The 55,845-nt window shown below is 60.7% G+C and carries 55 protein-coding genes and 2 tRNA genes (1 of these 57 cut by a window edge); 35 read left to right on the forward strand and 22 right to left on the reverse strand.

What is annotated here, in order from left to right; genetic code table 11:
- Positions 1–29: 29 nt before the first annotated feature.
- Positions 30–1,082, forward strand: a complete 1,053-nt coding sequence (locus AMK05_RS03040; protein WP_064836410.1) for an enoyl-CoA hydratase/isomerase family protein — start codon at positions 30–32, stop codon at positions 1,080–1,082.
- A gap of 13 nt (positions 1,083–1,095) precedes the next feature.
- Here the strand turns inward: AMK05_RS03040 and AMK05_RS03045 are convergent, their stop codons facing one another.
- A complete protein-coding gene (locus AMK05_RS03045; protein ID WP_064836412.1) occupies positions 1,096–3,156 on the reverse strand; it encodes an ATP-dependent helicase in 2,061 nt (686 codons plus the stop codon).
- 107 nt (positions 3,157–3,263) lie between these two features.
- Positions 3,264–3,530, reverse strand: a complete 267-nt coding sequence (locus tag AMK05_RS03050) for a hypothetical protein (protein WP_064841253.1) — start codon at positions 3,528–3,530, stop codon at positions 3,264–3,266.
- A 173-nt stretch (positions 3,531–3,703) separates the two neighbouring features.
- Between AMK05_RS03050 and AMK05_RS03055 the strand changes: the two genes are divergently transcribed.
- Positions 3,704–3,964 carry a BON domain-containing protein gene (locus AMK05_RS03055; RefSeq protein WP_064836414.1) on the forward strand — a complete coding sequence of 87 codons (261 nt, stop codon included), beginning with the start codon at positions 3,704–3,706 and terminating at the stop codon, positions 3,962–3,964.
- Between the two features lie 57 nt (positions 3,965–4,021).
- On the forward strand, positions 4,022–4,282 hold the full coding sequence (locus AMK05_RS03060) for a hypothetical protein (protein ID WP_064836416.1): 261 nt from the start codon (positions 4,022–4,024) through the stop codon (positions 4,280–4,282).
- Between the two features lie 267 nt (positions 4,283–4,549).
- Here the strand turns inward: AMK05_RS03060 and AMK05_RS03065 are convergent, their stop codons facing one another.
- Both AMK05_RS03065 and AMK05_RS03070 read right to left on the reverse strand, forming a co-directional pair.
- Positions 4,550–4,792: a DUF982 domain-containing protein gene (locus tag AMK05_RS03065; RefSeq protein WP_049732818.1), complete on the reverse strand. Its 243-nt coding sequence runs from the start codon at positions 4,790–4,792 to the stop codon at positions 4,550–4,552.
- A gap of 1,034 nt (positions 4,793–5,826) precedes the next feature.
- Positions 5,827–5,901 (reverse strand) — tRNA-Thr (locus tag AMK05_RS03070).
- A 156-nt stretch (positions 5,902–6,057) separates the two neighbouring features.
- On the opposite strand from AMK05_RS03070, the gene AMK05_RS03075 reads away from it, so the two are divergent.
- From AMK05_RS03075 to AMK05_RS03120, 10 genes are all read left to right on the forward strand, one after another.
- Positions 6,058–6,252 (forward strand): hypothetical protein, encoded by a 195-nt coding sequence (locus AMK05_RS03075; protein WP_064836418.1) that lies wholly within the window; start codon positions 6,058–6,060, stop codon positions 6,250–6,252.
- Positions 6,253–6,358: 106 nt separating this feature from the next.
- Complete coding sequence (gene murA, locus AMK05_RS03080) at positions 6,359–7,651, forward strand: UDP-N-acetylglucosamine 1-carboxyvinyltransferase (protein WP_064836420.1); 1,293 nt, start codon at positions 6,359–6,361, stop codon at positions 7,649–7,651.
- Between the two features lie 94 nt (positions 7,652–7,745).
- Positions 7,746–8,177 (forward strand): DUF2948 family protein, encoded by a 432-nt coding sequence (locus AMK05_RS03085; RefSeq protein WP_064836422.1) that lies wholly within the window; start codon positions 7,746–7,748, stop codon positions 8,175–8,177.
- A 115-nt stretch (positions 8,178–8,292) separates the two neighbouring features.
- On the forward strand, positions 8,293–9,591 hold the full coding sequence (hisD, locus tag AMK05_RS03090) for a histidinol dehydrogenase (RefSeq protein WP_064836424.1): 1,299 nt from the start codon (positions 8,293–8,295) through the stop codon (positions 9,589–9,591).
- A 4-nt stretch (positions 9,592–9,595) separates the two neighbouring features.
- On the forward strand, positions 9,596–10,069 hold the full coding sequence (locus AMK05_RS03095) for a UPF0262 family protein (protein WP_064836426.1): 474 nt from the start codon (positions 9,596–9,598) through the stop codon (positions 10,067–10,069).
- On the forward strand, positions 10,066–10,551 hold the full coding sequence (locus AMK05_RS03100; RefSeq protein WP_171899742.1) for an arsenate-mycothiol transferase ArsC: 486 nt from the start codon (positions 10,066–10,068) through the stop codon (positions 10,549–10,551). Before AMK05_RS03095 ends, AMK05_RS03100 begins: the two co-directional genes overlap by 4 nt.
- 123 nt (positions 10,552–10,674) lie before the next feature.
- Positions 10,675–10,893, forward strand: a complete 219-nt coding sequence (gene infA, locus AMK05_RS03105; protein WP_003545338.1) for a translation initiation factor IF-1 — start codon at positions 10,675–10,677, stop codon at positions 10,891–10,893.
- 55 nt (positions 10,894–10,948) lie between these two features.
- Positions 10,949–11,569: a Maf-like protein gene (locus tag AMK05_RS03110; RefSeq protein ID WP_003570453.1), complete on the forward strand. Its 621-nt coding sequence runs from the start codon at positions 10,949–10,951 to the stop codon at positions 11,567–11,569.
- 38 nt (positions 11,570–11,607) lie between these two features.
- Complete coding sequence (gene yacG / locus AMK05_RS03115; protein ID WP_003588672.1) at positions 11,608–11,820, forward strand: DNA gyrase inhibitor YacG; 213 nt, start codon at positions 11,608–11,610, stop codon at positions 11,818–11,820.
- A 307-nt stretch (positions 11,821–12,127) separates the two neighbouring features.
- Positions 12,128–12,203 (forward strand) — tRNA-Phe (locus AMK05_RS03120).
- Between the two features lie 150 nt (positions 12,204–12,353).
- Here the strand turns inward: AMK05_RS03120 and AMK05_RS03125 are convergent.
- On the reverse strand, positions 12,354–13,394 hold the full coding sequence (locus AMK05_RS03125; protein ID WP_082935707.1) for a class I SAM-dependent methyltransferase: 1,041 nt from the start codon (positions 13,392–13,394) through the stop codon (positions 12,354–12,356).
- A 260-nt stretch (positions 13,395–13,654) separates the two neighbouring features.
- Here AMK05_RS03125 and AMK05_RS03130 point away from each other — a divergent pair, with 260 nt between their 5' ends.
- Positions 13,655–15,661 carry a bifunctional diguanylate cyclase/phosphodiesterase gene (locus AMK05_RS03130; RefSeq protein WP_082935614.1) on the forward strand — a complete coding sequence of 669 codons (2,007 nt, stop codon included), beginning with the start codon at positions 13,655–13,657 and terminating at the stop codon, positions 15,659–15,661.
- Between the two features lie 151 nt (positions 15,662–15,812).
- Here AMK05_RS03130 and AMK05_RS03135 read toward each other — a convergent pair whose 3' ends face one another.
- The 4 genes from AMK05_RS03135 to AMK05_RS03150 all read right to left on the reverse strand — a co-directional run bounded on the left by AMK05_RS03135 (position 15,813) and on the right by AMK05_RS03150 (position 19,953).
- The gene (locus AMK05_RS03135; RefSeq protein ID WP_064836433.1) at positions 15,813–16,091 is read right to left on the reverse strand and encodes a transposase; all 279 of its coding nucleotides are present in this window, start codon (positions 16,089–16,091) and stop codon (positions 15,813–15,815) included.
- Positions 16,092–16,098: 7 nt separating this feature from the next.
- On the reverse strand, positions 16,099–17,538 hold the full coding sequence (locus AMK05_RS03140) for an HlyD family type I secretion periplasmic adaptor subunit (protein WP_064836435.1): 1,440 nt from the start codon (positions 17,536–17,538) through the stop codon (positions 16,099–16,101).
- Between the two features lie 17 nt (positions 17,539–17,555).
- Positions 17,556–19,271 carry a type I secretion system permease/ATPase gene (locus AMK05_RS03145; protein ID WP_064836437.1) on the reverse strand — a complete coding sequence of 572 codons (1,716 nt, stop codon included), beginning with the start codon at positions 19,269–19,271 and terminating at the stop codon, positions 17,556–17,558.
- Between the two features lie 106 nt (positions 19,272–19,377).
- Positions 19,378–19,953 carry a hypothetical protein gene (locus AMK05_RS03150; RefSeq protein ID WP_064836439.1) on the reverse strand — a complete coding sequence of 192 codons (576 nt, stop codon included), beginning with the start codon at positions 19,951–19,953 and terminating at the stop codon, positions 19,378–19,380.
- Between the two features lie 477 nt (positions 19,954–20,430).
- Between AMK05_RS03150 and AMK05_RS03155 the strand changes: the two genes are divergently transcribed.
- Together AMK05_RS03155 and AMK05_RS03160 are read left to right on the forward strand one after the other, a co-directional pair.
- Entirely contained in the window at positions 20,431–21,519 is a 1,089-nt protein-coding gene (locus AMK05_RS03155) for a hypothetical protein (protein WP_064836441.1), read from the forward strand.
- 672 nt (positions 21,520–22,191) lie between these two features.
- Positions 22,192–22,965, forward strand: coding sequence for a helix-turn-helix transcriptional regulator (locus tag AMK05_RS03160; protein WP_064836443.1), 774 nt, complete (start codon positions 22,192–22,194; stop codon positions 22,963–22,965).
- 5 nt (positions 22,966–22,970) lie between these two features.
- On the opposite strand, the gene AMK05_RS03165 is transcribed toward AMK05_RS03160, so the two are convergent.
- Positions 22,971–24,953, reverse strand: a complete 1,983-nt coding sequence (locus tag AMK05_RS03165) for a diguanylate cyclase (protein WP_064836445.1) — start codon at positions 24,951–24,953, stop codon at positions 22,971–22,973.
- A gap of 481 nt (positions 24,954–25,434) precedes the next feature.
- Here AMK05_RS03165 and AMK05_RS03170 point away from each other — a divergent pair, with 481 nt between their 5' ends.
- Positions 25,435–25,638: a hypothetical protein gene (locus AMK05_RS03170; protein WP_064836447.1), complete on the forward strand. Its 204-nt coding sequence runs from the start codon at positions 25,435–25,437 to the stop codon at positions 25,636–25,638.
- A gap of 32 nt (positions 25,639–25,670) precedes the next feature.
- Here AMK05_RS03170 and AMK05_RS03175 read toward each other — a convergent pair whose 3' ends face one another.
- The 6 genes from AMK05_RS03175 to AMK05_RS03200 all read right to left on the reverse strand — a co-directional run bounded on the left by AMK05_RS03175 (position 25,671) and on the right by AMK05_RS03200 (position 30,978).
- Positions 25,671–26,396, reverse strand: coding sequence for an SDR family oxidoreductase (locus tag AMK05_RS03175; RefSeq protein WP_064836449.1), 726 nt, complete (start codon positions 26,394–26,396; stop codon positions 25,671–25,673).
- Positions 26,397–26,407: 11 nt separating this feature from the next.
- On the reverse strand, positions 26,408–27,469 hold the full coding sequence (locus AMK05_RS03180; protein ID WP_064836451.1) for an ABC transporter ATP-binding protein: 1,062 nt from the start codon (positions 27,467–27,469) through the stop codon (positions 26,408–26,410).
- Positions 27,470–27,521: 52 nt separating this feature from the next.
- Entirely contained in the window at positions 27,522–27,728 is a 207-nt protein-coding gene (locus AMK05_RS03185) for a DUF2160 family membrane protein (protein WP_064836453.1), read from the reverse strand.
- 4 nt (positions 27,729–27,732) lie between these two features.
- Complete coding sequence (locus AMK05_RS03190; RefSeq protein WP_064836455.1) at positions 27,733–28,569, reverse strand: carbohydrate ABC transporter permease; 837 nt, start codon at positions 28,567–28,569, stop codon at positions 27,733–27,735.
- 4 nt (positions 28,570–28,573) lie between these two features.
- Entirely contained in the window at positions 28,574–29,449 is an 876-nt protein-coding gene (locus AMK05_RS03195) for a carbohydrate ABC transporter permease (RefSeq protein ID WP_064836457.1), read from the reverse strand.
- A 95-nt stretch (positions 29,450–29,544) separates the two neighbouring features.
- Entirely contained in the window at positions 29,545–30,978 is a 1,434-nt protein-coding gene (locus AMK05_RS03200) for an extracellular solute-binding protein (RefSeq protein WP_064836459.1), read from the reverse strand.
- 294 nt (positions 30,979–31,272) lie between these two features.
- On the opposite strand from AMK05_RS03200, the gene AMK05_RS03205 reads away from it, so the two are divergent.
- The 12 genes from AMK05_RS03205 to AMK05_RS03260 all read left to right on the forward strand — a co-directional run bounded on the left by AMK05_RS03205 (position 31,273) and on the right by AMK05_RS03260 (position 43,102).
- On the forward strand, positions 31,273–32,157 hold the full coding sequence (locus AMK05_RS03205) for a sugar phosphate isomerase/epimerase family protein (RefSeq protein ID WP_064836461.1): 885 nt from the start codon (positions 31,273–31,275) through the stop codon (positions 32,155–32,157).
- A 61-nt stretch (positions 32,158–32,218) separates the two neighbouring features.
- A complete protein-coding gene (locus AMK05_RS03210) occupies positions 32,219–33,433 on the forward strand; it encodes an ROK family transcriptional regulator (RefSeq protein ID WP_064836463.1) in 1,215 nt (404 codons plus the stop codon).
- Between the two features lie 29 nt (positions 33,434–33,462).
- Positions 33,463–34,440 carry a tagatose kinase gene (locus tag AMK05_RS03215; protein ID WP_064836465.1) on the forward strand — a complete coding sequence of 326 codons (978 nt, stop codon included), beginning with the start codon at positions 33,463–33,465 and terminating at the stop codon, positions 34,438–34,440.
- The gene (locus AMK05_RS03220; RefSeq protein WP_064836467.1) at positions 34,440–35,735 is read left to right on the forward strand and encodes a D-tagatose-bisphosphate aldolase, class II, non-catalytic subunit; all 1,296 of its coding nucleotides are present in this window, start codon (positions 34,440–34,442) and stop codon (positions 35,733–35,735) included. The genes AMK05_RS03215 and AMK05_RS03220 overlap by 1 nt, the downstream gene beginning before the upstream one ends.
- 12 nt (positions 35,736–35,747) lie before the next feature.
- On the forward strand, positions 35,748–36,473 hold the full coding sequence (locus tag AMK05_RS03225) for an SDR family oxidoreductase (RefSeq protein ID WP_064836469.1): 726 nt from the start codon (positions 35,748–35,750) through the stop codon (positions 36,471–36,473).
- 11 nt (positions 36,474–36,484) lie between these two features.
- On the forward strand, positions 36,485–37,258 hold the full coding sequence (locus AMK05_RS03230) for an SDR family NAD(P)-dependent oxidoreductase (protein WP_064836471.1): 774 nt from the start codon (positions 36,485–36,487) through the stop codon (positions 37,256–37,258).
- Positions 37,259–37,408: 150 nt separating this feature from the next.
- Positions 37,409–38,233 carry a class I fructose-bisphosphate aldolase gene (locus AMK05_RS03235; RefSeq protein ID WP_064836473.1) on the forward strand — a complete coding sequence of 275 codons (825 nt, stop codon included), beginning with the start codon at positions 37,409–37,411 and terminating at the stop codon, positions 38,231–38,233.
- A gap of 23 nt (positions 38,234–38,256) precedes the next feature.
- A complete protein-coding gene (locus tag AMK05_RS03240; protein ID WP_064836475.1) occupies positions 38,257–39,411 on the forward strand; it encodes a Gfo/Idh/MocA family protein in 1,155 nt (384 codons plus the stop codon).
- Positions 39,411–40,082: a D-lyxose/D-mannose family sugar isomerase gene (locus AMK05_RS03245; RefSeq protein WP_064836477.1), complete on the forward strand. Its 672-nt coding sequence runs from the start codon at positions 39,411–39,413 to the stop codon at positions 40,080–40,082. The genes AMK05_RS03240 and AMK05_RS03245 overlap by 1 nt, the downstream gene beginning before the upstream one ends.
- Positions 40,082–41,134: a carbohydrate kinase family protein gene (locus AMK05_RS03250; RefSeq protein WP_064836479.1), complete on the forward strand. Its 1,053-nt coding sequence runs from the start codon at positions 40,082–40,084 to the stop codon at positions 41,132–41,134. Before AMK05_RS03245 ends, AMK05_RS03250 begins: the two co-directional genes overlap by 1 nt.
- 114 nt (positions 41,135–41,248) lie before the next feature.
- Positions 41,249–42,037, forward strand: a complete 789-nt coding sequence (locus tag AMK05_RS03255) for an L-iditol 2-dehydrogenase (protein ID WP_064836481.1) — start codon at positions 41,249–41,251, stop codon at positions 42,035–42,037.
- Between the two features lie 54 nt (positions 42,038–42,091).
- Entirely contained in the window at positions 42,092–43,102 is a 1,011-nt protein-coding gene (locus AMK05_RS03260) for a zinc-dependent alcohol dehydrogenase family protein (protein ID WP_064836483.1), read from the forward strand.
- A 77-nt stretch (positions 43,103–43,179) separates the two neighbouring features.
- On the opposite strand, the gene AMK05_RS03265 is transcribed toward AMK05_RS03260, so the two are convergent.
- A complete protein-coding gene (locus tag AMK05_RS03265) occupies positions 43,180–44,214 on the reverse strand; it encodes a LacI family DNA-binding transcriptional regulator (RefSeq protein WP_064836484.1) in 1,035 nt (344 codons plus the stop codon).
- Between the two features lie 149 nt (positions 44,215–44,363).
- Between AMK05_RS03265 and AMK05_RS03270 the strand changes: the two genes are divergently transcribed.
- Positions 44,364–45,014: an esterase/lipase family protein gene (locus tag AMK05_RS03270; RefSeq protein WP_064836485.1), complete on the forward strand. Its 651-nt coding sequence runs from the start codon at positions 44,364–44,366 to the stop codon at positions 45,012–45,014.
- Positions 45,015–45,073: 59 nt separating this feature from the next.
- Here AMK05_RS03270 and AMK05_RS03275 read toward each other — a convergent pair whose 3' ends face one another.
- Positions 45,074–46,918 (reverse strand): acyltransferase family protein, encoded by a 1,845-nt coding sequence (locus tag AMK05_RS03275; protein ID WP_064836486.1) that lies wholly within the window; start codon positions 46,916–46,918, stop codon positions 45,074–45,076.
- Positions 46,919–47,380: 462 nt separating this feature from the next.
- On the opposite strand from AMK05_RS03275, the gene AMK05_RS03280 reads away from it, so the two are divergent.
- A complete protein-coding gene (locus AMK05_RS03280; RefSeq protein ID WP_064836487.1) occupies positions 47,381–48,526 on the forward strand; it encodes a right-handed parallel beta-helix repeat-containing protein in 1,146 nt (381 codons plus the stop codon).
- A gap of 84 nt (positions 48,527–48,610) precedes the next feature.
- On the opposite strand, the gene AMK05_RS03285 is transcribed toward AMK05_RS03280, so the two are convergent.
- Positions 48,611–49,945, reverse strand: coding sequence for an O-antigen ligase family protein (locus AMK05_RS03285; protein ID WP_064836488.1), 1,335 nt, complete (start codon positions 49,943–49,945; stop codon positions 48,611–48,613).
- Between the two features lie 446 nt (positions 49,946–50,391).
- Between AMK05_RS03285 and ku (AMK05_RS03290) the strand changes: the two genes are divergently transcribed.
- Positions 50,392–51,195, forward strand: coding sequence for a non-homologous end joining protein Ku (gene ku, locus AMK05_RS03290; RefSeq protein ID WP_064836489.1), 804 nt, complete (start codon positions 50,392–50,394; stop codon positions 51,193–51,195).
- Between the two features lie 44 nt (positions 51,196–51,239).
- On the opposite strand, the gene ku (AMK05_RS03295) is transcribed toward ku (AMK05_RS03290), so the two are convergent.
- Genes ku (AMK05_RS03295) through AMK05_RS03305 form a run of 3 tightly spaced genes read right to left on the reverse strand, consistent with a single transcriptional unit; the run spans position 51,240 to position 52,638 of the window.
- Positions 51,240–52,091: a non-homologous end joining protein Ku gene (gene ku, locus AMK05_RS03295; RefSeq protein ID WP_064836491.1), complete on the reverse strand. Its 852-nt coding sequence runs from the start codon at positions 52,089–52,091 to the stop codon at positions 51,240–51,242.
- Between the two features lie 18 nt (positions 52,092–52,109).
- Complete coding sequence (locus tag AMK05_RS03300; RefSeq protein ID WP_064836494.1) at positions 52,110–52,343, reverse strand: DUF2188 domain-containing protein; 234 nt, start codon at positions 52,341–52,343, stop codon at positions 52,110–52,112.
- A 34-nt stretch (positions 52,344–52,377) separates the two neighbouring features.
- Entirely contained in the window at positions 52,378–52,638 is a 261-nt protein-coding gene (locus tag AMK05_RS03305) for a hypothetical protein (protein ID WP_064836496.1), read from the reverse strand.
- Positions 52,639–52,784: 146 nt separating this feature from the next.
- On the opposite strand from AMK05_RS03305, the gene AMK05_RS03310 reads away from it, so the two are divergent.
- The 3 genes from AMK05_RS03310 to AMK05_RS03320 all read left to right on the forward strand — a co-directional run.
- Positions 52,785–53,213, forward strand: a complete 429-nt coding sequence (locus AMK05_RS03310; protein WP_064841255.1) for an OsmC family protein — start codon at positions 52,785–52,787, stop codon at positions 53,211–53,213.
- 212 nt (positions 53,214–53,425) lie between these two features.
- Positions 53,426–54,853 carry an FAD/NAD(P)-binding protein gene (locus AMK05_RS03315; protein WP_064841256.1) on the forward strand — a complete coding sequence of 476 codons (1,428 nt, stop codon included), beginning with the start codon at positions 53,426–53,428 and terminating at the stop codon, positions 54,851–54,853.
- A gap of 110 nt (positions 54,854–54,963) precedes the next feature.
- Positions 54,964–55,845 carry the 5' portion of a DMT family transporter gene (locus AMK05_RS03320; RefSeq protein ID WP_064836499.1) on the forward strand. The gene runs 12 nt beyond the window's last position, so only the first 882 of its 894 coding nucleotides appear in the window; its start codon is at positions 54,964–54,966; the stop codon falls past the right edge of the window.

Consider the following 55,845-nt stretch of genomic DNA (forward strand, 5'->3'; position numbering starts at 1 on the left):
AGGAAAGGCTGGAACAGCGGAGGCGAACCATGCAGGACAACGAAGTCATCATTGAACGCCGGGGCACCGCCGGCATCATCCGGCTCAACCGGCCGCGGGCGTTGAACAGCCTGACGCTGCCGATGATCCGGATGATCACCGACGCGCTTGATGGCTTTGCCGATGATGCCGCGGTGGCGAGTGTCGTGGCGACGGGCGAGGGGGAGCGCGGCTTCTGCGCCGGCGGCGATATCCGCGCCCTGCATGAGAGCGCCCGCGCCGGCGACGGCCTCGCCGGAACCTTCTGGCGCGAGGAATTCCGCCTCAACCATCAGATCGCCTCCTACCCCAAACCCTATATCGCGCTGATGGACGGCATCACCATGGGCGGCGGCGTCGGGCTCTCTTCGCATGGCCGCCACCGCATCGTCACCGAGCGCACCCGGCTCGCCATGCCCGAAACCGGCATCGGCTATGTCCCCGATGTCGGGGCCACCTGGCTGCTGCCGAAGGCGCCCGGCGAAGCCGGAACATGGCTCGGCCTGACCGGGCTCGATATCGGTGCCGCCGACGCGATCCACGCCGGGCTGGCCGATCGTCACATCGCATCGTCGCGGCTCGGCGCGGTGATCGAGGCGCTGTCGGTCCTGCCCCGCGGCAGCGCATCCAGCGACGTCGATACCCTCTTGCAGCAGCTTGCGGAACCTGCCGGAGAAAGCCGGCTCAGGCAGAACGCGGCGATGATCGACCGCGCCTTTCGTTTCGACAGCGTCGAGCAGATCCTGGCGGCACTGGCCGGAGAGGAGGGCGACTTCGCCGCCGAGACCCGCCGGGTGCTGCTGACGCGCTCGCCGACCAGCCTGAAACTTGCTTTGGCACTGCTGAGAGCCGGCCGCCGCAGCGCCTCGCTGGCCGAATGCCTCGGCCGTGAACTCGGCGCCTGCCTGCAGATGCTCGATAATCCGGATTTCTTCGAAGGCATCCGCGCCGCCGTCATCGACAAGGACCGCAACCCGAAATGGTCGCCGGCCTCGGTCGAGGCGGTGGGAGCTGCAAGGATCGAGCATTTTCTGAAGCCGGCCGAACCGCCGCTGTCTCTCTGAGACGATAGTCGATTTATCGCCACATGCCGCGCATGCGGGCGCCGACATCGATGCGCATCTGCCGCACATGGGTTTGCGCGGCAGTCTCCGATTTCACCTGCGGCCAGCTGCAGGCCTCGAAGAACTGCAGCAGCGTTGCCGGAATGAAGCGGCTGCGCGAGGCATAGACGTGCCGGTCGCCCTGCGCATTCTGCCCATAGGTGAAGAAGCGCTGCGGCACGACGAGGTCGAGACCGTCGCGCGCACGGGTCATCGCCACATAGAGCAGCCGGCGCTCCTCCTCGATTTCGGCGCTGGCGCCGACGGCGAGATCGCTTGGAATGCAGCCGTCGACGACATTCAGCATGAAGACCCTCGTCCATTCCTGGCCCTTGGCGGAATGAATTGTGGAAAGGATGAGATAGTCCTCGTCGAGCAGCGGCACGCCGGCCTGGTCGCTTGTCGCATCCGGCGGATCGAGGGTGAGTTCGGTGAGGAAACGCTCGCGCGAGGCATAACCGCCGGCAATCTGCTCGAGCTGCAGCAGGTCGGCCTGCCGGGTCGCCGCGTCCTCATGCAGCCGCTCCAGATGCGGCGCGTACCATTGCCGCGCCAGCTCGATCTCCGCGGGCCAGCCGGCCTTGCCGGATTTCATCTCCTGCAGCATCGAAACGAAAGCCGTCCAGTCCTCGCCGGAGCGCGGCGGCGCCGGCATGGCGGCGAGCGCGGCGAGTGGGTTCGCATCCTCGGCCATCAGGTCGAGCGCCTTCTGCGCCGTCGACGGTCCGACGCCCGGCAGGATCTGCATCAGCCGGAAGCCCGCCACCCGGTCGCGTGGGTTCTGGGCGAAGCGAAGGGCGGCCAGCATGTCCTTGACATGGGCGCTGTCGAGAAATTTCAGTCCGCCGAACTTGACGAAGGGAATGTTGCGCCGGGTCAGCTCGACCTCGAGCGGCCCGCTGTGATGCGAGGTGCGGAACAGCACGGCCTGCTGCTTGAGCGTCAGGCCTTCCTCGCGATTGTCGAGCACCATGTCGGCGATATAACGCGCCTGCTCGGCCTCGTCGCGCACGGTGACGAGGCGCGGCCGCTCGGTGGATTGCCGCTCGGTCCAGAGATTCTTGGTGAAGCGCTCCGAGGCGAGATCGATGACGGCGTTGGCCGCCGCCAGGATCGGCTGCGTCGATCGATAGTTGCGGTCGAGCGTGACGATATTGGCGGGCGGGCTGAAGGCGGCGGGAAAATCCAGGATGTTGCGCACTGTCGCCGCGCGGAAGGAATAGATCGACTGCGCATCGTCGCCGACGACAGTCAGCCCCTGGCCTTGGGGTTTCAGCGCCAGCAGGATCGAAGCCTGCAGCCGGTTAGTATCCTGATATTCGTCGACCAGCACATGGTCGAAGCGGCTGCCGATATCCTCGGCAATCACGCTCTCGCCGACCATCTGCGCCCAGTAGAGCAACAGATCATCGTAATCGAGCACGTTCTGGCTCTGCTTGGCTTCGACATAGCAGGCGAAAAGCTCGCGCAGCTGTTGTTCCCAGGCCGCGCACCACGGAAAGGCGTCGCGCAGCACCTGGTCGAGCGCCGTCTCGGAGTTCACCGCCCTGCTATAGATGGCAAGGCAGGTGCCCTTGGCCGGAAACCGGCTTTCCGTTTTGGAGAAGCCGAGATCGTGCCGGATGAGGTTCATCAGGTCGGCGCTGTCTTCGCGGTCATGGATGGTGAAATCGGCATCGAGGCCGATCTGCTGGGCATAATCGCGCAGCAGCCGCGCGCCGATGCCGTGGAAGGTGCCGGACCAGTTGAGCGCATCCGCCATCACACCGGCATTCGTACCCAGCACGTCGCGGCAGATGCGCTCGACGCGCCGCGCCATTTCGGCGGCGGCCCGCCGCGAGAAGGTCATCAGCAGGATGCGGCGGGGATCGGCGCCCTTGACGATCAGATGCGCGACCCGGTGCGCCAGCGTATTCGTCTTGCCCGAGCCGGCGCCGGCAATCACCAGCAGCGGTCCGGCAATATGGCTGCCGTCGGTGAGCGTGCCATGCTCGACGGCCATGCGCTGCTGGGGATTGAGCTTTTCGAGATACATCCAGCCGTCCGGTCGGGCTCCCACAGAATCACTGCGGAAAGATTAGATGTTCCTTGAATGTTCGCGATTTCCGCCGCTGTCAAGCATTCTGCCGCAGGAGGGCTGCCTCAATCGGGGAAATCCGGCCCCACCACGCGCCGCACCAGCTTCAGGCTGCGATCCGGCTGAAGAATATAGGTTTCCTCGACGCGCTGGCCGGTCCCGTTGTAGAACTGGTGGTGGACGGCGCTGCCGACCGGCGATTTGGTAAGCTTCGTCCGCGGCTGGCCGCCATAGGTGATGCTGCCGGGAATGGGATCCAACCCCGGGCTATCGGCCGACGAGCAGCCGGCCAGCAACACTCCGGCAAACAAAACGGGCAGCAGCACTTTCATCGTCGTCATCCTCTTTCGGCTGCAGAAAGATATGGAAGCCGCGGCACCTTCCGCCAAGAGTGGGCCAAGCCTGACGCGCAGAAATCATGCGAATATCCGGTCGAGACCAGCGGGCCGCAACGAAAGCGCTGTTGCGGCGTTAACCGGATATACCAATCTCAGGAGACGCTTCAGTGATCGGGTATCCTGTATTCCCCGACCATGACGAGCCCGGCCGGCAGGGCCATGGCGATGCGGCGACACGTGCTTCGGTGGAGGGCGCTCTTCATGCCGCCGATGATCTCGACGCTGCGGAAATTGCTGTGAGCATGCTCGGTTCGTTTGTCGTTCTCGAAGGTTTCGTGCGCCGGCGCGGCGATGTCGAGCGGGCGGTCGGGATCGCCGAGAGCATCGTCGGCCGCGGTTATGTGCACAGTCGCCTGTTGCGGCGCTGAGGGAACCAAGTTCCCTCCTGCGGGTTGAAATGCCGGATCGAAAAGCTGGAGACCCTCATGCAGTCGCTTCCTCGCCTCTCGGCAATCACCTTGATGTCGGCCGGTGTCTTTGCCGGCTCCGCCTATGCCGCACTCGAAACCGGCACGAATTATTCGGCGCTGCCGAAAGACCAGATCGCGCTCAACGAATATACCGGAGCCGTCGCCTGCACGCCGGCCGAGCCGCACTATCTCCCCTCCTTCATCCGCGCGGGAGACGGCACGATCATCGGCGTCGGATATGTCGAGGTGGAGAATGAGGGCGCCACAGACTGTTGAGACAGCCTGCTCGAACGAGGCTCGCCTGCGTTGCCGCAGAGGTGACGAGCCTCTGACCATCATCATGATGGCTGGGCATCTTCTATGAATGGACCTGTCCCGGACGCAACGCCCGTTGCACCAAAACCCGCCACAAGTTCGATGCAGGGTTAAGTAAATTAAAGCATTGCCCCGTTCCGGCACACTCCGTTTACGGAAATGCCGGCCGAAGGAGCCAGTTCAACGGGGCCGAGCGTGCCTTCGCGTCCTGTAGGACGCTTGGGCGCTCTAATGCAGCTTCAGCTTCGCCTCTTCGGCCGCCGCCAGAAACTCGGCTCTCGCCTCTTCCACGCTCTTGCGCCCATCGAGCGCTGCCCGGCAGGTGCTACGGGCCTTGATATAACGCAGCCCGCGCGAATTCGGCCAGAAATCCGCCAGGCATTTCAACGCATCGAACGGACCATTGACCGTTCTAAGATCGGCTCCCTCGAAACCGACCTTGACCGGGCTGTTCCATTTTTCAGTTGCCATCGATGCTCCTCCACGATTGTCGACAGAACAAAGGATGCAGCGTCTCCCATTCCTCCGCGGAGCCGCCGCCATAACAGGCATTCTAGCGGGATTTTCACGGCCAACAATGGTGAATCGTCTGTTGCTGATGAGGCGAAATGTCAGCTGGTGTGGGAGGGATCGCGGGGGGCGTGTTCGATGGGAGAATTTCGAATAGTCGCAGATAGGTTGTATGCGTTCGCGCGTTACTGCCGCTGCCATGCTCGAAAAGCTAAGGGCTTGACATGGGTTTAGATCGAAAATTGATCCAGGCTGCTTTTCTCTGCGGGGCGCTGGTCATGCCAGCACTTATCCGTGCTGTCCAAATTTCCCGAGACAGCTCTCTGTATGGCAACGCGCAGCCACCCACCTAACGAATGGCGTAGTAAAGCTGTGCCTCACTTTGTTCATCTGGTGTCGGCACACGAGTTTCAATCAATGGAAATCTCATGCCGCGTCGTCGCATTACTATGCCGCCAAGGGTTCCTTTTTCTTCGGAAGGGAAGGGCGTCCATTTATTCGAACAACTCAGCCAGGAAAGCCATGCAAAAAGTTTCAAAGCGAATTATCTCTACTGACTTTGGGCGGTTTCGCTGACTTGATTGCAAGTGAATATCCCCAACACGTCGAGATGATCGAAATAGTGCCAAAAGACAATCGTGATTTTTTGGGAGATTTGTCGTGAGCGCCAGACTTTTATTGGGGAGCCAGGAGTAAAGTGTTATCCCGCCTGGCGGGCTCAGGCGTTCATTCTAAGAACTTCAAAATCCCATCTTTGGAAAGCTCGAGCGGATAGGGATCCCAAAAGTCAATTTTCTCCTGCAGGAACAGAAGGGATTTATCGCAGCTGACGCGGAGGTCGTTAGCTGGGCGCAAGTGTCTCGAAAGAACGTTCATGAAACACTCTGCACGGATTTCCCGCGCAATTCGCGTTCTGTTCTGCTTTTTCATGCTGAATTGCGCAGCGTATGAAAACGCAGGCGCTGCGGTATCGCTATGATGTTGCTGAAGAAAACTGGTGCTGCCGAGTGGGATTGAACCACCGACCTCACCCTTACCAAGGGTGTGCTCTACCACTGAGCTACGGCAGCAGGACCAGGACCCGTGCGAGCCGGGTGGCTCAAATCGCGGGAACGGGGCGGCTATTGCCACAGCTTGACGGCAAGCGCAAGCAACAAATTCCAACTTCGCGTGGATTGGGCCGCAAGGGCCTTTTGGATCGGCGCGAATTCGGCTAATCCTGTGGCATGAACGACAAGACCGAAACCGGCCAGCAGAGCCGCAAGCAAGCGCTCGAGGCACAGGCGAAACTGCGCCGCGAACGCGCCGCCGAAAAACTTCGGGAAAATCTTTCAAGGCGTAAACAGCAGGTGCGCGCCCGCCGTTCGGGCCAGGCCGACGAAACAAGTGGACTGCCCGCCGCAAAAATGGACGAATCGTAATGTTCCGTCCGTCGCGAATTGAAGCGTCTCGAAAAATCCCCTAAACACCCCACTCCTATTCCAAGGCAGTATTTTCAGGAAAGGCGGGCGCGGCCCGTAAGCGCACATGGATCGTATCAGAATCGTCGGCGGTAATGAGCTGAATGGCATCATTCCGATTTCCGGCGCCAAGAATGCCGCATTGCCGCTGATGATCGCCTCGCTTCTGACCAGCGATACGCTGACGCTGGAAAATGTGCCGCATCTGGCCGATGTCGAACTGCTGATGCGCATCCTCGGCAATCACGGCGTCGATGTCGCCGTCAACGGCCGCCGCGAGCGCCAGGAAGATTCCTACGCCCGCACGATCCATTTCACCTGCCGCACCATCGTCGATACCACCGCTTCCTATGAACTGGTCTCGAAGATGCGCGCCTCCTTCTGGGTCATCGGCCCGCTCCTGGCGCGCGAGGGCCACTGCCGCGTGTCGCTGCCGGGCGGCTGCGCCATCGGCACGCGTCCCGTCGATCTCTTCATCGAAGGCTTGACGGCGCTCGGCGCCACCATGGAGATCGACGCCGGTTACATCAACGCCAAGGCGCCGAATGGTGGCCTGATCGGCGCGCGCTACACCTTCCCGAAAGTCTCCGTCGGCGCCACCCACGTGCTGATGATGGCGGCAACGCTTGCCCGCGGCACGACCGTCATCGGCAACGCCGCCCGCGAGCCCGAGGTCGTCGATCTCGCCAACTGCCTGAACGCCATGGGCGCCAAGATCTCGGGCGCCGGCACGGCGACCATCACCATCGAAGGCGTCACTTCGCTCTCCGGCGCCCGCCACCGCGTGCTGCCGGATCGCATCGAGACGGGCACCTATGCCATGGCCGTCGCCATGGCCGGCGGTGATGTCGTGCTCGAAAATACCGATATGGCGCTGCTCGACACCGCATTGGAAACGCTGCGCCGCGCCGGCGCCGACATCTCGTCGACCAACAACGGCATGCGCGTCAGGCGCAATGGCGCCGGCATCAAGCCGGTCGATATCGTCACCGATCCCTTCCCGGGCTTCCCCACCGACCTGCAGGCGCAGTTCATGGCGCTGATGACCCGATCCTCCGGCATCTCGCATGTCACCGAGACCATCTTCGAAAACCGCTTCATGCATGTGCAGGAGCTGGCCCGCCTCGGCGCCAGGATCACGCTCTCCGGCCAGACGGCGAAGATCGAGGGTGTCCCGCGCCTGCGCGGCGCGCCCGTCATGGCGACCGATCTGCGCGCTTCCGTCTCGCTCGTCATCGCCGGCCTTGCCGCCGAAGGCGAAACCACGGTCTCCCGCGTCTATCACCTCGACCGCGGTTTCGAGCGGCTCGAGGAAAAGCTGACCCGCTGCGGCGCCGTCGTCGAGCGCATCAGCGAGTAAGCAGCGCTCATCCCGGTTGCGTAATTGCCCGCAGCATCTTATTTCCCTTGTCAACGCATCGCCATTCCGGCGGTGCCTGCCGGGGTAAGACTGAATGACCGATCTGAAGCTTGTTGCGCTCGATGACGAGGACCTCGCGGTCATTTCCGCGCATATGCAGGACAGCGTCTTCAAGGTCGGTGATATCGACTGGTCGCCGCGCGACGCGCAGTTCGCCCTTGCCGTCAATCGGTTCGTCTGGGAAGGTGCCGAGCGCAAGCGCCGGGGTTTCGAGCGCCGCCGCGCCGCCCTGGTGTTCAAGCGGGTGCTGGCCGTGCGCTCGCTCGGCATCGACCGGGGCAAACGGGACGAGGTGCTGTCGCTGCTGGCGCTGCGTTTCGAGCGGAAGGGCGAGGGGCCGGAAGGCACGATCGAGCTGTCGCTGTCCGGCACCGCCTCGATTGCGCTCGATGTCGAATGCATCGAGGTGCAGCTCGCCGATATCGGGGGTGCCTGGGAGGCTTCGTCAAAGCCTCGTCACCGCTAAAGCATGTCGCCCGGAAGTGTGCTGCGGTTCCGGGATAACGACATGCATAAAACAATGAGTGTTTGACGCTTGACGTTTGAACATCGCAGTTTCGAGTTGAGAAGGAATATCGGCCTTGGCAATCTGGCTGGATCAGGCATCGGAAGGTTTCGAGCAGCATTTCGCTGCCTTTCTGACGACGAAGCGTGAAGTCTCCGAGGATGTGAACGCCGTCGTTCGCGCCATCATCGATGATGTCAGGGCCCGCGGCGATGTGGCGCTTGCCGAATATTCGCGGAAGTTCGACGGTATCGATTTCGCCACCGTGCCGATGCGCGTCGCGCCTGAGGAGTTCGACGCGGCCGTCGAGGCAGTGCCTGCGGAAGTGCTGGGAGCGCTGAAGCTTGCAGCGCTGCGCATCGAATCCCATCATCGCCGGCAGCTGCCGAAGGACGATATCTACGAGGACGACCTCGGCGTCGGTCTCGGCTCGCGCTGGACGGCGATCGAGGCCGTCGGGCTCTATGTTCCGGGCGGCACCGCGAGCTATCCGAGCTCGGTGCTGATGAATGCCGTGCCGGCCAAGGTTGCCGGCGTCGATCGCATCGTCATCGCCGTTCCCGCCACCGGCGGTACCGTCAATCCGGCGGTGCTTGCCGCCGCCAGGCTGGCCGGTGTCACCGAGGTTTATCGTGTCGGCGGCGCCCAGGCGATCGCCGCTCTTGCCTATGGCACCGAGACCATCGCCCCGGTCGCCAAGATCACCGGCCCCGGCAACGCCTATGTCGCCGCCGCCAAGCGCCATGTCTTCGGCACCGTCGGGATCGATATGATCGCCGGCCCCTCCGAAGTGCTCGTCATTGCCGACAAGGACAACAATCCGGATTGGATCGCCGCCGACCTCCTGGCGCAGGCCGAGCACGATGTCAGCGCCCAGGCGATCCTGATCACCGATAGTGCCGAATTCGGCAAGGCGGTGGAGCAGGCGGTCGAACGCCAGCTGAAGACGCTGAACCGCGCCGAGACAGCCGCGGCGAGCTGGCGCGATTTCGGCGCGGTCATCCTGGTTGCCGATCTGCAGCAGGCCATACCGCTCGCCAACCGCATCGCCGCCGAACATCTCGAGCTTGCCGTCGCCGATCCGGACCGGCTGCTCGACGGCATCCGCAATGCCGGCGCCATCTTCATCGGCGCCCATACGCCCGAGGTGATCGGCGATTATGTCGGCGGCTCGAACCATGTGCTGCCGACGGCGCGGTCGGCTCGCTTCTCCTCCGGCCTTTCGGTGCTCGATTTCGTCAAGCGCACCTCGATCCTGCGGCTCGGACCGGGTGAGCTGCGCACCCTCGGCCCGGCGGCGATCGCGCTGGCCGTCTCCGAAGGTCTCGATGCCCATGCGCGATCGGTTGCGATCCGCCTCAACCTCGAAAGGTGAGGGGATGGTGGCGGGCGATTTCCGGCTTTGCGACGTCGTCCTCGACGATACGATCGGCCGTTCGACGCCCGATGTCGAGCATGAGCGCGCCGTCGCCATCTTCGATCTGATCGAGGAGAACAGCTTTGCGCCGATCGGCCATGCCGGCGGGCCTTACCGGCTGAACATCTCGCTGGTCGATTCCAAGCTGGTCTTCGCCATCACCACCGAGGAAGGCGGCAATGTCGCCACCCATATCCTGTCGCTCACCCCCTTCCGGCGGATCGTCAAGGACTACTTCATGATCTGCGAGAGCTATTATGAAGCGATCCGTTCGGCGACGCCAAGCCGCATCGAGGCGATCGACATGGGCCGACGCGGTATCCACAATGAAGGTTCGCAGACGCTGAAGGACAGGCTGGCCGGCAAGATCGAGGTCGATTTCGACACCGCCAGGCGGCTGTTCACCCTGGTCTGCGTGCTCCACTGGCGCGGATGACGGCAATGGATCGGCCCGTCGACATCGAGGAGGGAAAGAGGCCGGGCGCCATCCTCTTCATGTGCGGGATGAACGCCATCCGCTCGCCGATGGCCGAAGCCATCGCCCGTAGCATTCTGCCGTCCAATATCTATATAAGGTCCGCCGGCGTTCGCGCCGGCGAGCGCGATCCCTTCGTCGATGTCGTGCTCGAGGAGATCGGGCTTTCCCTCGGGCGCCGCCTGCCGCAAACCCTTGATGAGCTCGAGGACGATTATTTTGATCTGATCATCACGCTGTCGCCGCCGGCCCATCACGCGGCCCTCGAGCTGACCCGCTCGAATGCGATCGACGTCGTCTATTGGCCGACCATGGATCCGACCGTCGTCAGCGGCACGCGCGAGCAGATTCTGGAGAGCTACCGTGAGGTCCGCGATCACCTGGCCGGCCTCATCGAAAGCCGGCTGCTCAAACGAAATGGCATTGCCGCGCAATCGGCATGAAAACAAATAAAGGAAAGCCTGATCAACAAGGTTCACAAACCTTCGTTGATTGTGTAGTTTCCGCCCAAATTTTAAGGGCGCGCGCTGCGCTGCCTCTTCAACCCACAGGAAGAAAACACTTATATGCCGAAAGAAGAAGTCCTCGAATTCCCGGGTATCGTTACCGAACTTCTGCCGAATGCGACGTTCCGCGTGAAGCTCGAAAACGAACACGAGATCATCGCCCATACCGCCGGCCGCATGCGCAAGAACCGCATCCGCGTTCTCGCCGGCGACAAGGTGCTTGTGGAAATGACGCCCTACGATCTGACCAAGGGCCGCATCACCTACCGTTTCAAGTAAGCTTGCCCAAGATCCTGCAAGGGGTTTTCTCCCGTCTGCCGATGGTCGAGGTTCCATGGCGCTGAAATACAAGCTCATTCTGGCCTCGGGCTCGCCCCGCCGTGTCGACCTGCTCAACCAGGCGGGCATCGAACCGTCGCGGCTGATGCCGATGGATATCGACGAGACGCCGAAGAAGTCGGAGCATCCGCGTTCGCTGGCGCGCCGGCTTTCGGCCGAGAAGGCGGAAGCGGCCCTTGCCGCCATCAAGAGCGATATCACCTGGAAGGGCAGCTATATTCTCTCGGCCGATACGGTGGTCGCCGTCGGCCGGCGCATTCTCGGCAAGGCCGAGTTCGCCGACGAGGCGTTGAGCTCGCTGCATCTTTTGTCCGGACGCAACCATCTCGTCTATACCGGCGTTTGCCTGGTGACGCCGGATCGCAAGATCCGCCAGAAGATCGTCGAGACCAAGGTGCGCTTCAAGCGCCTCTCCGGTTTCGAGATCGAAAACTACCTGGCCTCCGGCCAGTGGCGCGGCAAGGCGGGCGCCTATGGCATCCAGGGTCTTGCCGGCACCTTCGTGCAGAAGATGGTCGGCTCCTACACCAATGTCGTCGGCCTGCCGCTGTATGAAACCATTGTGCTTCTGACCGGCGAAGGCTTCGATGTGCATAGCCGGTGGCCGGAGGGCTGAAGCCCGAAGGCCGATTCCTGAATTAGGACGGACCGATCATGCCCGAAGACAACAAAGCCGCCGCCAAGGTCGAGCCGCTGCGTAAGGCGCGCCCTTGCCCTGAATGCGGCAAACCCTCACATCGCGAACATTACCCCTTCTGCTCCAACCGCTGCCGCGAGGTCGATCTCTCCCGCTGGCTGACCGGCGCCTACGCGATTCCCGTTGCCGACGACGAGACGAAGGCCGAATATCCGGATGAGGAAAACTAAAGCGTGTCGCGCAAAACTGTGCAGCGGTTTTCCCAGTCAAAGCGCGAAGCGCTTTTGCCGTAACGACATGCGTAAAACAAAGAACTAAAGCGCAAGGAGCGAATCTGAAAGATCGCGACGCGCTTTAGAGAAGTCGCCCAGCGAAGCTGTTATTTTTCCTCATGAATCCGCAAAACGCGCAAGGCCGTCAAAAAAGTGTCGTTTGACCGCTTGCCATGAGCGAACAAGATGCTATAACCCCGCTCGCTTCCGGGGCGCACCAAGGCTCCGCGGTTCTTTTCCTAAAAAGATCCATCGGAAGCAGGTTGCCCAGGTAGCTCAGTTGGTAGAGCAGCGGATTGAAAATCCGCGTGTCACTGGTTCGATTCCGGTCCTGGGCACCATTAAGACAAGCCAATACTTTCAGAAAATATCGCGCATTCCCAATGCGTCCTATCCCCTTTCTGAGGCTCGTTGTGGGCCAGCTCGTAACACGGGGGCGGTGCAAGCGGTGACGTTGCCGGACTTTTGCGAATGGCCCGGCTCGTCGAGGCTTACGACAGCTTCCTGATGGCGCTGTAAATGATGTTGCGGTTGGCACCGAACCAGACCGTGTTATCGACCGGGTTTTCCGTCGCGCTATTGGCAATATGCCGCATGTTGGCCTCGGAACGCTGGAGGAGCTCCCAGTTCATATAGGATTCCATGTATCCGTCATCGGCCATTTCGTCGGAGAAGTTGGCAAATAGAAAGACGCCACCGGGCTTCAGCATTTCCATGGAAATCTGCGTCAGTCGGATTGCGACCTTATCGGTGAGGTAATCGTACAGCCCTGCGGCGTAGATCAGATCGAAGGTGCCGATCTGGTGCTTTCGCGCCAGTAGACCGCGCACGGATCCGTTGATCGGCTCGACGGACGTTCCCTGGAATTGGCGTGAGATCGAGCCGATACTTTCGGGGTCCTGATCAAGGGCAACCCAGCGTTTGAGGCGGCCTTCCGCAAGTGCTTTGGATGCCTCCGCTTCGCGAAGGTGACCGGCGGCGATGGCGAGGATCTCCGTACCCGAACCCGTTCGCGCAGCGGTCTCATCAACGTAGCGGGTCAGGGTGTCGCGACGTTCCCTGACGGCGACCGGGCCGGGAGCGTTTATCGTGTATTCGAAGATATTCAGACCGTGCAGGGTGGACTTGGCCACTTCTTCGGCCACCGCCGGGTGCCCATAGATAAAGTCTATAAGACTGGCATCGCCGGAATAGCCGCGAGGTTTTTCAAACGACCAACGCGTGAACGGGCACTGCTGCAGAATCTTTGCCGAGGGATGGGCCTGAATAAGCGGGATGAGCTTCTGCCATACAGCCGCGCCGTATTTATGCCGGATGTCATGGAGCTGGCCAATCAACCACCTGACTGCGTCCGGCAGGTCTTTGCCCGCGGCGAACCGCTGCATTGCAATGTTGATGACAATTGCAAACTCAGCCTCCGCAATTCTGAGGCGTTCTGTTTCATTGTCTTTGTTAGGTGAGGGGAACCTGTTGCTGACGGATTGCGGTGTAATCAAGCTTTGGCCATCGAGAGAAAAGAGGGGCTGCGCCACGGAAACCTCATCGGTGAATAGAGATTTAAAACATTGCATAAAATCTTCAGCATTCTCATGAAGGTCAAGCGTTAAAGTTGGAGAAAGTGTCCCTGGTGCACGTCTTAGCTTTAGAAAATATTAGTGAACCCAAGAGATACTCCGCCCGCTTTGGCATCGTTCGAGCGTTATCGGTTGATGAGGGGTCTGCGTAGGGCTATCCAACTTCAGCTAGCGGTTTGCGTCGGGCAACTGCTGCAAGGATGTTGGGTGGCAGGGGCATGATGCACGTGTTAGCCGAGACCGCAGTCGCCGCCGCGCGGCCGACACTGTCGCCAGAACAGTTGCGTGGTCTTTATAAGCAGGAGAGCGAGAGCAGCCGAACGAGCGCTACGCGCAAGGGCCTCTGGATCGCGGTCGCAGCTTACCTTGCCTACTCTGTCACCGACTATCTCTTTATCGGCGATGTCGTCCAGTACACGATCGCCGGCCGATTGGCGGTTGGCGCCGGTGCGCTCTGCATTCTGGAACTCTTACTTTACTGCAAGGCAAAGGCCGATACGGTGGACATGGCCGCGGCGGTGTCCGTGCTGGCAGCCTATCTTGTCTGGCTTCTGACCGGCCAGATGACCACGGTCAGGGACGCATTCTCATATTACATGGTTTTTGGCGCGATCTTCATGATGAGCGTCAACCTGTTCTTCAGTTTCCGTTTTCCGGTTGCTCTTGCCGCTTCCGCAACGAACGTGCTTATCTTCATCGGCGCCCTCTATCTGTTCGTGCCGATGTTGATTCTGCACAAGCTGATCCTCGGCGCGTTCTGCATTTCCTGCTTTATTTTTACCTCTTACGTGAACCTTCAGCTCAATAGAGAGCGCTACAAGGTGTTCCTCAATGCTCTTGAAGCTCGTCGTCAGCAAGCTGCTGCCGACGAGCGGGGCAAGGCTCTTTTGCACCTCTCGAACACCGACGCGTTGACCGGCCTGGAAAATCGCCGGGCAATCGATCAACGCCTGCGTGATCATTGGCAACGCTGGCAGGATCAGAGGACGCCCTTTGCCGTCCTGCTGATCGATGTGGATTATTTCAAACGCTACAACGACTGTTACGGTCACCAGGAAGGCGACCGGTGCCTCGTGGCTGTCTCCCAGCTTCTCCAAAACGTGGCCTCCTCCTGGGGCTCGATCATCGGACGATACGGAGGTGAGGAATTCCTGGTCGTCACACCAATGCCCAGTTTAGAAACAGCGACCGAACTCGCAGAAGCAATGTGTGCTGCCGTCCGCGCATTGGCTTGGCCCCACGAGCACAGACGAGACGGGACCACCGTCATCACCGTGAGTGTCGGCCTGTCCTATACGCGCGACCAGACCAAGCAGGTCGACAAGGTCATTCACGAAGCCGATCGTGCGCTTTATGCCGCCAAGGCGACGGGTCGTGACAGCCTCGTGGTCTTCGATGCTGATGATCCGCATTGCAGCGATGACAGCGAGGATATAGCCACGACCCTGAAGATCGCGCTTGAACACGGCCTTGTCTCGCTCGTCTATCAGCCGATCCGTAACGTCCAGACAGGCACGACTGACGCTGTCGAAGCTCTGATGCGTTTGCGGATGTTGGACGGGACGCCTGTCGCGCCTGCCATATTTATACCAGTTGCGGAAAGAACCGGGTCGATCATTGAACTGGGCCGATGGGCAATTCGCACGGTTTGCCGAGACCTGCTGGCAACCGACCTGGTGCAAGTCGCCAGCGTCAACGTTTCGCCGATCGAACTGAAGATGCCAGGTTTCGCCAGCTATGTCGCAGCGACACTCGCAGAATTCGGCGTGACGGGCGCCCGGCTTGCTTTCGAAATTACCGAAGGAATGGAGCTGGAAATCGACCAGGACGTGGTGCGCTGCATCGGCGATCTGAGAAAGCTGGGCGCTCAAGTCTGGCTCGACGATTTTGGCACAGGGTTCGCGGGGCTCTCCTGGCTTCGCCTCATAGAATTTGACACCATCAAGATCGATCGCTCCTTCCTCCATGACTGCAGCACGGAGAGAGGCAAGAGGATGTTGCTCGACATCATCAGCCTGCTGCGCAATCGCGGCGTGAGGATCCTCATTGAAGGCGTCGAGACTATCGAACATCAGCGACTGATGCAGCAGTACGGAATCAACCAGCTGCAGGGATATTACATTGGACGACCCGCGCCGGCCGCTCAGTTTGAAAATGATAATGTGCTGCCGTTCGGGATGGTCAGGAACCCTGACCCCAGACGCCTATTTCGGAATGGCCCATAGGTTCTGATCCACAGCGGCCACCTTGTGATCGAGCCGGCTGCTTTTCGAACAGCATCTCGTTGTCCCCATTGGGGGAGGCGCCCTCGTCCAACAATATCATGCCGCGCCCCTGATAGGGTCGGGAGGCGGCCAACGAACCGCTGTTCAGGCGTTAGTTTCGCCCTTTCGATGTCTTCGCCAGCATCTCGCTCAGCGTTGCCGCCGAGAGCATGGATTCGGCCAAGAGCTTTTTGAGCTTCTGGTTCTCCTCCTCCAGGGCTCGCACCCTTCTGGCATGGAGGCCGAGATTTCCAAACTGCAGCGATTGCCACCGATAGAAGGTCGGCTCGCTGATGCCGTATCTGTGGCAAACATCTGCCACCGTCACCCCCGCCTGGTGCTCCTTCAGAATGCCCGTAATCTGGTCGTCGTCGAACTTTCGCTTGCCCATCACCGCATCAATCCTCACGAAATGCTCTGTTGAAACTGTCGAGCAGTGGTCTGACGGCATAGAGTGCGACGCTGCTTTTGCCTGTTTCGATCAGTGTCTGCACGGGCATGCCCGCGACCAGTTCGACATCCTTCATCTTCGCCAGCCGCTCATCGGTTACGCGGATCGTCGCGGCAAAATAGGGCTGGCCGCTCTGAGTGTCGGTGAGACGATCGGCTGATACATACTCGACTCGGCCTTTCAGCAGTGGAACGCGCCGCTGATTGTAGGGAAGGAGGTGAACCTGTGCCTCCAGCCCCGCATGAACGAGATTGATGTCCTCGGGTCTGACATGGGCAGACACGATCAGGCGATCGGCGCGTGGCAGAAGATCGACGAGCGGTTCACCCGCGCCGATCACCCCGCCTGACGTGTGGATGCGCAGGTTCATGATTGTTCCGTCTTCGGGCGCCCGGATATCGGTCCTTGAAAGCTGATCGTCGATCGCCCGCAAGCGCTCGCGCAATTGCATGATCTGGCTTTCCGCGGCCCGCATGCCCTGGGCGACTTCGCTCAGCCGGTCGCTCTCGATCTTTGCGAGATCGGCCTGCGTCTCGCTGATCACCTGGTAGGCGCGAGAGATCTGTGCCGCGACTTGACCCTGCTGGCCATCAATGTCTGCTTTCTCCCGCTGGAGGTTGAGAAGCCTGCTCCTTGTTTCCAGTCCTTTGGCGTTGAGGGCCGTCACCTGCTCCAGTTCCTGGGCCGAAATTGCGGCTCTGTCGGCCAATGAAGCCTTCTGCGCGCCAAGTCCGACGATTTCCTGCCGCACCTGGGCGATTTTTTCATCGGCGATCTGAATTTCCGCCTGCACGACCCGGCGACGGGCTTCGAAGATTTTCTGCTGGCCGATCAGAACCGCGCTGACCGAAGGATATTTGTCGATTGCTGCGCTGAGATCCTCGGGATAGGCGACATGGTCGTCGCCCGTCTGCTCCGCGGACAGGCGCGCGCGGCTTCCTTCGGCGTCCCAAAGCTGCCCTTGAATGCTGTCTCGCTCCGAGCGAAACTTCGTGTCGTCGAGTTCTATCACGATTTGCCCGGCCATCACCGCATCGCCGTTTCTGACGAGGATCCGTCGCACGATTCCGCCTTCGAGATGCTGAATGGTCTTGCGGCTGAACTCCGGTTCGATAACGCCCGATGCGATTGCAGCGCTTTTCAGCGGCGCCAGAACCGACCAGATTCCCAAGCCGACGATGAAAACCAGGATCAACAGGTTCCCCGTCCAGACAACACCTCTGAGCCTCGGCATGGGCGAAGGGGGAGCGGGTCCGCGCTGTTTCTGTTCGATCACCGGCGCATAGGCGGTTTGCTGCCTGGCTGTCGGTCGTTGAGCGAACCGCTGGTCCATCCTTGACGAATTTGAATATCTCGCCGGCGTGGCGTTCATTGGAACAAGGGTCATGGCAGCGTCCCTCCTTCCTACGTTCCTGTTCGAGACGGTGGTTGAAGATAGGTTTCATAAATCCGCTCGCTGTCGCCGAAGGCAGCCACGGTCCCGTTGCGCATGATGGCGATCTTGTTGGTGACCGGCAGGATCCCCATCCGGTGTGTTATGATAACGACGGTCATCCCCCTCGATCTCATGCGCTCGATGGCCATAAACAGCATGCGTTCGCCGTCGTAATCCAGGCTCGAATTGGGATCGTCGAGAACGATCAGAGACGGATTTCCATAGGCCGCCCTTGCCAGTCCCAGCTGTTGGCGCTGCGCCCGGAGGAGCAGGTTCCCGCCTTCGCCGATATCGGTATCGTAACCCTGCGGCAGCCGCATGATCGCCTCGTGCAATCCAACCAGCTTTGCGGCGTCGATCGCCTTGCCGGGATCTCCTCCATCAAGCCGGCCGATCACATCCCTGATTGCGCCGCCGAAGAGTTCGATGTCCTGCGGCAGATATCCGACGTGGCCGCTCCCCCCGCAACGGCGCAGAGCCGAGATATCGACCCCACCGAGAAGCGCATATCCGCTCGTTGCCGGCACAACGCCTGCCATCACGCGACCCAGCGTCGATTTCCCCGATCCCGATGGACCGATGAGCGCTATGCAATCGCCAGGTGCCAGGCGCAAGGTGATATCACTCAATATCGGCCGATCGGCGAATGGCTTGATATAGCTGACATTATCGAGAAGCAGGCCATTGGGTTCCGGCAGCGGCACGATGCCGGCATCGCGTTCCGATGCGACTGTTATCAGCATTCCGTTCAAGCGATTGAACGCGTTGCGCGCAAACGCAAAGGAGCGCCATGCCCCTATTGCACCCTCGATAGGCGCAAGCCCGCGCCCGAGCAGCAGACTTGAGACGAAGATGATCCCGGGACTGCCGCTGTTGACGAGCACCAGCCATGTCGCCGATCCCATCATCAGGATCTGCGCGAGTGTGCGGATCGATTTGGAGATACCCAGTATGATCTCCGTGCGATGCATCGCGATGTCCTGGGCCCTTCTTGCCATTTCCGCATCGCGGTAGACGATCAGCGCTGCGCCGTCCTGCATGCCCATGGCCCGGATGACCTCGAGGTTTTTCAGCGCGGTCGCAAATCGCACATAACTCCTCGAAAGGGCAAGATTGGCGTGGGCAAGCGGCTCTCGTGTCGCCAGTTCCGTCATCAACGCAGACAGCAGCAGCGCAACTGCGCAGAGAAGACCGATGGTCCCAAGCAGCGGATGAACAAGAAAGAGCAGGAGCAGGAATACCGGCGCCCAGGGAACGTCAAAAAACAGCGAGCTGGCCGGTGAATCGAGGAACTGGCGCAATGCAGCCAGGTCCCTGTAGCACTCCGTGGCGGCTCCCGTATCGGCGCGGGCGGCATATTCGAACGAGGCGGTGAGCACCATGGGCCGGAGCCTATGGTCCAGCCAGCTGCCGATGCGCGAAAGAGCTGCCCTGCGCACAATATCCAGCGTGGACCCGACCAGCACGGCGGCGGCGATGATGATCGTCAGCATCACCAGCGTGTCGGCGCTTCGGCTCGACATGACCCTGTCATAGATTTGCAGAAGATAGAGGGAAGGGGCGAGAAGAAAGAGATTGTAGCCGCAGCTATAAAGGAAGACCAACCCGAAGGCCCCGGCACAAGCCCGAAGCGCAACAACGAGCTGTGTCGGCGGTCGCGGTGGCTTTATGGAAATCGTTGTCATTATCAGATCTCGCTGCTGCACTTGATACTGACAAAAGGAGGCTGCTTGCAGGTTTGGCAATTGAGGAGGGTCGCCGGCCGAAACCGGCGACCTTCAGGGCCTGACTTCACGAGCCGAGATGGTCGACGTCGATATGGCCGAAGGCGTTGATGAAGTGATCGAGAGAATTGTTCACCGTCGTCGTGTCGGGATTGGTGTGAACCAGAGCTGACGAGATATCGCCGCCTAGTGCGTTGTTCCCGTTGCCGCCGTTGCCGCCGACGCCTGCGAGGATGGTGGCATGCTGATCGGCCACAAGCTGCGTATATTGGGTGGCGGTCGTCGCCGCAGCCACCGCAGCCGTGTCATGGCCGCTTGAGTTTCCTTGACTGCCGTTGGAGTTGGAATCTCCGCCCGCGCCGCCGGCGCCGCTGTTCGATATTGCCGCCAGGAAGCCGTTCTGGGCCTGGGTAAAGCCACCGGGTCCGCCATGGCCGGCGTCCCAACCTGCCGTCTGCCAAACGTGATCGCCGTTGTGCAGATGGGTAGATGCCCCGTCGACCGTTTGCACGGGGTCTACATAGGCAACCGGGTTGTAGTTGATGTTTCCATTGTTGTGGCCATCACCGCCGTTGCCGGCATTCGCGTCTCCTGCATCTGGGTGATTGAGGTGAATCGTGTCAGATATTTGTGGAATAGGCATTGATGTCACTCCTTCTACTTTGTTGCGTCTGAGTTCGTTTGACGGCGTCCCCCTGCGGCCTGCGTCCAGCATGTCGCCGCAGCCAATACAACCGCCGGGGAATATTGCCTGCGATTTAATCTGTGGCCTATCTAGATATTCGGCGGCATTCCTTCGGATGTATACTTCGAGAAGATGGAGCGTTATTTGGATTGGTACTCGATGATTTGGGTCAAGGTGGCATGGTCACGATCACGTCTGCCACCTCGTCGAGGCGACGCCAGGGCCTTTCATCCAAAAGCGGATTTAGTGCTCGAAGGCGCACGCAACGGTCGCTGCTGTCGTGACAGCCAAATGGCTATAGACCTAGCCGACAGGATGTAGACGAATTGCAGGCTCTGCTTTTCCCACGTTCGGATGCACAATGCCCGAACGATTCAGGCTGCACGGCGCCATACTCGGTGAACGTGTGGTCGTCGACCGCGAATGGAGACGGTAATGGCGGAAACTCGTCCCTTATTGGAAGACCAGCCCAAGTCGGGCACAGATCAACACCTCGCCTCCAATGTGGCCGCGGGGCATCTGGCACTGGTGCCGACCTGGCTTCCATTGGATGTGACGTCCGGTCCAAGTCATAGTTCGGCCGGCAGCGGGGGTGACGGGATCAGCGAAGGCGTGATCAGCAGCAATGCCTTGGCCGTCTTCATGCCGTCCAATGCGGCGATTGCGGGGCCGCATTCGGGTGCCGACGCCTTCCAGGGCAACAATGCGCTCATCAATCAGCATCCCACCGAAATGGCGGGGATCGGCGGCAATGGCGGAAGCGGCAATGTTGCCATCGGCAGCGGCGACGGCGGCAGTCATGCCGGCACCGGGGGCAACGGGGTCTTCTACGGTGGGCTGGTCAGCACCGAAGTCGCGCTGTTTGCCCCAGTGAATACTGCTGTGGCTGCGGGCCCCGGCGCGGAGGCTCACGCCGAGCAATCGAACAACGCAATGTTCCTGCAGGGCGCAACCCAGATCGGCGGCATGGGCGGCTCGGGCGGAGACCATAACACCGCGGGCCATGGCTCGTCGATGAGCCCGGGAACTGCGCTGACATTGACCGGTGATTTTTATGCCGGCCACGGCGGCGACGGTTATTTCGTCGGCAGCATGGTCGACGTCAGTATTGCCATCTTCTCGCCGATCAACATCGCCATTGGCGCCGCAGGCGGCTCGGCGGAGGCGCATCAGACAAACAATGTCATTTTCGATCAGGGCACGGTGCAGATCGCGGGCATCGGCGGCAATGGCGGCGGCTTCAATCTGTCGTCGGACACGATTTTTACCGGCAATCATGCCGGTGGCGGTGGCGGCGTCGGATCGTCGACCGGCAGCATGGTCGACGTCAATTTCGGCTATTTCCATCCCATCAACATTGCCGTTCCCGCCGGTGGGACCGCGGACGCCCAGCAGACCGATCATGTTCTCTACGATCAGCACGCGCTTCAGCTGGCCGGCATCGCGGGCCACGGCGGGGAGGGTAACCTGACGGACGCCCATTCGGCTCTGGTAGACGACATTCTGAGCTTCATGCACAGCTAACAGATAGCCTCCCCACCTCCATGGCGCGGGCTCAACTGCACGACATCGTTCTTCGTGCGACTTTTCAGGCCACGTGTTGATCCCTTCCTTCGCCGGCTTTCGTCTCTTGGCCCGACATGGCGTCCAGCGGCCGTCTCGCTGAAATACCGACCATTCCACCATAAACCAATCTGCTCGTCGGCGACTTCGAGGAGGTCGCCGGCGCCTGCGCGGTATTTCTTGAGGGAATTGCGTCTTTAGAGCGCAGTTTTTACTAATCATAACGGGTAGGCGGTGTTCCCAGGCTTTTGTTGCTTTTCCCTGTTGTCGTTTTGCTGTCGAGATATGCAACCACTTTGAGTTGAGATTGCGCAACAAAGCCCAGCCGATCGGCCGCTGTTTTTGTCCAGCAGGTCGTTGCTAATAGGTCTGTAGAATATTGTTTGTTTTTTCAGCGCCTTTGAAAGTTTTGTTGACTTGCTCGCCATGCGTAAACTCGAAGACGTTTGGAAAGTCTTTAATAGAAAGTCGAACCGGCATATAATCGTGAACAATCTCTTGAATGTGTTTTGCGGGGCCAGTTGTCGCTCGCAGAAATTTTATAGACTATAAGAATTATCATGAGAGATACGGCTGTTTATATCGACAATACACTCGCTTTTTATCATGACATGTAGCAAGAACAGGGATAGGATGAGTGACTGTTGGGTTGCACACATTCTGGGGAGCACGCAAGTGTCCGACAGTGCTGGAATAAAGCGCCGGCGCAATGCACCAACTGTGATCATTATTGAGCATTCTACACTGGCGCGCACGACCGTGGTGAAGCTTCTGGAGCGGGAACTCGCCGGGTGGAACTTTATCGATTTGATTTCGACCGAGAGTCTCGACCGAGCGCTCGGCGCCGAGGTACGTCTGATCGCATTGGATCTGGCGGGCAGAGACGTCGAGAGCGCCAGCCTGCGTGATGATCTCGCCGCGATTGCTGCACGTTTTCCTGAGGCGCCTATCACGTTGCTCTCAGCTACGGATGACGCCATCATAGCGCGTCAGGCGCTCAAGATCGGCATCCGCGGCTTTTTCTCGACTTCACTTCAAATCGACATTGCCCTTGCCGGTCTTCGGCTCGTTCTGGCAGGAGGAACATTTTTCCCGCAGCTCTTGGGAGCCGCTGCAAACGGCTCAAACGAGCATAGCCCGGCCAGAAATGAGGCCGAAAAAAGCTTGGATGACAGGACGCAGTACCTGGCGCTTGCCGATTTCACGCCCCGGGAGGCGGATGTCCTCGCGGAGTTGCAATCCGGCTGCTCAAACAAGGTCATTGCCGGAAAACTCAATTTGTCGGGGCATACGGTGAAGATGCATCTGCAGCACATCATGCGCAAGCTGCAGGCGCAGAACCGCACTGAAGTGGTTGCCCGCCTGATTCAAAGAGCCGCCGGTGGCCCTGACGCCTCGCCGAGCTAGAGTTTTTAGGCGCCTATCTGCTGTATCGGCGTGTCAGCAGAAGGCTCGGCAACGACGGCCTGATTTCGCCCTGCCTGCTTGGCGCGATAGAGCGCGCGATCAGCTTCGAGCAATAGCGCTTCCGGAGAGATATTCTCGTTCGGCGCTGCCAGCGCAATGCCGACGCTGAGCGTCACGTGCCCGAAAGGCGATCCTTCATGCGCCAGCTTGACGACCGCCATTGCCGAACACAGGGCCTGTCCGATGGCGGGCGCGTTCTTGGCTGAGGCGATCCGTGCAATGATGGCGAATTCCTCTCCGCCATAGCGGGCAACGAGGTCCTGTTGGCTGCGCGTATTGCGTTCCAGCACCCCGGCGATTTCCTTCAGGCAGGCGTCTCCCGCCGGATGGCCGTATCGGTCGTTGTAACCTTTGAACCAGTCGGCATCCACCATGGCAAGCATCAGCAGGTCCTGACCTTGCCCAAGCCCGGCGAGCTCGCTTGCGAGAACCGCGTCGAAGCGACGGCGATTGGCGACGCCCGTCATCTCGTCCGTCTGGCTGATCGTCACGAGCTTCTGATTGAGCCGCTCCAGCTCGGAGGTTCGATCCCGTATCTTGCCCTCAAGCGCCTCATGGGCTGCGTGAACGCGCGCGGCCATCGACGCAAAATCGCGGGCAAGCTCGCCGATCTCGTCGTCGGAGTGCGTGGGCAGGGCGTCGTTGGCAACGGTAACGCCGGAGCGGCCGACCAGCTGCGTGGCGTGAATCAATCGCACCAACGGTTCGGCGACCTGCTTTTGCAAGATCGAACGGAGGATGAAGAGTTCGACGAACAGGGTGAGCAACCCGACCGCGACGACGATCCCGAGATTGGTGAGGACGGCGGGCCGCATCAGAGATTTCGGATAGTGGACGGCAAGCACCCAGGGCGTATCCGGAATCCGGCCGACCGCGGCAATTTCGCTGGCGCTGTCGACGAGCGACACCGAACCCGCTCCGATCGACCGGCTCGCCTTCAGCAATGGCTGGTAGTCGGCGAGTGCCAAGGAGGAAATCGAGGCTTCGCCAGCGCTGGCCGTGATCGCATCGGCATATTTGCTGTCGAAGATCAGAGTTCCCTGATCATCGGCCGCAAAGATCGTCGCGCGTGCGCCCGGCAGCGTCGGATTTGCGGTTCGTTTCATCAGATCGGCGAGCAGCACGTCGACGCAGGCCATGATGCGATGCTTGCCTGAAGCGTCAGGCGCATCGGGCGTCGCGATCGTCGTCATCCATGCATTGTTGGAGGGATCCCAATAGATGCGCGTAAAGAACGTATCGTTTTGAGGCCCGCCGAAGCCGCGGGAGAAAAATTCGAAAGTCTCGAGCTTCAGCGCATCCGGGCCTTCATATTTGAAAACCTTGGCGATGTCGGCAGCCTGATAGATCGGGAAGCCTTTTTCCGGAACCACGCCGTAGAAATTGAAGAGGCGGCCCTTGGTGGCAGAACCGAATTGGTAAGAGAGCAGGTAAGACAGCGCAAACCGCGTTTTCACGTCCTCATCCGGCGTCACGTCGGGCGCGTAGGTCGCCGACATGTCGGGAAATCTGCGCCCATCGGGCAAAGGCTCGCCTTCAAACAATCCGGGACGCTGGGTGTAGGATCCATCCTCATGGCGATAGAAAATATCATCGAAACTCCGTGCCAAGGATTGCCGGGCTTCCGGTATCGCGTAGATCCTGCTGAATTCGGCAAGGAAATTCTTTTGGAGGTCCTTCACTTCGCGGAAGGGCAGCGACTCGCGCTGCAAAGCCTGCTCCGTCGAAAAGGAGAGCTGCGAGCGCAACGAGCGCTCAAGCGCGGAATGATTGATGAAATAGGACACGCCGCCGGCACAGGCGCAGACCAGCGCGATCCGCAGTGCCGCAAGCCGCAACGCCCGCGACGCCAGAGTATGGCGTGTTTTCTGCTTCACCTTCGGTCTGAAGACCATCCTCAACAACGTGCTCATGCCGGTGCCGCTCATTTCAGTGCTCCGGCCTGCATGATCGACAACCCGATTGCGTCGACCGCTCGCATGCCAATAACCAGCAGGCTGCTCGAGATCATGCATTTACCTCAGTCGTTGGAAGCAAGCCCGTCCGGCTGCCCCTCGAGAGCAGCATCAAGACGTCGTGCATTTATGGGCATCGGGGAAAGCGCCACAATTCATTCGTGGCGTGACGAGTTCGGCAGCGGCGCCGAAGCTCGGCCAGCGCATCGAGACATTGCTCGAAGGACTGGAGCCATTAAGGCGTGGCGAGAAGTTAACAAAGGATGCCGACGTCGAAGCGCCGCCGAAGTTGCCTGCGCGATTCGGATAAACTTCGCAAAACGGATCAGACGGTTGCGCTGGCGGTCGCGCGGCGTGTCAGCCCTCGGGTGTTCGTTTCAGCTGGTCTCATATCGTGAATCCCAGGTGGGAACCGCGAGTCCGGCCGTCCGTTACTCCTAAAGGAATGGAGGACATGGACATGCGCAAGAAGAAGAAAGCCATCGTCGAGGCGGCGCTCGAGTCCGAGTATGAGCGCCAGCCGCTCGGGATCATGAATACGGAACAGGCGCTGGAGCTTGAGGATTCCGACGGTCTTGTGTTCAGTCATCCGGACAAAGAGGCCGGGGTAACCGATCATTTCGTCGATCAGGACCAGTTGCGCCGATTGGTGCAGTAGCCGACGCCGCCGCGAGCGCCGCCCTGCCGGCCTCACGCAATCATATAGCCGCCGTCCACCGGCATCGATATCCCGTTCACCATGGCCGCCTGATCGGAGAGCAGGAAAAGCACGACCTCGGCGACGTCTTCCGGCTCGGCGAACCGGCCGACCGGAATTCGCTGCTTCATTCCCGCCGCCTTTTCGGGATCGCTCCATGCCTTCACCGCCATCGGCGTCAGCGTCACCGTCGGGTGGACGCCGTTTGCGCGGATGCCGTGCGGCCCAAGCTCCTTTGCCATGACACGCGTCAAGCCGTCCAATCCACCCTTCGAGGCACAATAGGCGGCGTGGTCGGGAATGCCGATGAAGGAGGCGACCGACGAGACATTGACGATGGCGCCGTTGCGGCCTTGCTTTATCAGCGAGCGGGCGTATTCCTGCGCCACGATCATCGGCGCACGTGTGTTGACCGCAATAAGACGGTCGAATGCTTCAACTGTCGTCTCCAGGAACGGCTGCAATTCGGTCGTGCCGGCGCAGTTGACGAGGAAATCCGCGGGCAGGGCCGCAATCGCCGCCTCCCGCGTCGCCTCGGCGTCGGCGAGATCGACCTCGATGGCGCGGCAGCCGAATTCCTCTCGCAGCACAGCGACATCGGCGGCACTCCGCGTCAGGGCGACGACATCAGCACCCCGTTCGGTGAGCATCACGGCAATTTCCCGTCCGATGCCTTTGCCGGCGCCGGTCACGATGACCGTCTTTCCTTTGAAGTCCATTGCTCGTCTCCTCACAGTCTCTGGCCCGTTTCCCGATCGAAGATGTGCGCACGCCGGGGATCGATGTGGAAATACACCGTCCGTCCGGGATCTACCTCGATACGCTCGCGGATCAAGGCGTCGATCGGCACACCTTGCGTACGGCCGAAGATCAACGTCTCCGAACCGGTGGGCTCGAACACCGAGACTTCAACGGGAACGCCGTCGTCGCCGATCGTGATATGCTCCGGTCGGATGCCGTAGGTCACGGCTCGTCCATCGTCCGCATTCGTCTTGTCGAGGGGCAGGACGACACCCTGGTCGGTGACGACGACCTTCGTGCCGTCGCGGGTGGCGATGCGGCCCTGAAGGAAGTTCATCGATGGGCTGCCGATGAAGCCGGCGACGAAGAGGTTGACCGGGAAGTCGTAAAGATCGAGAGGCTTGCCGATCTGCTCGACCCTGCCGTCGCGCATCACCACGATCTTGCTTGCCATCGTCATCGCCTCGATCTGGTCGTGGGTGACGTAAACGGTGGTGGTCTTCAGCCGCTGGTGAAGCTCCTTGATTTCAACGCGCATGGTGACGCGCAGTTTGGCGTCAAGGTTCGACAGCGGCTCGTCGAACAGGAAGACCTGCGGATCGCGGACGATGGCGCGGCCCATCGCCACGCGTTGACGCTGCCCGCCCGACAATTGCTTCGGGTAGCGGTCGAGATAACGCGTCAGGTCGAGGATCTCGGCCGCCTTGCCGACCTTTTCGTCAATTTCCGCCTTGGGACGCCTGGCCATCTTCAGCGGAAAGCCCATGTTTTCGGCGACCGTCTTGTGGGGATAGAGCGCGTAGCTCTGAAAGACCATCGCAATGTCGCGCTCCTTCGGCGGAGCGTTGGTGACGACACGGCCGCCGATCCGGATGTCGCCGCCGCTGACGGTCTCGAGACCGGCGATCATCCGCAGCAGGGTGGATTTGCCGCAGCCGGAGGGGCCGACCAGCACGACGAATTCGCCGTCCTCGATGTCGACGCTGACGCCGTGCATGACCTGAAGCGCGCCATACCGCTTGGTGACGTCGCTAACCTGTACGTTTGCCAATGTCGTTCCTCCCTAAACCAGCGCGGCTTGTGTGTTGACGCAAGCCATCGGCTCATCCCTTCCAGACGATATAGGCGCCGAGAACCGCCGAGATTGCGGCCGCGCACCATACCGAAAGCCCGACCGGCTCGATGAACCGCATCCAGAACAGCGAGAGCGCGACCCAGATCACCACCGAGATGAAAAGCCGGTCGAACCAGTTCGTTTCGATCGGCAGAAATCCCGGCTTGCGTTCATTGTTTCCTGATGGAGAGGTCATGGCTTCACCCTTTCACCGCACCGAAGGTCAGGCCGGCCACGATGTGACGCTGCACCACCGAAAAGACGATGAGCGCCGGAACCAATGTCAGCATCGAGATCGCAGCCATGATCCCCCAGGCCGTGCCCGTGGTCGTCACATATTCCGACAGGCCGGTGGTCAGGGTCCGCGCATTGAAGTTGGTGAGCGTCGCCGCCAGCAGATATTCGTTCCACGCAAATACCCAGGTCAGGATCAGCGTCACCGCAAGTCCGGGCCGCGCCAGGGGAAAGACGATGTCGTAAAGGACGGTCCATGGGCTGGCGCCATCCATATAGGCCGCTTCGTCCAACTCCTTCGGGATTCCTTCCACCGTCGGGCGCAGCGTCCAGATGGCGAAGGGCAGGTTGAAGGAACAGTAGACCAGGATCATGCCCAGTCGGGAATCGGCGAGCGAGAAGTCGCCGATTTTGTAGACCTGCGTCAAAAGCAGGAAAAGCGGCAGTAGAAAGACCGCCGGCGGCGCCATGCGGTTGGTGATCGTCCAGAAGAAGATGCTTTCCTTGCCGGCAAGGTCGAAGCGCGTCAGCGCGTAGCAGGCGAAAAAGCCGAGCGTCGTGACGAGCAGCGCGTTGCCTGACGAAATGATCATCGAGTTGAGCATGTATCCGCGCAAGGTCGGATTGGTCAGCACATCCTGGTAATTTTTCCAGAAGAAACTGCGGAGAACGACATCGGGCGTCGAGAACAGGTCGAAGGGCTGTTTCACCGATATGACGAAGAGCCAGTAGATTGGGAAAAGCGTCGCGAGGCTGATCAAGATCCACAGCACGACCGGCAGCCAGGGATTCTGGGTCTTCATCGCGTCAACCTCTCTTCACGCGGGGCGCGATCAGGCCGACATAGAGCAGCCAGCAGACGACGATTGTGAGGTAGAGGACGATGACGGAGATCGCCGAACCGTAGCCGTAATTCGTCTTGGGGAACACTTCCCTGAAGATATGGACGCCGATGTAGCGCGTCGATGAACCCGGGCCGCCGCCGGTCAGCATCAGGACTTCGTCGACGGTGCGCAGCGCATCCATCAGCCGGATGAACACCGTGGCGAGCAGAGCCGGGCGGATCAGGGGAAGCGTAATATGCCAGAAGATCTGGCTCTTGCCGGCGCCGTCGATTTGCGCCTGCTCGAACGGATCCGGCGGAAGCGAGACGAGCGCGGCGATCAGCGACAGGGTGACGAGCGGCGTCCAGTGCCAGATGTCCATGATGACAGTGACGGTGAAGGCTGCGGCGGCACTCTGGCCGATATTCAGATCGTAGCCGAACCAGTTCCTCAGAAGATAGGGAATGATGCCGATCGACGGTGTGGTCATCAGCTTCCAGACGGAGCCGACGATGATCGGCGCCATGATCAGCGGCAGGGTATGGATGGTGCGAAACAGCGCTTTTCCAGGAAAGTCCTTCAGCAGCGCCTGGGCGAGGATATAGCCGAGGACCAGCTCCGACACGACCGCGAAGAAGACGAAGGCCAGGGTTATGCCGAGCGAGGCCAGGAACTGGGCGTCGAAGACGAGCCGCCGATAGTTGTCGGCCCAGTTGAAGACCATGCCGGGGTTGGCCGCGAACGGGTTCCATGCATGGAACGAGACCCAGAGGACATAGATGAACGGAAAGATCCCGAACAGCCCGAGGATTATTATGGTCGGTGACAGCAACAGCCACCCGAGCTTCTGCGAATGCATCGCTATCCCCCATTGAACTTGATGTCGACGTCCGCTCCACCCAGGAGCGAAAGATGACGGGTCGTAGGACACGACCCGTCAGTTGGGGAGGATGTTTATTTGCGATAGCCGAGCGAGGTGAGTTCCTCTTCGGCCTTGGCCGCCATCTGGTCGAGGCCTTCATCGGGACCGATCTTGCCGGTCAGGATGTCGTAGAAGATCGGCGCTGTGGCTTCACGCACCTGCGCATGGAAGGGGTAGGGAGGAGCGCCGGCGAAGAGTTTGCCCTCGTCCTTCAGCATCGTGTAGAAGCCGCCGAGCTTGGTATCCATCTCCTTCACCTTAGGATCGTCGAACGTCGCCTTGTTGGTGATGCGCGGGGCGGCGATGGCCCAATCGGGCTGCACCTCGTTCTGACCGATGAATTCGAGAAACAGCAGCGATGCTTCCTTGTTCTTCGACGTGACCGGCACGCCGAAGGCGCCGCCGTCATAATAGCCGATATAGCCCTTTCCGGCTTTCGCAGCGTCCAGCACGCCCGGCTCCAGCGGCGGCAGTGCGAACCCGACCTTTCCCACAACCTTCGACTGCGCAGGGTCGCTGGCGATCCACGCGGCGTTCTCACCATAGATCAGCCCTTGGGCGACGCGGCCCGCGGCGAAGGTCGTTGCGGTTTCCGTCCAGGTTGACTGCGTCGATTCCGGCGGAGCGATGTCGCGCAGGTGCAGCCAATATTTCAGCGCGGCCTTCGCCTTGTCGCCGTTCATCGAACCGCCGTGTTCGACCGTCGCCGCATAATTGTTCTTGGCGTCGATGCCCCAATTGTAGACGCCGAATGTCGGCACGATGGACTCGAAGAATTCATACCAGGACGCCGGATGGCCGGTATGGGCCTGAGCGGTCGTGCCCCAGAGCTCCATGCCGTTGTCCTTGCCGTACTTGGTGAAGAATTCGGCGATCTGCGTATATTCTTCGTGGGTGGTCGCCGGCTTCAGGTCCTTGCCGGTTTCCGTCTTGAATGCCTCCTTGATCTTCGGATCGTCGAAGAGGTCCTTGCGATAGAGATAGGTCTTCAGGAAGGCTTCCATCGGCGTGCCGAAGAGATCGCCGCTGGCATCCTTGAAGTAGTCGGCAAAGCTGGTGAAGTTCGCGTCGTCATAGGTCGGCGCCTTCAGATCCGGCTGGTCCTTCAGCGTCTTGGTGATGTCGACGAGGAAATTCCTGGCGAGATAGGAGTAGATGATGTCCTGCTCGATATAGACCATGTCATAGATGCCGGTCTTGGCTTCCATGTCCTTGATCGCCTTGTCGTACATCTGATCCCAGGACGTCGTCTCGATTTCGACCTTGATGCCCGTCTTCTTTTCGAATTCCGGCGCGAGCACGTTCTTGATGTAATTCGACGGCGGCGTGCTTTCGGTGACGCCGTGCAGGGTCACGCCCTTGTATTTGGCGCCGGCGTCAGACCAGAAATCAGCCCGGGCCGGCGAAGCAGTCGTGGCGAGGCCGAGCGTCAGCGCAAGCGCGCTAGCCTTCAAAGCATAGTGCATTTCCAATCCTCCCAGATAGCAGCGAGATCATTTCGCCGGTGCTTGTGTAGGCCAAAAAAACCGACAGCGCAATATTTGTTGTCTAAACGTGCAAATATACGGCCTATCCCATTGATTTCTGCTGAACTAATCTCACGCAAAGAAGCAACGGCAATAGCAATCGAGATAAATTGCTGCATCGCAAGGGAATTTTGCGAAGCAGCAAAGAGCCATCGCGAAAATTATTTGTTGTCTTGCCAAACTAAATGGCATAGCACTGTGCGCAATCACCGGCATATCGCGGAGGAAAAACCTATGCGTCGATTGGGTATCCATTCATTTGTATGGACAGGCGGCCAAACGCAGGAAGGGCTGGAGATGGCCCTCAACAAGACCGCCCAACACGGATATCGCACCATCGAATTTGCCTATCTGCGGCCCGAGAAATTCAATCTCGACCGGCTGGCAAAGCTGGCGCAATCCCTCGATGTGGAGATCGGCGTGACCATGGGTCTGCCGCTCGACAAGGACGTTTCGAGCGAGGATGCCTCCGCGGTGTCGGCCGGCCGGAAGACGCTGGCCGACGCCGTTCGTGCGGTCCGCGATATCGGCGGCAACAAGCTCGGCGGGATCCTTTATTCCGCGCACACCAAGTACAATCGTCAGCCGACGAAGAAGGGCTGGGACAACAGCGTCGCCGCGATCGCCGCGACCGGCGAGGTCGCCAGGCACGCGAATGTCGATCTCGTGCTGGAGGTGGTCAACCGGTTCGAGACCAACCTGCTGAACACCACGGCCCAGGGGCTGAAATTCATCTCCGAGACGGGATCGGCGCATGTTCGTCTCCATCTCGATACGTTCCACATGAATATCGAAGAGGCCAATCCGGCCGCCGCCATCCGTCTTGCCGGCGACAGGATCGGTTACTTCCACATCGGCGAAAGCAATCGCGGCTATCTCGGCGACGGCGTCATCGACTTCGATCTGATCTTCGACGCCCTGCTCGACATCGGCTACGCCGGCGACATCGTGTTCGAAAGCTTCTCGACGGCGGTCGTCGATGAAGGCCTGTCGCTCGCCTGCGCGATCTGGCGCGATACCTGGGAGGATAATGATCTGCTTGCGGCGCACGCCAGGCGCTACATCGAGCTGAAATATGACGAGGCCAAGCGCCGCCGTGCCACAAGCGCGCGGCCCTGATTATCCTTCTGACAGCCTGTTCCAGTCGTGTAAGGGTGGGCGGCTTGAAGGGAATTGACATATGAACGACACCGTCTCCATCGGAAGTTCGCCGCGCAGGATCCGGCAGAACAATATCGTCGCCGCCCTGCAGACGATCTACGCCCACCGAAGCCTCAGCCGGGCCGATCTCGCCCGCAAGCTCGGCATGAACCGCTCATCCTCGGGGGAGATCGTCGCCGAGCTGACTGAGGGCGGATTCGTTCGGGAGTCGGAGGAGAGCGGCAAGCCGCGCCTGGAGCATTCCCGTGCCGGCCGTCCCGGCATCATGCTCGAACTGGTTCCCGACGCCGCCTTCTTCGTCGGCATCGAGATCGGCGTCGAACATATATCGGCTGTCGTTGTCGATCTCTCCGCCGACGTTCGGGCGTGCCGGAAAATGGCGTTCGACACACCGTCTTCGACGGTGGAGGAGGCCGTGGCGCAGGGGATCGAGCTCATCATCGGCGCCATGGCGAAGAGCATGATCGACCGATGCAGAGGCCTGGGCCTATCGACGCCGTCCCACGTCCGCCCGGATGGATTTGTCACGCTGGCGCCGATCATCGGTTGGCGAGACGTGCCGCTGAAGGAAATTGCGCGGTCAGCCTTCCCGGCCGCCGTCCCGATCGCGGTCGAAAACGACGCCAACGCCTTTGCGATCGGCGACAGCTATCGCCACGGCGCCGCAGGGGTGACCCTGTTCCTGCTGATGGAAACGGGCGTCGGCGGCGGCATCATGATCGACGGCAAGCTGTTTCGTGGCGGCCACGGCTTGGCGGGAGAGATCGGCCACACCCTGGTGCCGGGAAGCGGCGGTCAGAAGCTCGAACAACTGATCGGTCGCGAGGTGCTGATCGGGCAGTATCGCGAGGCCGTCGGGCGCGAGGACGCCGATCTGCAGGACTTTCTTGGCGACGTTCGTGACCGTGTCCCGGCCGCGGTCAACATCGCCGAAACCTGGTCGCGCCATCTCGCCTATGCATTGCTGCAGGCCTGCCGTCTGCTCGACCCGGACAGGATCGTGCTGGGCGGCTCCGTGGCATCGCTCTATCCGATGGTGGCTGCCCGCGTGGCGGTCCATATGTCGGAAGGCCAGAATATCGCTTTCCCCACGCCGGAGATCGTCGTGGACGATGATGCGGAGTTCGATTCCGCCTTCGGGGCGGCATGCATGCTGCACCGGCGCTTTCTGTCGCTGGAGAATGAGGAGTTCGGCAGCGACGACGGTGCGCCGGTCCAACCGGCGCTGAGCTAAGACAACAGGGATCGAAAGCAGGATTGCACATGGCATCGATACTGGCTCCGGACGCGCTTGGTCCGACGGTTTGCGTCGGGGAGATCCTCGTCGAGATCGTCGCAACGACGGTTGGAAACGGGTTCCGCGAAGCCCAGCCGCTCGTCGGTCCGTTTGCGAGCGGAGCGCCGGCGATCTTCATTTCGCAATGCGGCCGGCTCGGCGGCCAGGCGGCAATGGTGGGCGCCGTCGGCGATGATGATTTCGGCCGTCTCAATACCGATCGCCTCAAACGCGACGGCGTCGATATCTCGGCGATCTCGATCGATCCCGACTATCCCTCGGGAAGCGCTTTCGTGCGCTACCGGAAGGACGGCTCCAGAGATTTCGTCTACAACATCGCCACCTCGGCAGCCGCGCGCTTCGGCTGGTCTCCCTTGGTCGGCGATCTGATCGGTCGAAGCGGGCATCTTCACGTGATGGGTTCCGCGCTGTCGGTGCCGAGTGCGCGGGCGGTGATCGACAAGGCGGTCGACATCGTCAAGGCGCGCGGCGGAACGCTGTCGGTCGATCCGAACATCCGCAAGGAATTGAAGCTCGATGAAGACACCGAGCGCCGGTTTGCCAGGCTTGTCGCCGCTGCCGATCTGCTTCTGCCGTCCGGAGAGGAGCTTGAGCGTGCCGCAGGCATCGAAGGCGAGGCGGCAGCGATCCGCCGCTTGTTCGAGCTTGGCGTCAGGGAGATCGTGCTGAAGCGCGGAGTCGGCGGTGCAACCTACTTCGCCAGCGGGGGAGACCGCATCGAGGCTCCCGCCTTTGTCGTTCAGGAGGTCGACCCTACGGGTGCCGGCGACTGCTTCGGCGGTGCCTATCTCACCTGCCGGCGGCTCGGAATGTCTCCAAAGCAGGCTCTGACCTATGCCTCGGCCGCCGGCGCCCGCAACGTGACGGTGCTGGGCCCGATGGAAGGTGCGGGCACCCGCCCGGAACTCGATGCATTTATCGCGTCAACGGAAAGGCGGCGGTGATGGAGGTGCATCTCAACGAACTGGCAAGGCTCAGGATCAAAGGCGATCCCAGGGGTGTGACCTCGGTCTGCTCCGCCCATCCGATCGTGCTGCGCGCCGCACTCCGGCACGGCCGGCAACAGCAAAGCACAGTGCTGATCGAGGCAACCTGCAACCAGGTCAATCACCTCGGCGGCTATACCGGGATGACGCCAAGCGATTTCGCGTCCCTGGTCATGAGGATCGCGGCGGAGGAGGGGTGCCCTGAAAAACTCATCGTTCTCGGCGGCGACCACCTCGGCCCCAATCCGTGGCGCGACCGCCCGGCACAAGAGGCCGTGGCCGAGGCGGAAAAAATGGTTGCCGCCTATGTCGACGCCGGCTTCCGCAAGATTCACCTCGACGCCTCGATGGGTTGCCAGGGCGAGCCGGTGGCGCTCGACGACGAAACCACGGCCCATCGCGCCGCCCGGCTTGCCGCGGTCGCCGAGGCCGCGGCGAACAAGGCCGGCGGCGCGATGCCGGTTTACGTCATCGGCACCGAGGTGCCGCCGCCGGGCGGGGCCGATCATGCCCTGACGACGATCGAACCGACGGCTGCCGCGGCGGCGCTGAAGACGATCGACGTCCACCGCCGGGTCTTTGCGGAGGCGGGACTCGGCCAAGCGTTCGGACGCGCCATCGGCCTGGTCGTTCAGCCGGGTGTCGAATTCGGCAATCACAACGTCATCCTCTACGACAGCAGCAAGATCGAGGCGCTGCAATCGGCGCTCGGCGAGGAGCCGCAATTCGTGTTCGAGGCCCACTCGACGGATTATCAGGGCACCGGGCCGTTGGCCGCGCTGGTGAAGGCCGGGTTTCCGATTCTGAAAGTCGGTCCCGAACTGACCTTCGTCCTGCGCGAGGCGCTCTATGGGCTCGATGCGATCGCTTCGGACCTGCTGCCCGATTACGGCCAGCGTCCGCTCTATGCAGCAATGGACGCGCTGATGCTCGATCAGCCGGGTAATTGGCGCCGGCACTACCACGGCACAGAGGCCGAGATGCGTTGGCTGCGGCATTACTCGCTCTCCGACCGCATCCGCTATTATTGGGCAGCGGCTGAAGCGCAAGAGGCCGTGCGGCGCCTGTGCGAGGCGCTTCGGGGGCAATCAGTGCCACTGCCATTGCTTTGGCAGCATATGCCGGCCGCGCAGCATTTCGCAGACGCGCCGCTCGATCCGGAAGAGGTTCTGATCTGGAGAGTGACGAAGAGTCTCGCCGACTATCACGCGGCCTGCGGCGTCGGGAAGAATGAGCAATCGGGATCAAGATAGGAGGAGAAAACGATGACGGAATTGACTGGAAAGATCGCGGCGGTCACGGGTGCGGCCTCAGGCATAGGATTGGCCTCGACCGAGGCAATGCTCGCCGCCGGCGCAACGGTCGTGCTGGTGGATCGGGATGAAAAGGCGCTCGAGGCTGTCTGCAGCCGGCTCGGCGAGCGCGCCATTCCGCTGGTGATCAACCTGCTGAATCCGAACGAGTGCGCGGGATTGCTCGAGGGCGTCCTGTCGAAGACGGGCAGACTCGATATCCTGCATGCCAATGCCGGCACCTATATCGGCGGCGACCTAGTTGAAACCGACCTCGACACGATCGATCGGATGCTCAATCTCAATGTGAATGTCGTCATCAAGAACGTTCACAATGTCATTCCGCACATGATCGAACGCGGCACCGGCGACATCGTCGTCACAAGCTCCGTCGCCGGGCATTCGGCAATCCCATGGGAGCCGGTCTATTCGTCGTCGAAATGGGCGATGACCTGCTTCGTCCAGACGATGCGGCGCCAGCTTCTGAAAAACGGCATTCGCGTCGGCTCGGTCTCTCCCGGGCCGGTGATCAGCGCTCTGCTCGCGGACTGGCCGGAGGAAAACCTTCGCAAGGCCAAGGAGGCCGGCGCTCTGATCGAGCCCAAGGAGGTCGCCGACGCGATCATCTTCATGCTGACCCGGCCGCGCAACGTCACCATCCGCGATATCGTGGTGCTTCCCAGCGCATTCGACATTTGAGGAGCCTTGATATGAGTTACCTGCAGAAATTTCGCCTCGACGGCGACCGTGCGGTGATCACCGGCGGAGGGCGTGCGATCGGGCTCTGCTGCACCGAGGCGCTGGCGGAGGCGGGTGCTGCCGTCGTCGTCATCGAACGCGCCGAGGCCGACGCCCGGCAAGCGCTCGCACTGCGCGACAAGGGCTACGACGTCGACGTCCGGCTGGGCGACGTCACCGACGCCGGCCGCATGGAAGAGATCGCGACGGAGCTTGCCGACGCCGGCCGGCCGGCGACGATCCTCGTCAACAATGCCGGCATTGGCCAGAGCGGCATCCCGGCGGAGGATCTGACCGATGCGGATTGGCTGCGCATGATGGATGTCAATCTCAACGGCGTCTTCTGGTGCTCGCGGGCTTTCGGCCGCCACATGGTCTCGATGAAACGCGGCGCCATCGTCAATCTCGGCTCGATGTCGGGGCATATCTGCAATCGGCCGCAGCCACAGACGGCCTACAACGTCTCCAAGGCGGCCGTCCATCATCTCACCCGTTCGTTGGCCGCCGAATGGGCGCAGCACGGCATCAGGGTAAACGCCGTCGCGCCCACCTATATCGAGACGCCGATGGTGGTCGCCGTCGAAGCCAATCGGGAGCGCATTCCGCTCTGGCTCGCCGACACGCCGATGGGCAGGATGGGAACGCCGGAGGAAGTCGCAAGCGCAGTCCTCTTCCTCGCATCGGGCGCCGCCAGCCTGATGACCGGCGCAATCGTCAACGTGGATGCCGGATTCACCTGCTGGTAGTTCCTCGGGCGGAGGCTCGAGCGGCGCCTCCTCCCGCAGTTGAAAAGCCGGTGGCAACAGCGAATATGGAAACGTTACCACATTTTCTTGACTCTTAATTTCGCGCCGTTTATCGAATGTGGAAACGTTGCCACATCTGGGAGAAACTTGATGAAATCCGCACGGTTGAACCGACTTTTCGGCGTGTCCGGCAATTGCTTCGACGTTGCCATCGACCACGGCATGTTCAATGAACGGACCTTCCTCGCCGGCATCGAGAATATGAAGACCGCCATCGAGGTGATCGCTGAGGCCGGCCCGGATGCCATTCAGTTGCCGCCGGGCACCGCGCCCATGCTGCAGGCCATTCCCGGCAAGCATCGCCCGGCGCTGGTGCTGCGCACCGACATCGCCAACATCTACGGCAATCCACTGCCGTATGTGCTGTTTTCCGAAATGATCGACAGGGCGGTGGAACAGGGCGTTGTATTGGATGCCGCCTGTGTCGTCGTCAACCTGCTGCTGCTGCCGGACCAGCCGGAAGTCTATCGGGCCTGCGTGCGCAATGTGAACAGCCTGAAGCGCCAATGCGAGATCTATGGCATGCCGCTGATGGTCGAGCCATTGGTCATGCAGGACAATTCCAAGGGCGCCTATATGGTCGATGGCGCGATCGACAAGATCCTGCCGCTGGTGCGCCAGGCGGCCGAACTCGGCGCCGACATCATCAAGGCCGACCCCTGCGACAATGTCGAGGAATATCACCGCGTGGTCGAGATCGCCCAGGGCCTGCCGGTGCTGGTGCGCGGCGGCGGCCGCGTTTCGGATCAGGAAATCCTGTGCCGCACCAAGCAGTTGATGGAGCAGGGCGCCCGTGGCATCGTCTATGGCCGCAACGTCATTCAGCATCACAATCCCGGCGGCATGACGCGCGCCTTGATGGCGATCGTCCATGACAAGGCCTCGGTCGACCAGGCCTCGCTGCATATTGGCTGACGCGCGTCTGGGGAGGACATGTCATGACGAAAATATTCCGCTTCGGCGTCATCGGCTGCGGTCTGATGGGGCGCGAATTCGCCAGTGCCGCGGCGCGCTGGCTGCATCTGGCCGACGTGAAGGCGCGGCCGGAAATCGTCGCCGTCTGCGACACCAACGCGACGCTGCTCGACTGGTTCAGGGATCATGTGCCGAGTGTTCGCCAGTTCACCGCCGACTATAAGGAGCTGCTGGCCAACCCCGAAGTCGATGCGGTCTATTGCGCCGTCCCGCATGTGCTGCACCAGCAATTCTATGTCGATGTCGTAAAGGCCGGAAAGCATCTTCTCGGCGAAAAGCCCTTCGGCATGGACGCTGCCCAGAACCGGGAGATCATGGCGGCTCTTGCCGAACACCCCGAACTCCTGGTCCGCTGCTCGTCGGAAATGCCTTTCTTCCCCGGCGCCCAGAAGCTCATCGCGCTGGCGAAAAGCGGCGAGATGGGGGAGATTGTCGAAGTCGAGGCGGGTTTCCTGCATTCGTCGGATATCGACCGGCAGAAGCCGATCAACTGGAAGCGCATGGCCGATATCAACGGCGACTACGGCTGCATGGGCGATCTCGGCATGCATGTGCTGCATGTGCCGCTGCGTCTCGGCTGGCGCCCGACGACCCTGCATGCGCAACTGGTCAAGAAGGTCACCGAACGTCCCGACGGCAAAGGCGGCACGCTGCCCTGCACCACCTGGGACAATGCCACGATCAGCAGCCGTGTGCGCACCGGCGATCAGGATTTTCCGATGGTGCTGAAAACCTGGCGTATTGCGCCCGGCGAATCCAACACTTGGTACATCAGGGTTCTCGGCATGAAGAAGAGTGCCTTCTTCAGCACGAAGTCGCCACGCCAGTGGCAGTGGATGGATTATCATGGCGGCGCGCAGGCCTGGAGCACCGAGGATCTCGGCTATGGCTCGCTGTTTCCCGCCATCACCGGCAAGATCTTCGAATTCGGCTTTGCCGATGCTATCCAGCAGATGTGGGCGGCCTTCGTCGATGAGCTTGCCGGAGGCAACGCGAACGGTTTCGGCTGCGCCACGCCGGCGGAAGCGCAAGCCCATCATGCCGTCCTGACGGCGGCCCTCAAATCCGGCCGCGAGGATGTCGTCGTGCCGGTCGACTATGACCGGGCGTCCGTCTGATGCAGCGTTCCGAGATCAACGCGGCTTTGGTGCGGGCAACCGCGACCCTTAAGCGCTGGCATTGGTCCCTGCCGGCATGGGGCTCTTGGACGGCGGCGGATTTTGCCGCGCATCCCGCGGAATCGGCCTATTTGCGCGCTCATCAACTCGGCTGGGACGTCACCGATTTCGGCTTGAACCGGTTTGCCGAATGCGGCCTCGTGCTATTCTGCTTGCGCAATGGCATCGTCGATGTCGAGGGTGAACGGAGCTATGCCGAGAAGCTGCTCTTCGTCGAGGAAGGGCAGTTGACGCCGACACACCGGCATGCGGCGAAGATGGAAGACATCATCAATCGCGCCGGCGGCGATCTCGTCGTCGAATTCGCCGCAACCGATATCGATGGTCGCGTGCTGGAGGAGGATGTGACGGTTCCGGTCGACGGGCTGCCGCGCCGGCTCGCTGCATGGGAGCCGCTGGTTCTTCAGCCTGGCCAGAGCGTGACGATCCGCACCGGGCTCTACCACCGCTTTTATGGCCGGAAAGGCGGCGGACCTGTCCTCGTCGGCGAGGTCAGCCAGGTCAACGACGACAACAGCGATAATTTCTTTCTGGAGCTGATTGGCCGCTTTGCCGCGATCGACGAAGACGAGCCGCCGTTCAGGCTCTTGTGGAACGAGGGAGGCCGCTGATGCAAACCGGGGAGGAGGTTCACCATCAGGGCGGTCTGAAGCAGGGCGGTATCGTTTGCGCCGGAAATTTCATTGTCGATCGCGTCCACACCCTGTCCTATTGGCCCGAACAGGGCAATCTCGCCCACATCCTGCACCAGGATCTGGGCGTCGGGGGCGGCGCTGCCAATGTCGTCACCGATCTGGCCTCGCTCGGATTTCCCGGAAAACTGGCGGCCGCCGGGTGCATCGGCGCCGATCCGGACGGTGAGATCGTCAAGGCCCGGCTTGCGGCGGCCGGCGTCGATATCAGTGGTCTCACCGCGCTTGCCGACCGGGTGACGGCGCATACGCATGTGATGAATGTGCCCGGCCAGAACCGGACCTTCTTCTATCATGGCGGCGCCAACGATGCGGTCACGGATGAGCGCGTCTCACCTGCGGCCTTCGCCGAGGCCGGATATCGGCTATTCTATCTCGGTTACCTCATGCTGTTGCCGGGTCTCGACCGCATCGGCCCCGACGGTCTGTCGGGAGCCTCGCGCCTGCTCGAAGCCGCCCGCCGGGCGGGGCTGACGACCTGTGTGGATTTCGTCTCGAGCGAAGACCCGGAATTTGCGGCCAAGGTCGGCGTCGCTCTGCCCTTCTGCGATTTCCTGATCATCAACGAAATGGAGGCCGGCCGGGCAACCGGCCTTGTCGTTCGCGATGCGAACGGAGATTTGATCGAGTCGCAGCTTATGAAAGCCGGCGAGCGACTGCTGGCCGCAGGCGTCACCAAGGGAGCGGTCATCCACGCGCCGGAGATCTGCTTCTGGTTTACATCGGGCGCTGCCCCGATCATGACGCGGTCACGATCCGTCGATCCTGATGACATTGTCAGCACGGTCGGCGCCGGAGACGCCTTCTGTGCCGCCGTGCTCTACGGCCTGCATGAGAACTGGCCTGTCGAGCATATCTGCACTGTCGCCCATGCTGCGGCTGCGCATTGCCTGATGGGTGCGACGGCTACCGACGGCATCCCCGACATGTCTGTCCTCCTGCGGGAGGCGAAGGAGACGAATCCCGCCTGAAACAGGCGGCTGCGATCAGCGTCCAGTCAAAAGGGAGGAGCAGATGAAGCTATTCACCATGGCAGCCGCGCACGGCAGCTTTGTCGGTTTGGATGCGGCCAGGGAGGCAGCGCGATGACGTATACGGAAAACACGCGGCTCTCCGGCAAGGTGGCATTGGTCACGGGCGGCGCCAGCGGCATCGGCAAGGCGGTCTGCCAACGCTTCGCCGCAGAAGGCGCCAGGGTTGTCGTGGCGGACCTCGACGGCGAGAAATGCGCGCGGGTGGCGGAGGCGATCGGCCCTCAAGCCTGGGGTGTGGCGCTCGATGTGACCAGCCAGGACAGCATCGAGGACGCCGTGCGGTTTTCCATCGCCGCCGCCGGTCAGATCGACATCCTGGTCAACGCCGCCGGCATTTACGAGGTCGAGTCGATCCTGGAAATATCCCGGGAGCGCACCGCCAAGGTATTCCAGGTCAATATCGAAGGCCTGATCTTCATGACACAGGCTGTTGCCCGGCACATGGTGGAGAGAGGCGCAGGTGGACGCATCATCAACTTCTCCTCCCAGGCAGGCCGGCGCGGCGAAGGACCGGCGGTAGCTTACTGCGCTTCCAAGGCGGCCGTCATCAGCATCACGCAAAGCTGCGCTCTGGAGCTGGTCCGTTACGGCATCAACGTCAACGCCATCGCTCCCGGCGTCGTCGATACGCCGATGTGGGACGTCGTCGACGCAAAACTCGGCAGCCGGGAAGGCTTGCAACCCGGCGAGGTGAAGGTCCGCGTGGCTGCAGCCGTCCCCGCCGGACGATTCGGCGCGGCTGAGGAACAAGCCGCCATGGCGGCCTTCCTGGCTGGGCCTGATGCAGCATACATCGTGGCGCAGTGCTACAATGTCGATGGCGGCAATGTCATGAGCTGAGCGCTTGGTCTCATCAGCAGCAATAGGCAATCGAACGTGGTCTGGAGGAGTGGAATGAGGGCGGTACGCTTGGAGTCGATCGGGTCTTTGACCATGCGCAGCGTCGAGAAACCGGCTGCAGGGCCTGGCGAGCTGCTTGTCCGGGTCGCGGCGGCAGGTATCTGCGGTTCCGATCGCCACATGTACAAGGGCGAATATCCGACGTCTATCCCCGTCACCATGGGCCACGAATTTTGCGGCATAGTGGAAGAGGTCGGCGAGGGTGTCGCCCGCTTCGCCGGTGGTGAACTGGTGACGGTCGACCCGAACATCGCCTGCGGCACCTGCCGGGCCTGTGCGCAGGCGCGGCCGAATCTATGCGAGAGCCTGACCGCCATCGGTGTGACGCGCGATGGCGGCTTTGCCGAATATGTGGCGGTGCCGCAGGCGCAAGCCTTCCTGCTGCCGGCCGGCCTCGATCCCGTTCACGGCGCCTTCTGCGAACCGCTGGCCTGCTGTATTCACGCCATCGACAAGGCAAGGATCCGCCCGGGCGACGGCGTCGCTATCCTCGGCGGGGGCGTGATCGGCCTGCTGATGGTGCAGCTTGCCCGCCTGGCCGGGGCAGGCACGGTGCTTTTGATAACGCGCCAGCAATCGAGACGCGAAACCGCCCTGCGCCTGGGGGCCACGCACGCCTTCGACCCGAACTCTTCGGACACGATCGCTTCGGTTCGGGAGGTCATCAAAGGCGGCGCAGACGTGGTCATCGAGTGCGCCGGCGTCAGCGACACACTTCAAAGCGGCCTCAGGATGGCGCGGCGCGGTGGCGTCTTTGTGCTTTTCGGCGTCACGCCGGCGGGCGTCGAGGTGCCGGTTCTGCCCTTCGATCTGCTGATCAACGAAGTCGACATAAGACCGGCCTACCTCAACCCTTTCACCCATTCGCGCGCTGCGGCACTGGTGGCAAACGGGGCATTGCAACTGGATGCATTGGTCACCAAAACCATAGGTCTCGAAGAGGTCGCCGACGTGGTCGGCAACGCGCCGTTACCGGGCGAGATCAAGGTCATCGTCCGGCCCTAAGCAATTCCAGGAAAAGTGCGAAGCGGTTTTCCCAGGCAAAGCGCGAAGCGCTTTTGCCGGGAATTGTGTAACCGCTTTTAAAGCGGGTTTTCTGCGCTGCGGACCGGGCCGGTGGAATCGCGCGCGATCAGCGTAACCGGCACTTTGACGATCGCAGCCTGTCGCGATCCGTCCCCCGTTTGCTGGTCCTCAATCAGCGCCTCCAGCAGCCGTGCTGCCTGCTGCCCGACATTGCGGATCGGCTGTGCGACCGTTGTCAGCCGCGGAAAGGCGTAGGCCGCCTCCGGCAGGTCGTCGAAGCCGACGACGGAATAATCCCTCGGAACGGAAAAACCGTGATCCTGGACGGCATGGATTGCGGCAATCGCGGAAATATCGGTGGTGCCGATGATCGCTGTGATATCGGGTCGAGACGCCAGCAATTTATGCGCCAGCCGGTAGGTTTCCGCAAAGCTGTGCTCTTCCGCCATCGCCACGGCGGCAGGCGTGATGCCGTCTTTCGCCATTTCCGCCGTGATGCCCTGGAGCCGCAGCTGGATAGGCTGGCTGTGGGCCGGCGCCCCGACGATGGCGATCACCCGGTGGCCGAGGCCGATCAGATGGCGGGCCATCAGCCGTCCGCCTTCCTCATGATCGGCCATGACGGCGTCATCGGCGATGCCGTTCAGCTCGCGGTCGATGGCGATGATCGGAATGCCAGCGTCCCGCAGCACCCCGAAATGCTCGATGCTGCCGAAAGCGCTTGCGACGATGACGCCATCGACGCGCTGGGCAAGCAGCATGGAAATATAGCGCGCCTCGTGATCCATATTTTCCGCCGTGCTGCAGATCAGCGTCTGATAGCCGTGCTGAAACAATTCCTGTTCGATGGCGTGGGCGAGGATGCCGAAGAACGGCACGTCGATCGACGGCAGCATCAGTCCGATCATCCGGCTTGGCGCACCGCGTAGCATGCGGGCGCCCTTGCTGGGTGTGTAGTTCAGCGTTCGGATCGCCGCCTCGACGCGGTCCCTGAGCTCAGGCGAGGCGTAACCGCTGTTGTTGAGCACCCGCGAGACCGAAGAGACCGACGTTCCTGCAAGTTTGGCGATATGTCTGATGCTGGTCGTCACGGGCCCCGCATTTCTTTCTTTCTGCAACGCCTAACGAAAGACGCTGTAGCACTTTGAATGCTGCACAACTTATCCTTAAATCGATTCCGATTTAAGGAATTCCTACGCCACAACCAAGCTTTCAAATCTATGGCTATTCGGGACATCTGATGAACGACACAGTCATCCTTTTTCACGGTATTGCCCGGACGAAGAAAAGCATGCAGAGGCTCGCGGTCTTCCTGTCCGGCAACGGTTATCGGGTTGTGAATGTCGCTTACCCCTCCACCAGGTTTTCGATCAGCGATCTCGTCGATATCGTTCGGCCGCAGATCGACGCGGCTGCCAAGGAGGCCGGCGACGGCCGTGTGCATTTTGTCGGTTATTCGATGGGTGGGCTCATCATCCGCGCTTTCCTCAAGAGCGATCGCCCGCCCAACCTTGGCAGAGTGATCATGGTCGGAACGCCGAACAACGGCAGTGAGATTGCCGATTTCCTCAAGACATGGCCGCCCTACAGGAAGTTCTATGGACCGGCGGGGCAACAGCTGATTACCGATCAAACCGAAATGACCGAGCTGTTCGGCACGGTCGACTACGAGCTTGGCATCATTGCAGGGAACCGGACCATCGACCCGGTCTCTTCCCTCATCATCGGCCTCAGGGTTCCGAGTGATGGAAAGGTGTCGGTGGAAAGCACCCGTCTCGACGGCGCGGCGGCCCATATCGTCATTCCCGCCAACCACACGTTCCTGCCCGTCAACAGGACCATGTGGCGCCAAGCCCTGTCGTTTCTGCAGGATGGCCGGTTCACGAGTTGAACGCGGACCGGGCTGTCTCATCGAGACGGTTTCAAGACAGACAATATGGGCCCAAGTCCTCACCGCTGAACGGTGAGGTCCTGTTTCACTTTTGAAATCAGAAGACGGGAGCCGTCGGCGGTGAAATGCCCGTAGTCGAATTGCACCGGGTCACCGCTATTTGTCCACACGACACAGTCCGGGTTGCACATGGTCTTATAGGTGGAGATGTAGAGTGCTCCGCTTCCGGCCAGAGCGTCGCGAATGTCGACGCCGATGTGCTGGCGAGGCGCCAAATGATCGGCGGCCTTAAATGGCTGCCTGTCGTAGAGACTGTGCGCGAGCAGCCGCGGCAAGGAAGATTTATACTCTGCCACCGGTCCGAAGACGACGATCTTTTTGGCAAAGGGCGAGAGGTAGTCCACCGTCTTTCTGATGAGTTTGGTGTCGTCTGCCGTCCAGCGTCCCGCCAACACGAGAACATCGACCTTGTGGCTCGGCAAAAATTCGTTGAACACGTAGTTCATGAGTTCCAGGCAGCGCTCTTCGCCCTCGGCCTCAAGAGTCGGACGGCATCCCGATGCGTTCGCTTGAACGACGTTGATCCCGGGCAGCGCCTTCAAGCCGGGATAGAGGTGGGCGGCGTGGCTATCACCGATGAGCGCTATGTTTTGCTGACTGCTTGAGAGAGCCAGGCAGGCATCGCGATCGTATTTTTCGATACCGTCGTTTGAGGTGAGGAAGCATTTTCCGCTGCGGAAGGCTTTCGAGGGGTCGTAATCGGCAAATTCCGCCACGTGCTCGACAAGCTTGTTGTCGTCCTTCATTTGATCGGCGGCGAGTTGTCCGACGAATGCCAGCATTGCCACTGAAGCAATTGAGGCAGCACCGGCGGCAACGGACACTGCGGGCCGGTATCGCATCGTTCGGAAGGGCGTTTCGATAAATCGCCAGGAGAAATATGCGACGACAAAACTGACAGTGACCGGCACCAATTGCCAGCCATGCTCCCACGCCCCGTACTGGTTCGAAAACACCCAGATCGGCCAGTGCCACAGATAGAGAGAATAGGAGATCAAGCCGATAGAGGTGGCGACCCGCAATGATAGAAGCTTGCTGACAAGCGTGCCTGGACCCGCCCAGATGATCAGAGCCGTGCCGACGGTCGCGGGCAAAGCCGCCAAGCCGGGAAACTCGGAGGTTTTCGACAGCAGCAGAGCGCTGAGGCCGATCGCCAAGGCGCCGATGGCCGAAAGCGCGCCGTTGATCCGCATATCGGCGAATTTCCTCAAGGCCGGTGCTGCGATGAGAGAGCCTACCAGCAGTTCCCACGCGCGATATTGCACAAGGTAGAATGCCGCAGAGCGATTGATTGGCACAGTGACAACGGCAGCAATCATGCTGACCGCGAAAAGTCCTGCTATGGCAATCCCTGCTGCTCTGCGCCCATACCGGCTCGCTGCCATGACGATCAGCGGAAAAATGACGTAGAACTGCTCTTCGACCGACAACGACCATGTGTGCAGGACCGGATTGAATTCCGCGGAGTCATCGAAATATCCAGTCGTCCAATAGAAGTATGCATTTGAGGCAAAAAGCGCCGAGGACGTGACGGACTTGAAGACCCGCAAGCTTTCGTCGGGCAGCATCGTAAAATACGAAACCGCCATCACAACAGCATACATCACTACGACAGCGGGAAGAATTCGTTTGGCTCGGCGGCTATAGAAGTTGCCGATCGAAAATCGGCCATCGCTCGCTTCCGCGAGAATGATTTTCGTAATCAGATACCCCGATATCACGAAGAAAATATCCACCCCGATAAATCCGCCGGGGAGAATGCGATCAAATCCACAGTGATAAAGAATCACAAAAATGACGGCTACGGCTCGCAAGCCGTCGATATCTTGGCGATGCGTAATCATTTTCGGCCTCGATATTTGGCCTCCCGGGATTTCGTAACGTGAGACCGCTCAAGATGCAACCACAGACAGGGTAAAATGAAAACAACTCACCTTAGAAGCGCACTTTCGGCGCAGAGACAAAGACCCGGCGAGGAGATCGTCCAGGTTTCGAGATAGTGTCTATTTTACCATTCGCCCGATGACGCCGGCGAAGAGAAAGGAGGCGTCCATCAGCTCAGCAATGATTGACTAAACAGCTGCCTTTCAACGGTCCACGACTCAGGCCACAGAGAAGACTGACGGGCGATTAAAATCGGCTGCTGAAATGCAGCGGCGGCGTTGCCAGGACGACATGCAGGAAAAATCGGGCGAACATGTGACGAGCCGGGCGGCCGTTCAGGGTAAGATAATTTTCGGATATTCAAACATCCGCCACACCACCACTCCCTATTGTCATCGGCAAGCCTTACGAAGGAAGATCTGATGCCCGCCATCCTGCGAAAGAAAATTCATGGAGCATCCACACGCGGGCAGGTCATCGACGGTGCTGAGGATATCGGCGTCGCCTATCAGGTGTTTTCCGATACGGTGGTCGAAGACGTGGTGGTCAGGAACTCCCCCCGCGGCTTCAAATTTCACAACGGCAGGAATCTTGTCGTCAGGCGCTGCGAAACAGAAAATGTGAATGGCGACGGCATTTACCTGACGATGACGTCGAATGTTTTGCTGGAAAACAACCGCGTCGGCGCGGCGCCCGGCCAGGGGGCGGATTGTTGCCAATTCGCCTACCAGAACAAAGATAGCAACATAAGTTCCAACGTAGTGGTCCGGGGCAACCTTTTTCTTCAGAGACCAAGCAGCGCCTCGAACAAGGGGGCGCTGGTTTGCGGCAGGACCCGAAACTACTTGGTTGAATATAATTTCATCGGCGGGAAGAATTTTTCTTTTTCGTCGATCGGCGACGATGCGGTGGTGCGCAGCAACATCATGCGCGACGGCAGGATGAACGATTATTCCTTCGGCTATGGCGTCGGCGATCAAGTCAGCCATGCCGGCCACCATGTTTATGACAACAGGATCGAGAACAGCAATCGCGGCGTGAGTTTGAGCGGTTATTCGGATCGAAATCTGGCATTTCGCAAAGATATGAATATCCACGACAACGTCATCAGCGAATGCGAGATCGCTTTTTTCGCCAATCGACCATGGTCCGGAAGCTTTCGGCGCAACATATTCCTGCGGTGCAAGCAGGGCATTCTGCTGAAGGGAAACGGGGAGGCGACTGCAGGGGAAGTTGACGGCAACTATTTCAACGACGGCAGCTTTTTGAACGTCACGCCGCCGCCGCTTCGCGTCAAGCCCGACGGCAAGGCGTCCGTGTCTTCAGGCGAATGGACATCCGAGCCCGACGAAATCCGCATCCAGTGGCGTGACAAGGGGATCGACATACCGGGCGCCAACCGGCCTTCCATCACAGTCGAAGCCGGCATGGAATTGTCCTGCGTCTTGCTGGCCCGCAAGGAGCAGAATTGGATGCTGGCGATCGCTGAGACTGCCTATGACGATTTCACGCCGCGCGCGTGGCAAGAAAACATGCTGCCCTGGCAGAAGCGGTATTTCTCGATTTGAACGGCTGCGGCCGACGATATTGACCGATGCGACAAGAACGACGAAATGAGGCGCTCTGCCGCCAGACGTCGAACGCACCTTCCCTCAAGGCTGGCGTTGATTCCGGTTTGTTCGCAACCTGGGACGCAGTTCCGAGAGTGCGATGACCATATGTGGCCAGCAAATGAAAGGTGCCAGCATCATGCCTGCCTCGGTCATGGCTCCAAGCATGATGAGGATGATGATAACAATCTCCTTTCGCCTGGCGCCGGATTCTGCCGGATCGGGGTCGACGATTGTCATCTTCCGGAACACGCGGGTCAGCGCAAACACCGTCCATGCGGTAACGCCTGGAATGCCGATATTGAGCGCTAGCTCAAGATAGGTGTTATGGGTCGATCGTGCATCGAAGGTAACTCTGACGTACTCTTCCATGACATCGGGCTGACGAAACATCGCAAACCCATAACCTGTTAGGGGCCTATCCCAGATCAATGGCAATAGCTGTTCCCAGATATTGGTGCGACCGGAGAAAGTAATATCTTTGCCGAATGCTTCTGCAACCGCTGAAGCCACGCCGAGGTAAACGAAGCTGGCGCCGAACCCGACGATCACGAACAACAGGAAAACGACGAAGGAACGAAAAAGACGGTTCGGGTAAATGTGAATGACGCGAATGCCATACAGCATCATGCTGCCGAACATCGTCAAGACGACAGCCGTCGAGGACTTCGTTGCCACAATCAAGGCGAGAAGGCAGAGCATTGCGGCCCAGCGTACCAGGGTACTGTAACGAAGCCGGCCGAGTTTCTCCGTCGAGAGCAGGCAGACAAAACTGATCGAGGAAAACTGCCCCAACGTGTTCTTATGATAAAATGCGCCTTTGACCATGCCCGCATAGCTGCCGCGCATGATGGCGAATTGCGGGAAAGCTGCCGTGTAGAGAACGTTGATGAATGCGGCGGCAATCGCAAAACGCCCGAGGACTCGGAAGGCTTCGACATTGCCGTAGCGCGCGCGATACAGAAGAGGCGGGATGGCGAGAACGATGACCGCAGCCAATCCCTTTAAGGATGCGGTCTTGTCGATGGAGAAGACGATCGATGTCAGGCAGGAAATGCCGACAACCACGATGAACGGTGAAAACCTTGAAAAGACCCGTAGGAACTGTTTCTGTTCCAACAGAAAATATAATCCTGACAAAGGGATAAGGCCGTAGAGCAATATTTTCATCGGCAGCGGATCGACCGCGGCTCCGTCGTCGAAGTTTGCAGGCAGGCCGTACCACATGCCTGTCGCCCGCCATAGAGACGCGTAAAATGCTATCGTAAGGACCAGCTTTGCCAGCACATCGCGCCGGACGCGCCACCGAGGCACAGACTGCCGGTGGTAGCCCGCCGGATAGTGGTGTCTTGCCAAAGCTGCATTTTCTATCGTCATCAAAGGCTCATATAAATCAATCTGCAGAACCCCGACTGTTCGCCACGATCAAGGCGATGCCGGTATTCGATTGAACGGAGGCGGGAACTGATCTGCGCATCCTCGGCTTCCGCTCGCGAAGAACGAATTCGTATTTGGCGGTTTCGATAACGTCGTCCTAGTTTCCCAAACTGCCCGTCTCGGTGGGCGATTTGGCCAGGGCAATTTGACCAGTGGCCCCAAGCTTCTTGAGGCGGCACGTCTCACTTCGCCATGCGGCGCGACTTTAAGCGAACTCATTCCGCGAATCCAGCCGATATAATCATGTCATCATGTCGCGCCGTTAACCGTCCGATCGACTCTGGACTATTGGCACTACCCAGGCGATTTTACGGCGAACCCAATTTTCGGAACCAAACACCGAACCCGCCGTTGATGCCATGTCCAACCGTGTCGGGGAGACAGGCATGGCACGTCAGACATTCTGGAAAGGCTATCTCAAGCTTTCGCTGGTCACCGCCGCCGTCTCGCTGACGCCGGCGACGACCGAAAGCAACAAGGTGCGTTTCCACGTTCTCAATCGCCAGACGAAGAATCGTGTTGAAAGCCGTTATGTCGACAGCGTCACCCGCAAGCCGGTGGCCGACCGGGACCAGGTGAAAGGGTATCCGCGCGGCGAGGACGACTATGTCCTGCTCGAAGACGAGGAGATCGAAGAGGTCGGGCTCGAAAGCACCCGAACCATCGATATTGCCAGTTTCGTGCCGCGCGGCTCGATCGACTGGATCTGGTACGACAAGCCGCATTTTCTGGCGCCCGAGGACAAGGTCGGGGTGGAAGCCTTCTGCGTCATCCGCGAGGCGATGAAGGCAAACGACGTCGTCGGCATTGCCCGCCTGGTACTTTATCGCCGCGAGCGTGCCGTGCTCCTGGAACCTCAGGGCAAGGGCATCATTCTCTGGACCCTGCGGTATGGCGACGAGGTGCGTGCACCGACGGCCGAACTCGACAGCAAGGCCGAGATCGACAGCAATCTTTTGACGCTGATGAAACAGCTGGTGAAGGAAGAGACGAAAGATTGGAGCCCGGCCATGGTGCAGGATCCGATCCAGAAGCGTCTGAAGTCGATGATCCGCGGCAAGCAGAAGAGCCTGAAGAAAGCCGCGCCCGCGAAAAAGCCTGCACCGGTGAAATCGACCGGCAACGTCATCAACATCATGGATGCGTTGAAGAAGAGCCTTGCTGCAGAAGATGGGCGCAAGCCGCGTTAGCGGAAAGGCCGGGGAATTTCTCCCGATCGGTTTCGAGAACGATCTCAGCTCGCCTTTTTGCTGTGGCTGTCGCCACGCGCCGGCGCTTTCTTCGCCGGCGCCTTCTTTGCAACGTTCTTGCCGCTTATCCCGGCGCTCTGTCGCAGCGCCTCCATCAGGTTGACGACTTTGCTTTCCCTAGGCTGTTTCTTCTTCGGCGGGGCCCGGCCCTCGATTTTTGCCTTCACCAGCTCGACGAGGGCCGCCTCGTAACGATCCTCATATTCGCTCGGCTCGAAGCTGCCTTGCTTGGTCTTGAGGATATGTCCTGCGAGTTCGAGCATCTCCTTGTCGAACTTGATATCCGGAATGTCGTTGAAGACGCTGTCGGGCGAGCGCACCTCGTAGTCGAAGTTCAGCATCGTCGCGACGATGTGGTCGTCGTGCGGGCGGATCAGCAGAGTCCGGTTGCGCCGGAAAAGCACGGCTTCGGCAAGCGCCGCCACCTTGCCGTCGCGCATGCCCCTGGCAATCAGCGCCAGCGCCTCTTCATCATGCTCGTCCACCGGCGCGAGATAGTAAGGCCGGTCGAAATAGAGCTTGTCGATACCGTCATAGGCGATGAAAGCCTTGATATTCAGCACCTTGTCGCTTTCCGGCATGAGGGCGGCAATCTCGTCGCCCTCGATGACGATGTAATCGCCATTCTCCATCTGGTAGCCCTTGACCTGATCGTCCCGTTCGACCGGTTTGCCGGTCTCGCTGTCGATGAATTGCCGTTCCACCCGATGGCCAGTCCTGCGGTTGATGATGTTGAAAGAGACGCGGTCGGAGGAGGAAACGGCCGTGTAAAGCCCGACAGCGCAGGCAAGGTCGCCCACTTTCAGATGACCTTTCCAGCTTGCCCGCGCGGCCATTCCATCCTCCGTCGCAAATCAGAGCCGACTGTTGCTCTTGTCGGTTTCGAGTTCCTGAAATGCCCAGCCGCGGCCATCGGGCGCGGGATAGGCGAGCAGCGCATCGCCATCACCGATCTTCTGGCGCGACGCGGCGTCCCTGGCATGGACGATCGCTTCATCGGCGGTGGCATAGGTTTCCGACAGCGTATCGCCGAGCTTGTAAGCCCAGCCACTGTCATGCGGCACGACCTGATAGGTGATATCGGCCATTTCGGATCTCCTCTTTCGTTCCGATTTGGTTTGCTCAGTTCCGATTTGATTTGCGCCGCTCGTCGAGGGCGATGATTTTCTCCACGGAGGCGATATCCTCGCTGGTGACGACAGGCACCGGGTCGGCCGCGATCGCCTCCAACACCTCCCGCGAGACCGCGCCATTGCGGATCGCCCATTCCAGTGTCTCGCGTGTTTCCCGCTCTGCCTTCAGCTGCGCATACAGCGCGACGATCAGCCGATCGCGGGCGTCCATGCGCCGGCCCTGGCGATCCATGCTGCGGACATCGGGCATCGCAATCCACCTTTGTCACTGATTTCGTTCAGGTGTAATCAACTGATGAAGGATGGAAAGGTTCCGAAACCGGCGAGCGGCACTTGCCTCTTGCGGCGCCGGGAAGGAGATTGCCATCTGCAGGATGCTTGTCAAAGGATTTCACCATGGTCGATCTCAAGGCCCGTCCCCGCCCGACCGGCGCCACCGCCGCTCTCGGCCGCACCGGTTTTCCGCACGTCACCTCCGCCACCAGGGGCGAAATCGATATTGTCACCTCGCCGTCGCAGCCGGGCTTCAACCCGCTCGACCTGCTCTATGCCTCGCTCTCGGCCTGCCTCGTGCTCAGCGCCCGCATGGCCGCCAGCCAGATGGGGGTTCTCGACAGGATCAGCGACATCACCGCGGAGGTCAGCGGCGAGAAGGCGACGGAGGGCCTTTCGCGTGTCGCCAGATTCAACATCGCCTTTTCGATCAAGGGCGATATCGATGCGGCAACCCGGCAGAAGATCGTCCAGGCGGCCGAGGACGAGATCTGCACAGTGAGCAATACGATCCGCGGGAATCCCGATTTTTCGACGACGATATCGGCATAGAGCATGATGCCGAAAAGTGTGAGCGGTTTTCGGACGACATCATGCCCTAACTCTTTAATGTAGAACAGGATTCAGATTTTAGGCCGACCGGGCCTAAATCATCCTGTTCCAGGTTGAATCTACACAATATTTATAGACAATTGCCGAGGGAGGATTGCGTGACCCAAGCCCGGCTTCTATGCTTGGGCATCGAAAGTGATGATCCGGCCACCATGCAGTCCAAGCCTTTCTTGAAGTCCGAACGGCCTGTCGTCGCTATCATCGGCGGTGGTGTTTCCGGCGCCGGCGTTGCCTATCACCTCGCGCGGGCGACGCGCGACGCGCCTCCCCTCATCCTGGTCTTCGAGCCGCGCGCCGAGCTCGGCCGCGGTCTTGCCTATGACACGGATGATCCGGCTTACCGCATCAATGTCCCGGCCGCCAAGATGAGCCTGCAGCCCGACGAACTGGGCGAATTCCAGGCCTGGATCGAGGCCCGCGATGCCGTTGCCGACGATCCGGAGGCAAAGCGGCCGGAAGGCCTGCTCTTCCCACGGCGCCGGCTGTTTGGTGAATATGTCGCCTCCCTGCTGAAACCTTTGCTGCAAGAGGGGCGCGTGCGTCATTGCCGCGCCGCGGTGACCGGTGTCGAGCGCCGCGCCGGCCGCTGGTCGATCCGCGACGACAAGGGCGGCGTGATGGAGGCCGATATCGTGGCGATCGCCACCAGCCACCCGCCGCCGGCAGCCCCCGGCCGGCTGGCGAGCCGGCTTGCGGCCCATCCGCGTTTTGTCGCCGACACCACCAGACCAGGCGCGCTCGACGTCATCCGCCCGCATGACCGGGTGCTGGTCATCGGCAACGGCCTGACGGCGGCCGATGTCATCGCCTCGCTGGCCGAGCGCGGCCATGACGGTCCGGTGACGGCGATTTCGCGTCGCGGCCTGCGTTCGCGCGGGCATGCACCGGTGCCGCAGCCGCTTTTCGGCGATTTCCTTGCCGATGGAGCCCATTCCGCCGGCTCGCTGCTGGCAAGGATCCGCACCGCCATAGAGGCGGCAAAAGCGGAGGGCATAAGCTGGCACGGCGTAATCGATCAGGTGCGGGCGCAGGGATATGATCTGTGGCAGGCGCTGCCGGTTGCCGAGCGCCGCCGCCTTGTCCGTCATCTGCGTCCCTATTGGGATGTGCATCGTTTCCGCATCGCCCCGCAGGTCGAGGCCGTGCTCGACGCGGCGGTTGCCGCTGGCCGGCTGGAAATCCTTGCCGGCTCCGTCGCCGATGCGCGCATCGAAGGCGAGTTCATCCTGTCCACGCTGCAGCCGCGCCATCGGCCCCAGCCCTTGGAGCAGCGCTATGACGCCGTCATCGTCACCACCGGCCCGGCCCATGGCGGCATTCTCGATACCCAGATCTGGCTCGCAGCCCTTGCGGCAAACGGCCACCTGTCGCTCGATCCCACCGGCCTCGGTCTTGCCTGCACCGGGCGCTCGGAGGCGATTGGCCCGTCGGGAGAAGCGGACCCGTCGCTGCTGATCTCCGGCCCGCTGGCGCGCGGCACCTTCGGCGAGCTGATGGGGCTGCCGCAGGTGACCGAGCACGCCTTCTTCGTCGCGACCGAGATTGCCGAAAAACTGCGGGCAGCAAAGACGCCGGCCTGATTTTGCATTTCCCATGTCGCTTGCCGGCTGTCGTTCATGATCGACTTCTGATACTCACGGCAGCCAACATCCCATCGCCCTGCTTTCGGGCGACAAGAAATATCGAGATCATGTCGCAGGCCGCCTCCACCCTTTCCGAAGCCTCGCCTTCCAACCGCCTCGCCCTTGCAGCCCTCATTCTCGGCGGGGCGGCAATCGGCGGCTCGCCGATCTTCGTCCGGCTGTCCGAGGTCGGGCCGATGGCGACGGCCTTTTGGCGCGTGGCGCTGGCGCTGATCCCGATCTTCATCGTCTCGCTCATGAAGAAGAATGCGGGCCCGAAGCCGCAAAGCCTTGCCGACTATGGCATGCTGATCCTTCCCGGCCTCGTGCTGTCGCTCGATCTCGCCGCCTGGCACCTGTCGCTCACCATGACCTCGGTTGCCAATGCGACGCTGCTTGCCAACCTTGCACCGGTCTTCGTGACGATGATCGCCTTCGTCTTTTTCCGGGCGAGGACAAGCGGCGTCTTCCTGCTCGGACTTGTCCTGGCGCTGGCGGGTGTCGTCATCTTGAAGGGCGGCCCGGCAGCCATCGGCAATGGCGACCTCGCCGGTGACGGCATCGCGATGATCGCCGCCTTCTTCTATGCCTGCTATATCCTGGCGATCGGCAGGCTGCGCAGCCGGTTCGATACGATCCGCATCATGCTGTGGAGCACGGCGTCGGCTGCCGTCTTCATCTTCCCGATTGCTCTCATCCATGAGGGCCATATGCTGCCGGCAAGCCTCTATGGCTGGTCGCTGCTCTTCGGTCTCGCCTTTATCAGCCATGCGGGCGGGCAGGTGGCGATCACCTATGCGCTGGCCTATCTGCCGCCGGCCTTCTCCTCGCTGACGCTGCTGCTGCAGCCGGTCGTCGCGGCAATCCTTGCCTGGGCCCTGCTGCACGAGGCGATCGGATCCATGCAGGCGCTCGGCGGCGCCGTCGTGCTCGCCGGCATCATGGTCGCC

Source organism: Rhizobium sp. N324 (assembly GCF_001664485.1).
Classification (GTDB): Bacteria; Pseudomonadota; Alphaproteobacteria; order Rhizobiales; family Rhizobiaceae; genus Rhizobium.

Excerpts from the sequence above, each read along its gene's own strand:
- AMK05_RS03040 (WP_064836410.1), top strand. The coding sequence starts at position 30 with ATGCAGGACAACGAAGTCATCATTGAACGCCGGGGCACCGCCGGCATC.
- AMK05_RS03045 (WP_064836412.1), bottom strand. The coding sequence starts at position 3,156 with ATGTATCTCGAAAAGCTCAATCCCCAGCAGCGCATGGCCGTCGAGCAT.
- AMK05_RS03050 (WP_064841253.1), bottom strand. The coding sequence starts at position 3,530 with ATGAAAGTGCTGCTGCCCGTTTTGTTTGCCGGAGTGTTGCTGGCCGGC.
- AMK05_RS03060 (WP_064836416.1), top strand. The coding sequence starts at position 4,022 with ATGCAGTCGCTTCCTCGCCTCTCGGCAATCACCTTGATGTCGGCCGGT.
- AMK05_RS03065 (WP_049732818.1), bottom strand. The coding sequence starts at position 4,792 with ATGGCAACTGAAAAATGGAACAGCCCGGTCAAGGTCGGTTTCGAGGGA.
- AMK05_RS03075 (WP_064836418.1), top strand. The coding sequence starts at position 6,058 with ATGAACGACAAGACCGAAACCGGCCAGCAGAGCCGCAAGCAAGCGCTC.
- murA (WP_064836420.1), top strand. The coding sequence starts at position 6,359 with ATGGATCGTATCAGAATCGTCGGCGGTAATGAGCTGAATGGCATCATT.
- AMK05_RS03085 (WP_064836422.1), top strand. The coding sequence starts at position 7,746 with ATGACCGATCTGAAGCTTGTTGCGCTCGATGACGAGGACCTCGCGGTC.
- AMK05_RS03095 (WP_064836426.1), top strand. The coding sequence starts at position 9,596 with ATGGTGGCGGGCGATTTCCGGCTTTGCGACGTCGTCCTCGACGATACG.
- AMK05_RS03100 (WP_171899742.1), top strand. The coding sequence starts at position 10,066 with ATGACGGCAATGGATCGGCCCGTCGACATCGAGGAGGGAAAGAGGCCG.
- infA (WP_003545338.1), top strand. The coding sequence starts at position 10,675 with ATGCCGAAAGAAGAAGTCCTCGAATTCCCGGGTATCGTTACCGAACTT.
- AMK05_RS03110 (WP_003570453.1), top strand. The coding sequence starts at position 10,949 with ATGGCGCTGAAATACAAGCTCATTCTGGCCTCGGGCTCGCCCCGCCGT.
- yacG (WP_003588672.1), top strand. The coding sequence starts at position 11,608 with ATGCCCGAAGACAACAAAGCCGCCGCCAAGGTCGAGCCGCTGCGTAAG.
- AMK05_RS03130 (WP_082935614.1), top strand. The coding sequence starts at position 13,655 with ATGATGCACGTGTTAGCCGAGACCGCAGTCGCCGCCGCGCGGCCGACA.
- AMK05_RS03135 (WP_064836433.1), bottom strand. The coding sequence starts at position 16,091 with ATGGGCAAGCGAAAGTTCGACGACGACCAGATTACGGGCATTCTGAAG.
- AMK05_RS03140 (WP_064836435.1), bottom strand. The coding sequence starts at position 17,538 with ATGACCCTTGTTCCAATGAACGCCACGCCGGCGAGATATTCAAATTCG.
- AMK05_RS03145 (WP_064836437.1), bottom strand. The coding sequence starts at position 19,271 with ATGACAACGATTTCCATAAAGCCACCGCGACCGCCGACACAGCTCGTT.
- AMK05_RS03150 (WP_064836439.1), bottom strand. The coding sequence starts at position 19,953 with ATGCCTATTCCACAAATATCTGACACGATTCACCTCAATCACCCAGAT.
- AMK05_RS03155 (WP_064836441.1), top strand. The coding sequence starts at position 20,431 with ATGGCGGAAACTCGTCCCTTATTGGAAGACCAGCCCAAGTCGGGCACA.
- AMK05_RS03160 (WP_064836443.1), top strand. The coding sequence starts at position 22,192 with ATGAGTGACTGTTGGGTTGCACACATTCTGGGGAGCACGCAAGTGTCC.
- AMK05_RS03165 (WP_064836445.1), bottom strand. The coding sequence starts at position 24,953 with ATGAGCGGCACCGGCATGAGCACGTTGTTGAGGATGGTCTTCAGACCG.
- AMK05_RS03170 (WP_064836447.1), top strand. The coding sequence starts at position 25,435 with ATGGACATGCGCAAGAAGAAGAAAGCCATCGTCGAGGCGGCGCTCGAG.
- AMK05_RS03175 (WP_064836449.1), bottom strand. The coding sequence starts at position 26,396 with ATGGACTTCAAAGGAAAGACGGTCATCGTGACCGGCGCCGGCAAAGGC.
- AMK05_RS03185 (WP_064836453.1), bottom strand. The coding sequence starts at position 27,728 with ATGACCTCTCCATCAGGAAACAATGAACGCAAGCCGGGATTTCTGCCG.
- AMK05_RS03190 (WP_064836455.1), bottom strand. The coding sequence starts at position 28,569 with ATGAAGACCCAGAATCCCTGGCTGCCGGTCGTGCTGTGGATCTTGATC.
- AMK05_RS03195 (WP_064836457.1), bottom strand. The coding sequence starts at position 29,449 with ATGCATTCGCAGAAGCTCGGGTGGCTGTTGCTGTCACCGACCATAATA.
- AMK05_RS03200 (WP_064836459.1), bottom strand. The coding sequence starts at position 30,978 with ATGCACTATGCTTTGAAGGCTAGCGCGCTTGCGCTGACGCTCGGCCTC.
- AMK05_RS03205 (WP_064836461.1), top strand. The coding sequence starts at position 31,273 with ATGCGTCGATTGGGTATCCATTCATTTGTATGGACAGGCGGCCAAACG.
- AMK05_RS03210 (WP_064836463.1), top strand. The coding sequence starts at position 32,219 with ATGAACGACACCGTCTCCATCGGAAGTTCGCCGCGCAGGATCCGGCAG.
- AMK05_RS03215 (WP_064836465.1), top strand. The coding sequence starts at position 33,463 with ATGGCATCGATACTGGCTCCGGACGCGCTTGGTCCGACGGTTTGCGTC.
- AMK05_RS03220 (WP_064836467.1), top strand. The coding sequence starts at position 34,440 with ATGGAGGTGCATCTCAACGAACTGGCAAGGCTCAGGATCAAAGGCGAT.
- AMK05_RS03225 (WP_064836469.1), top strand. The coding sequence starts at position 35,748 with ATGACGGAATTGACTGGAAAGATCGCGGCGGTCACGGGTGCGGCCTCA.
- AMK05_RS03230 (WP_064836471.1), top strand. The coding sequence starts at position 36,485 with ATGAGTTACCTGCAGAAATTTCGCCTCGACGGCGACCGTGCGGTGATC.
- AMK05_RS03235 (WP_064836473.1), top strand. The coding sequence starts at position 37,409 with ATGAAATCCGCACGGTTGAACCGACTTTTCGGCGTGTCCGGCAATTGC.
- AMK05_RS03240 (WP_064836475.1), top strand. The coding sequence starts at position 38,257 with ATGACGAAAATATTCCGCTTCGGCGTCATCGGCTGCGGTCTGATGGGG.
- AMK05_RS03245 (WP_064836477.1), top strand. The coding sequence starts at position 39,411 with ATGCAGCGTTCCGAGATCAACGCGGCTTTGGTGCGGGCAACCGCGACC.
- AMK05_RS03250 (WP_064836479.1), top strand. The coding sequence starts at position 40,082 with ATGCAAACCGGGGAGGAGGTTCACCATCAGGGCGGTCTGAAGCAGGGC.
- AMK05_RS03255 (WP_064836481.1), top strand. The coding sequence starts at position 41,249 with ATGACGTATACGGAAAACACGCGGCTCTCCGGCAAGGTGGCATTGGTC.
- AMK05_RS03260 (WP_064836483.1), top strand. The coding sequence starts at position 42,092 with ATGAGGGCGGTACGCTTGGAGTCGATCGGGTCTTTGACCATGCGCAGC.
- AMK05_RS03270 (WP_064836485.1), top strand. The coding sequence starts at position 44,364 with ATGAACGACACAGTCATCCTTTTTCACGGTATTGCCCGGACGAAGAAA.
- AMK05_RS03275 (WP_064836486.1), bottom strand. The coding sequence starts at position 46,918 with ATGATTACGCATCGCCAAGATATCGACGGCTTGCGAGCCGTAGCCGTC.
- AMK05_RS03280 (WP_064836487.1), top strand. The coding sequence starts at position 47,381 with ATGCCCGCCATCCTGCGAAAGAAAATTCATGGAGCATCCACACGCGGG.
- AMK05_RS03285 (WP_064836488.1), bottom strand. The coding sequence starts at position 49,945 with ATGACGATAGAAAATGCAGCTTTGGCAAGACACCACTATCCGGCGGGC.
- ku (WP_064836489.1), top strand. The coding sequence starts at position 50,392 with ATGGCACGTCAGACATTCTGGAAAGGCTATCTCAAGCTTTCGCTGGTC.
- ku (WP_064836491.1), bottom strand. The coding sequence starts at position 52,091 with ATGGCCGCGCGGGCAAGCTGGAAAGGTCATCTGAAAGTGGGCGACCTT.
- AMK05_RS03300 (WP_064836494.1), bottom strand. The coding sequence starts at position 52,343 with ATGGCCGATATCACCTATCAGGTCGTGCCGCATGACAGTGGCTGGGCT.
- AMK05_RS03305 (WP_064836496.1), bottom strand. The coding sequence starts at position 52,638 with ATGCCCGATGTCCGCAGCATGGATCGCCAGGGCCGGCGCATGGACGCC.
- AMK05_RS03310 (WP_064841255.1), top strand. The coding sequence starts at position 52,785 with ATGGTCGATCTCAAGGCCCGTCCCCGCCCGACCGGCGCCACCGCCGCT.
- AMK05_RS03315 (WP_064841256.1), top strand. The coding sequence starts at position 53,426 with ATGCAGTCCAAGCCTTTCTTGAAGTCCGAACGGCCTGTCGTCGCTATC.